General features: G+C 64.1%; 44 protein-coding genes and 1 pseudogene. 28 read left to right on the forward strand and 17 right to left on the reverse strand.

Going from position 1 to position 50,384, the window contains the following annotated elements; genetic code table 11:
• Positions 1-506: 506 nt before the first annotated feature.
• Positions 507-3,581 (reverse strand): tetratricopeptide repeat protein, encoded by a 3,075-nt coding sequence (locus NA5_RS34370; RefSeq protein ID WP_157110799.1) that lies wholly within the window; start codon positions 3,579-3,581, stop codon positions 507-509.
• Positions 3,582-3,684: 103 nt separating this feature from the next.
• Positions 3,685-4,113 (reverse strand): hypothetical protein, encoded by a 429-nt coding sequence (locus NA5_RS34375; protein ID WP_218020223.1) that lies wholly within the window; start codon positions 4,111-4,113, stop codon positions 3,685-3,687.
• 82 nt (positions 4,114-4,195) lie between these two features.
• Here NA5_RS34375 and NA5_RS39860 point away from each other — a divergent pair, with 82 nt between their 5' ends.
• Positions 4,196-4,327, forward strand: a complete 132-nt coding sequence (locus tag NA5_RS39860) for a hypothetical protein (protein ID WP_245672547.1) — start codon at positions 4,196-4,198, stop codon at positions 4,325-4,327.
• Between the two features lie 988 nt (positions 4,328-5,315).
• On the opposite strand, the gene NA5_RS42625 is transcribed toward NA5_RS39860, so the two are convergent.
• The 3 genes and pseudogenes from NA5_RS42625 to NA5_RS34385 form a co-directional block, all read right to left on the reverse strand.
• On the reverse strand, positions 5,316-5,687 hold the full coding sequence (locus NA5_RS42625) for a site-specific integrase (RefSeq protein ID WP_245672549.1): 372 nt from the start codon (positions 5,685-5,687) through the stop codon (positions 5,316-5,318).
• 355 nt (positions 5,688-6,042) lie between these two features.
• A pseudogene (locus NA5_RS43380) lies at positions 6,043-6,345 on the reverse strand (hypothetical protein); the annotation flags it as partial.
• 3 nt (positions 6,346-6,348) lie between these two features.
• Entirely contained in the window at positions 6,349-6,774 is a 426-nt protein-coding gene (locus NA5_RS34385) for a hypothetical protein (protein WP_157110800.1), read from the reverse strand.
• A 790-nt stretch (positions 6,775-7,564) separates the two neighbouring features.
• Here NA5_RS34385 and NA5_RS34390 point away from each other — a divergent pair.
• On the forward strand, positions 7,565-8,659 hold the full coding sequence (locus tag NA5_RS34390) for a Fic family protein (RefSeq protein WP_157110801.1): 1,095 nt from the start codon (positions 7,565-7,567) through the stop codon (positions 8,657-8,659).
• A 1,168-nt stretch (positions 8,660-9,827) separates the two neighbouring features.
• On the opposite strand, the gene NA5_RS34395 is transcribed toward NA5_RS34390, so the two are convergent.
• A complete protein-coding gene (locus NA5_RS34395; protein WP_062993207.1) occupies positions 9,828-10,391 on the reverse strand; it encodes a PadR family transcriptional regulator in 564 nt (187 codons plus the stop codon).
• A gap of 254 nt (positions 10,392-10,645) precedes the next feature.
• On the opposite strand from NA5_RS34395, the gene NA5_RS34400 reads away from it, so the two are divergent.
• The gene (locus tag NA5_RS34400) at positions 10,646-11,644 is read left to right on the forward strand and encodes an NAD(P)H-dependent flavin oxidoreductase (protein ID WP_062993208.1); all 999 of its coding nucleotides are present in this window, start codon (positions 10,646-10,648) and stop codon (positions 11,642-11,644) included.
• 179 nt (positions 11,645-11,823) lie between these two features.
• Here the strand turns inward: NA5_RS34400 and NA5_RS34405 are convergent, their stop codons facing one another.
• On the reverse strand, positions 11,824-12,063 hold the full coding sequence (locus tag NA5_RS34405) for a hypothetical protein (protein ID WP_062993209.1): 240 nt from the start codon (positions 12,061-12,063) through the stop codon (positions 11,824-11,826).
• A gap of 606 nt (positions 12,064-12,669) precedes the next feature.
• On the opposite strand from NA5_RS34405, the gene NA5_RS34415 reads away from it, so the two are divergent.
• The 3 genes from NA5_RS34415 to NA5_RS42630 all read left to right on the forward strand — a co-directional run bounded on the left by NA5_RS34415 (position 12,670) and on the right by NA5_RS42630 (position 15,013).
• Complete coding sequence (locus tag NA5_RS34415) at positions 12,670-14,049, forward strand: amidohydrolase family protein (RefSeq protein ID WP_063813767.1); 1,380 nt, start codon at positions 12,670-12,672, stop codon at positions 14,047-14,049.
• Between the two features lie 599 nt (positions 14,050-14,648).
• Entirely contained in the window at positions 14,649-14,939 is a 291-nt protein-coding gene (locus NA5_RS41535; protein WP_245672553.1) for a DAPG hydrolase family protein, read from the forward strand.
• Positions 14,924-15,013: a DAPG hydrolase family protein gene (locus tag NA5_RS42630; protein ID WP_307188892.1), complete on the forward strand. Its 90-nt coding sequence runs from the start codon at positions 14,924-14,926 to the stop codon at positions 15,011-15,013. The genes NA5_RS41535 and NA5_RS42630 overlap by 16 nt, the downstream gene beginning before the upstream one ends.
• Positions 15,014-15,165: 152 nt before the next feature.
• Here the strand turns inward: NA5_RS42630 and NA5_RS34430 are convergent, their stop codons facing one another.
• From NA5_RS34430 to NA5_RS34440, 3 genes are read right to left on the reverse strand one after another with little or no spacing between them, the layout of a single operon-like run.
• A complete protein-coding gene (locus tag NA5_RS34430; protein WP_062993214.1) occupies positions 15,166-16,362 on the reverse strand; it encodes an acyl-CoA dehydrogenase family protein in 1,197 nt (398 codons plus the stop codon).
• A gap of 41 nt (positions 16,363-16,403) precedes the next feature.
• Complete coding sequence (locus tag NA5_RS34435) at positions 16,404-17,255, reverse strand: fumarylacetoacetate hydrolase family protein (RefSeq protein WP_062993215.1); 852 nt, start codon at positions 17,253-17,255, stop codon at positions 16,404-16,406.
• Between the two features lie 50 nt (positions 17,256-17,305).
• Positions 17,306-17,827, reverse strand: a complete 522-nt coding sequence (locus NA5_RS34440; RefSeq protein ID WP_062993240.1) for a flavin reductase family protein — start codon at positions 17,825-17,827, stop codon at positions 17,306-17,308.
• Between the two features lie 246 nt (positions 17,828-18,073).
• Between NA5_RS34440 and NA5_RS34445 the strand changes: the two genes are divergently transcribed.
• The 14 genes from NA5_RS34445 (at position 18,074) to NA5_RS34515 (ending at position 30,279) form a co-directional block, all read left to right on the forward strand.
• Entirely contained in the window at positions 18,074-18,733 is a 660-nt protein-coding gene (locus tag NA5_RS34445) for a TetR/AcrR family transcriptional regulator (protein ID WP_062993216.1), read from the forward strand.
• A 293-nt stretch (positions 18,734-19,026) separates the two neighbouring features.
• Complete coding sequence (locus tag NA5_RS34455; protein ID WP_062993218.1) at positions 19,027-19,383, forward strand: DoxX family protein; 357 nt, start codon at positions 19,027-19,029, stop codon at positions 19,381-19,383.
• Between the two features lie 20 nt (positions 19,384-19,403).
• Positions 19,404-20,588, forward strand: coding sequence for a cytochrome P450 (locus tag NA5_RS34460; RefSeq protein ID WP_157110803.1), 1,185 nt, complete (start codon positions 19,404-19,406; stop codon positions 20,586-20,588).
• 17 nt (positions 20,589-20,605) lie between these two features.
• On the forward strand, positions 20,606-20,803 hold the full coding sequence (locus tag NA5_RS34465; RefSeq protein ID WP_062993220.1) for a ferredoxin: 198 nt from the start codon (positions 20,606-20,608) through the stop codon (positions 20,801-20,803).
• A gap of 123 nt (positions 20,804-20,926) precedes the next feature.
• Positions 20,927-21,607, forward strand: a complete 681-nt coding sequence (locus NA5_RS34470) for a TetR/AcrR family transcriptional regulator (RefSeq protein ID WP_062993221.1) — start codon at positions 20,927-20,929, stop codon at positions 21,605-21,607.
• Between the two features lie 11 nt (positions 21,608-21,618).
• A complete protein-coding gene (locus NA5_RS34475) occupies positions 21,619-22,470 on the forward strand; it encodes an MlaE family ABC transporter permease (RefSeq protein WP_062993241.1) in 852 nt (283 codons plus the stop codon).
• Complete coding sequence (locus tag NA5_RS34480; RefSeq protein WP_062993222.1) at positions 22,470-23,336, forward strand: ABC transporter permease; 867 nt, start codon at positions 22,470-22,472, stop codon at positions 23,334-23,336. The genes NA5_RS34475 and NA5_RS34480 overlap by 1 nt, the downstream gene beginning before the upstream one ends.
• A 4-nt stretch (positions 23,337-23,340) precedes the next feature.
• A complete protein-coding gene (locus NA5_RS34485) occupies positions 23,341-24,432 on the forward strand; it encodes an MlaD family protein (protein ID WP_062993223.1) in 1,092 nt (363 codons plus the stop codon).
• On the forward strand, positions 24,429-25,436 hold the full coding sequence (locus NA5_RS34490) for an MlaD family protein (RefSeq protein ID WP_062993224.1): 1,008 nt from the start codon (positions 24,429-24,431) through the stop codon (positions 25,434-25,436). Before NA5_RS34485 ends, NA5_RS34490 begins: the two co-directional genes overlap by 4 nt.
• Positions 25,424-26,467 (forward strand): MlaD family protein, encoded by a 1,044-nt coding sequence (locus tag NA5_RS34495; protein WP_062993225.1) that lies wholly within the window; start codon positions 25,424-25,426, stop codon positions 26,465-26,467. Before NA5_RS34490 ends, NA5_RS34495 begins: the two co-directional genes overlap by 13 nt.
• Positions 26,467-27,570, forward strand: coding sequence for an MlaD family protein (locus tag NA5_RS34500; protein WP_245672555.1), 1,104 nt, complete (start codon positions 26,467-26,469; stop codon positions 27,568-27,570). The genes NA5_RS34495 and NA5_RS34500 overlap by 1 nt, the downstream gene beginning before the upstream one ends.
• A 68-nt stretch (positions 27,571-27,638) precedes the next feature.
• Entirely contained in the window at positions 27,639-28,676 is a 1,038-nt protein-coding gene (locus tag NA5_RS34505) for an MlaD family protein (RefSeq protein WP_063813779.1), read from the forward strand.
• Positions 28,673-29,638: an MlaD family protein gene (locus NA5_RS34510; protein ID WP_062993228.1), complete on the forward strand. Its 966-nt coding sequence runs from the start codon at positions 28,673-28,675 to the stop codon at positions 29,636-29,638. The genes NA5_RS34505 and NA5_RS34510 overlap by 4 nt, the downstream gene beginning before the upstream one ends.
• Positions 29,639-29,661: 23 nt before the next feature.
• Positions 29,662-30,279 (forward strand): hypothetical protein, encoded by a 618-nt coding sequence (locus NA5_RS34515; RefSeq protein WP_245672557.1) that lies wholly within the window; start codon positions 29,662-29,664, stop codon positions 30,277-30,279.
• Between the two features lie 3 nt (positions 30,280-30,282).
• Here NA5_RS34515 and NA5_RS34520 read toward each other — a convergent pair whose 3' ends face one another.
• The 3 genes from NA5_RS34520 to NA5_RS34525 form a co-directional block, all read right to left on the reverse strand.
• On the reverse strand, positions 30,283-31,182 hold the full coding sequence (locus NA5_RS34520) for an SDR family oxidoreductase (RefSeq protein WP_062993229.1): 900 nt from the start codon (positions 31,180-31,182) through the stop codon (positions 30,283-30,285).
• Between the two features lie 5 nt (positions 31,183-31,187).
• Entirely contained in the window at positions 31,188-31,331 is a 144-nt protein-coding gene (locus tag NA5_RS40935) for an SRPBCC family protein (protein ID WP_157110804.1), read from the reverse strand.
• A gap of 149 nt (positions 31,332-31,480) precedes the next feature.
• Positions 31,481-32,191, reverse strand: a complete 711-nt coding sequence (locus tag NA5_RS34525) for a TetR/AcrR family transcriptional regulator (RefSeq protein WP_245672559.1) — start codon at positions 32,189-32,191, stop codon at positions 31,481-31,483.
• Positions 32,192-32,301: 110 nt separating this feature from the next.
• On the opposite strand from NA5_RS34525, the gene NA5_RS34530 reads away from it, so the two are divergent.
• From NA5_RS34530 to NA5_RS34540, 3 genes are read left to right on the forward strand one after another with little or no spacing between them, the layout of a single operon-like run.
• Positions 32,302-33,153, forward strand: coding sequence for an alpha/beta fold hydrolase (locus tag NA5_RS34530; RefSeq protein ID WP_218020225.1), 852 nt, complete (start codon positions 32,302-32,304; stop codon positions 33,151-33,153).
• Positions 33,150-34,046: an alpha/beta fold hydrolase gene (locus tag NA5_RS34535; RefSeq protein ID WP_062993231.1), complete on the forward strand. Its 897-nt coding sequence runs from the start codon at positions 33,150-33,152 to the stop codon at positions 34,044-34,046. The genes NA5_RS34530 and NA5_RS34535 overlap by 4 nt, the downstream gene beginning before the upstream one ends.
• Positions 34,043-35,629, forward strand: coding sequence for an FAD-dependent oxidoreductase (locus NA5_RS34540; RefSeq protein ID WP_062993232.1), 1,587 nt, complete (start codon positions 34,043-34,045; stop codon positions 35,627-35,629). The genes NA5_RS34535 and NA5_RS34540 overlap by 4 nt, the downstream gene beginning before the upstream one ends.
• Positions 35,630-36,025: 396 nt before the next feature.
• On the opposite strand, the gene NA5_RS34550 is transcribed toward NA5_RS34540, so the two are convergent.
• A complete protein-coding gene (locus NA5_RS34550) occupies positions 36,026-37,183 on the reverse strand; it encodes a DUF3500 domain-containing protein (protein WP_157110805.1) in 1,158 nt (385 codons plus the stop codon).
• Entirely contained in the window at positions 37,170-38,249 is a 1,080-nt protein-coding gene (locus NA5_RS34555; protein WP_062993234.1) for a zinc-dependent alcohol dehydrogenase, read from the reverse strand. The genes NA5_RS34550 and NA5_RS34555 overlap by 14 nt, the downstream gene beginning before the upstream one ends.
• A gap of 264 nt (positions 38,250-38,513) precedes the next feature.
• Here NA5_RS34555 and NA5_RS34560 point away from each other — a divergent pair, with 264 nt between their 5' ends.
• The 4 genes from NA5_RS34560 (at position 38,514) to NA5_RS34575 (ending at position 44,863) form a co-directional block, all read left to right on the forward strand.
• Positions 38,514-39,299 carry an SDR family oxidoreductase gene (locus NA5_RS34560; protein ID WP_062993235.1) on the forward strand — a complete coding sequence of 262 codons (786 nt, stop codon included), beginning with the start codon at positions 38,514-38,516 and terminating at the stop codon, positions 39,297-39,299.
• A gap of 33 nt (positions 39,300-39,332) precedes the next feature.
• Positions 39,333-40,268 carry a dihydrodipicolinate synthase family protein gene (locus tag NA5_RS34565; RefSeq protein WP_062993236.1) on the forward strand — a complete coding sequence of 312 codons (936 nt, stop codon included), beginning with the start codon at positions 39,333-39,335 and terminating at the stop codon, positions 40,266-40,268.
• Positions 40,269-40,308: 40 nt separating this feature from the next.
• Complete coding sequence (locus tag NA5_RS34570) at positions 40,309-41,214, forward strand: LysR family transcriptional regulator (RefSeq protein WP_062993237.1); 906 nt, start codon at positions 40,309-40,311, stop codon at positions 41,212-41,214.
• 382 nt (positions 41,215-41,596) lie between these two features.
• Positions 41,597-44,863: a protein kinase domain-containing protein gene (locus NA5_RS34575; protein ID WP_062993238.1), complete on the forward strand. Its 3,267-nt coding sequence runs from the start codon at positions 41,597-41,599 to the stop codon at positions 44,861-44,863.
• Between the two features lie 193 nt (positions 44,864-45,056).
• Here the strand turns inward: NA5_RS34575 and NA5_RS34580 are convergent, their stop codons facing one another.
• On the reverse strand, positions 45,057-46,892 hold the full coding sequence (locus tag NA5_RS34580; RefSeq protein WP_062993245.1) for an acyl-CoA dehydrogenase: 1,836 nt from the start codon (positions 46,890-46,892) through the stop codon (positions 45,057-45,059).
• Positions 46,893-47,097: 205 nt separating this feature from the next.
• Positions 47,098-48,252, reverse strand: coding sequence for a TetR/AcrR family transcriptional regulator (locus NA5_RS34585; protein ID WP_169811406.1), 1,155 nt, complete (start codon positions 48,250-48,252; stop codon positions 47,098-47,100).
• An 802-nt stretch (positions 48,253-49,054) separates the two neighbouring features.
• Here NA5_RS34585 and NA5_RS34590 point away from each other — a divergent pair.
• Positions 49,055-50,384: YhgE/Pip domain-containing protein (locus NA5_RS34590; protein ID WP_063813771.1), on the forward strand; the 1,330-nt coding region annotated here is incomplete at its 3' end.

Below are 50,384 nucleotides of genomic sequence, written 5' to 3' on the forward strand. Positions count from 1 at the left end.
GCCAGCATCACACTGATCAACAGTTCGCCGCTGCTCGCAACTCCCGGTCGGCCGTCGGCGGCCCGGAGGGTTCCGTTACGGTCCACCCGCCTGAGCACCCGTCGAAGCGCGGTGCGTGCCGCTGGCGGGGCTGGTCCGAGCCGCCACCTCAGCGCTACCTTCCGCGGGCTGTATTGGTGCATGCGGTCGAGGAAGGCCGAGTCAGCCCCTGTAGCCCGCCCCATAGAGCGAGAAATGCGCTGCGGGACGCCATCGGGACGATCGGCTGACACAGGCCAGGTACACGGGGACGGGCACCGTGGTCGTTCGAGGGTGCGCTGGGATGATCGTCGGCTCGGTCCCCGATGTGGCATAGGACCTCGGGGTCGACACTGACGCGATGGACATTGGGAATCGCCGAGATCGCCTCCTCGAGGGAGTGTTTGGATCATCTGACAGTCCCTTACGTTGATGTACGGAGCATTGGCGAGCTGCTTTGTCAGCAGCATTCAGCGGGGACAGGTCGCTTACTGGTTGGTGGGTTGTTGGCCGGCCAGGCGTTGGAGGATATCGGCGTTGATTCGGCGAGCGTCACGAAGCCAGGGTTCATGCGCTGCGGGAAGCCGTTGGGCCAGGATTTCCAGGATGTTGATCGCTTCTTGGATGGCGTTGAAAGCTGGAAGAATTCCTGCCGCCGTACCTGCTGACACGCGCGCGAAGGACACCAAACTGTAGGCCAGGCCGGGCAGGTGGCTATCGGGGCTGGTGTCGGCCAGTTGCCGCCAAATCGCGACCGATTCCTGCGCGGGGTCGAGGGCATCGACGTGGCGACCCAGCACACCGAGGCGGGTTCCGAGGTTATTCAGCGAATGGGCGAGGTTGGGCAGGTGGGTGTCGGGGTTGGCGTCGGCCAGCCCCCGCCAGATCGCGACCGATTCCTGGATCGCGGCGAGGGCGTCGATGTTGTGACCCAGCACAGCGCGGCGGACTCCGAGGGTGTTCAGTGAGTTGGCGAGGTTGGGCAGGTGGGTGTCGGGGTTGGCGTCGGCCAGTCCCCGCCGGATCGCGACCGATTCCTGCACGGAGTCGAGGGCTTCGTGGTAGCGACCCAGCTCACCGAGGCTGATCGCGAGGTTGCTCAGTGAACTGGCGAGGTCGGGTAGATGGGTGTCGGGGTTGGCGTCGGCCAGCCTCCGCCGGATCGCGACCGATTCCTGCACGGAGTCGAGGGCTTCGTGGTGGCGCCCCAGCTCATCGAGGAGGATTGCCAGGTTGCCCAGTGAGCGGGCGAGGTCGGGTCGATGGGTGTCGGGGTTGGCATCGACGAGTCGCCACCAGATCGCGACCGATTCCTGCACGGAGTCGAGGGCTTCGTGGTGGCGACCGAGCCCGCCGAGGCGGTTTCCGAGGTTGTCCAGTGAGCTGGCCAGTTCGCGTAGATGGGTGTCGGGGTTGGCGTCGGCGAGTCGCCGCCAGATCGCAACGGATTCCTGCACGTGTTCGAGGGCTTGGTGGAGGCGACCGAGCTCACCGAGGCTGATCGCGAGGGTGTTCAGTGAGCTGGCGAGGTCGGGTAGATGGGTGTCGGGGTTGGTCTCGGCCAGCCTCCGCCGGATCGCGACCGATTCCTGGATGGTGGCGAGGGCTTCGTGGTAGCGACCCAGCTCACCGAGGCTGATCGCGAGGTTGCTCAGCGAACGGGCCAGGTCGGGTAGATGGGTGTCGGGGTTGGTCTCGGCCAGCCCCCGCCAGATCGCGACCGATTCCTGCACGGAGTCGAGGGCTTCGTGGTGGCGACCCAGCTCACCGAGGCGGTTTCCGAGGTTGCTCAGCGATCCAGCGAGTTCGGTCAGGTGCGTGTCAGGGGCTGTCTCGGCGAGGCGCCGCTGGATAGCAGTCACGGTCTGGGTATGGGTGAGGCCGTCATGGTGGCGGCCGAGCCTGGCTGAGAGTAGTCCCAGTTGATGGCAGGCGGCGGCGTAAAAGGGCAGGTATTGGCTGGGGTCGGTGTCGGCGAGGGCACGATACAGGTCGGTGGCGTGTTCAGCGGCGGTCACGGCGGGGGTGTAGCGGTGGCTGTCGGCGAGCCGTCGGGCGTGTCGAAGGTAGAGGTGGGCGAGTTCGGCGGGGTCGTTGGTTGCGGCGATGCGATGCGGGATGAGTGCGGTGTCGATGGCCGTGGCTGCGGCGGTGGGGTCCAGGCCGGGGTGGTCGGTGAGGTGTTGATGGATGCTGGTGAGGATCGGGGCGGGGATCTCGGGCAGATCGGCCAGCCGAATCAGTGTCGGCCCGCCGGCGTCGATGGCGAGGGTTGGGTCGGCGTGCAGGCTCGGATACAGCAATGCCGCGGCCAGGTGAGGCCACCGCGCGGAGGCTTCGACCACGCGCACGATCGCCGCACTCACCCAGCTCGGTGTCACGTCCTGGCGGGTACGGCGCAGGAGTCGGCCGGTGGCCTCGAACGTCCACGGGTCCGGCGGGAGCGGGCCCATCTCGGCGGGGTTTCCCGGGGTTGTCAAGGCGAGGAAGTCCTCGGCGAGCCGGTCGGGCTGCAACGGATGCAGCACCGTGCTGGTGGCCCCGGACGGTGCCGGGTAGCAGCGGCTGTGGTCATCGATGATCCGACTCGCCGCGGCATCGTCAGCGGCCAACCCGACCGAAACGAGCAGACCGCGGGCGTCGGCGTAGGGCATGCCGCCGGTCAAACTCGCGAGAAGCACCACCCGCCGCATCGTTTCGGGGGCGGTGGTGATGGTCCGGGCGTCGAGACGGTCGCTCCAATCGGTGTATTCGCGGTCGAGCAGATAGGCCGCCACTGCCGCCGGTTCATGGCCCGGGGCGACGTTGCGGATACGCGAATGGATAGCGGCCAGTGCCGCCATGTGGATCGACAGCACCGAATCCAACCCCAACTGGTGCAGGTTGACCCCGACCCGGTACTGGTTGGGTGCGCGGTCGCGGATGTCGAGAGCCCGGGAGAACCCGGTCACCGCGGTGTCGAAAACCTGATCGCGGTCGAACCGCTGACCCAATGGCGCCAACGCCGCCACACTGGCCGGTACCCGGTTCTCGCTCAAGTGTGTCGACAGTGTCGACCACCACCCGCCACTCGAACGCGCCAGCAGCAGCACCCGCACCTGCACCGAATCCCTTGTACTGATGCGGCGCAGGTTGAGGATCAGGGTGTCCAGGTCGCCGACCGGCCAGCGGTGCGCGTCGTCGACCACCAAAACGATCGCGTTGCGATCTCGTAGTCCGATCACTCCCGAGTCATCGGCGTGGCCTAGGGTGTGCACGACTCGCCACGCCACCCAGCCTGCCGCAGTGGCGTTCTCGCAGAACTGTTTGGCCAGCCGCGACTTACCTTCCCCACCGGCGCCGTGGATCAACCGCACCCCGATCGGGACATCGCTGGCCAGCCACCGATCCAACGCGGTCAGTTCGTCCTCGCGACCCAAGAACCGCACCACCCCGGCATCCGGGCGTAACAACAGCGACGGCTGTGCTCTGGCCTGCTCGACCGCCAGCCCTACCGGCCGAGGCCACGGCTCACACCAGTACCGGTAACCTACTGCGGCCGTGGTGGTTTCGGTGATTGTCACATCACCAGCGACCTCGCGAATCGAGATCACGCTGCCGCCCACCGCGCTACCACGAACCGTTTGCCCCCCGCCGCGGCGACGCCACCAACCCAGCCTCACTTGGTCACTCGTCGATCTCGACCGATCCGGCACGACTGACCCGATCCACCGACCCACCAACACTGCTGTCGGTAACCGACTGATCAGCCTGAACTCCCGGCAGGCCACTTGCCGAGGGTGATGGTGGAGGTGGTGTTCCGGCAGGGCTACCGCGGCGGATCTTCACATCACCAGCCACATCCGTGATCGCCGACACCCCGCCGCCGATCGAGGAGCCGGTCACCGACTGTACCGGCCGACCGGCATCACCACGGCGAGCGAGCACCAGCCCATAGACCGAAACCCCCAGCGCCGCAACACCAACGAACAAACCCGCCACACTGGCCAGCTTGTCACCCTCATCCAACCCTAACGACACAAACAACCACACCCCCACCCCAACGCCCACTGCACCCACCACGACCAGAACCAGCCCCCACAGTCTGCTCAGCACCCACCCAGTATTAACCACCACATCCACTTAAACCTGCGAATCATCCGCCCGCGACGCCAGCACCCTCGGCTACCGCGTCATCATGCTCGCCGACGCCAACGCCGCCCACTGCGACCAAGACCACAACGCCACCCTGCACACCATCTACCGCTCCTTCGGCGACGTCCGCCCAACCTCCGAGGTGATCGACATGATCGCAACGGCCACAGAGTGATTCGCTTCGATAATCGTGCGCGGGCCGCTCCGGTTTCCGCGGCGGCCTCGACCGCCGACGAGCTCCACCGCAGACTCGCGACCGCCGATGGACCTGACACGGTGATTCCGACGGGCCGTCAGAATCGAGTCGCCGGGCGGCACTGATTCGTGCTCGGCGGAAGTCTTCCACCGCAGGTTCCCGACTCGACCCATCTCACCAAAATCTCACACTTTCGATGGGAAATTTTCGGATCCGATGGGTGTTCTTCAGCTCGCGGGTTTCGGCGAAATCCGTTGTGATCAGGCAGGATAAGGATCGATTGAGACCGCCTGAGGAGACTAGAACCTGCGACCAGCCTGACCGAGGGCTCGATCAGGATCGCTGGGGTGGTCGACCCTGTCCAGCAAACATTCCGTGCGGCTCGCTCGTGCAATTCCCGTGTCAGCGGGGCGCGAGGGATCGCTCGTGCACGCGTCCGTCTCAGTTGTGCCGTTGCCGCGTGTCAGTAGGCGAGCGACCTTCTACTCGCGCACGCAGCGGCGTCACCAATGACGGAACTGTGTGCCGCGAGCGGCTTCGCTGTCGCATCTGGGCCACGTCTGACTGCCCGAACCAGCGGGGAGGGTGTGCGAGGAGGTGATCGAGCACGTATTTGCATCAAATTTGATGCAAATACGTGCTCGAGTAATGCGCGAGAGGGGAATCGATCACGGAGCCGCAACAATATTGGTGCAGATGTGTGCACGAGTAGCTTCTATTGTGCGTAGCTGGAGCGTAGCACAGAGGCTGTGATCATGTGGCGATAGTTGTATTCTGTTGATCTGCAATACTTTTCAGTATTTCAATGTGAGTAGCTGAGTGGTAGAGGCTGGCATCGGGTTTCTGTAGGGTGGTTCGGCCGCGGGGTTGTCTGAGTCAAATGTGTTGTGGCCGGGGTGGAGTCGTTGGTCGGGGGCTGCTCTGGGTGGTGCCGGTCGGGTGTTGGTGGGGACCGGCACCGTAGTTGTCAGAGCGTGATCGGGGGTTCAGTGGTGAGTAGTGGGTGGGGTTCTTGGGTGAGTGCGGATAGTGCTGCGGCGATTTCGTGGAGGTTGGCTTTGACGTAGGTGGCGGTGGTGCCGTGGGTTTTTCGGGTGTGGTGGCCTGCGTAGGTGCGGGCGGTGGCGTAGCCGAAGGTGCGTTCGACCCAGGTGAGGGTGGTGTGGCGTAGCCAGTGGGTGCTGATGTGTTGGGTGGCGACGAAGGGGAGGTGTTTTCCGATGCGGGTCCAGAGGTGGTCGTATCGGCGGGTCGTGATGGGTTTGCCGTTGCGGTAGCGCAGCAGCTGTCCGTGGGGCGGGCTGTGGCGTTGTTCGGCGTGGTGGAGTAGGTGGCGCATGAGGGTGGGAGATGGGTTGCCACCGGTCGATGCCTTCTTTTTCGCGTAGCAGGATCAGGCAGTGGTGTGGGTCGAGGTCGCTGGGGCGTAGGCGGAGGGCGCCGTTGCGGCGGCAGGCCGTTTCGATGTGTAGCCGCAGTATTAGGGCGTCGAGTTCGCGGTCGTTGCCGGTGAGGGAGGCGACTTGGCAGATCTCGGCGAGGAATGGGGAGGAGATCGCCTGTCGGTGTGATGGCGGTCGGGTGGGTATGGCTAGGTGGCGGGCGGGGTTTCGGGTGGGGTGGATCCAGTTGTTGTCTTCGGCGTAGCGGTAGAGGCAGCGCACGGTGCTGATGAAGTGTTCGCGTGCGCTGGCACCGTTGCCGCTGCCGCGGCTGGCCGCTTGTGCTGCTCGGGCTTTTTCGTCGAGGTCGGCTTTGGTTACTGTGTCCAATTGGCGGTTGTGCCAGGTGTTTTCGAGGTGGTTGAGGTGGGTGTTATAGGTGCGCAGGGTGCCTGGGGTGAGGGTGTCCCGTAGTTTCGGGATCACCTGACCGAAGGTGGGTACCGCTAGGGTGTCGGTGAGTAGATCGGTGGCTGTGATGCCGATCTGTGACAACAGGATTCGTGTGGCGTCGATGGCTGTTGGATTCGCGGCGGTGCGAATGGTCGGTGTCATCGGCTACGACTCCAGCGCATGTGGGTGGCCGAAGTATGGGTGGAGTGCTGGTGGTGGGTAGATCGTGAGTTGCTGATGTTGTGGGTGGGCGACGAGCAGGACTTTGTCGCCGATGTCGAGGTTGGCTTGGCGTCGTTGCCGGAAGGGAACCCGGAAGTATCCCTGTGTGACATGTGTGGTGCCGTAGTCGGTTCGGTGGGCGAGCAGGATTGCGTCGTAGGCGCAGCGGATCCCGAGTCGGGTGTCGGTTGGCCAGTGGAGTGCGTCGAGGACTGCTCGGTCGTGGATGCGTCCGGCGGTGCCGATGGTGCACATGCTGTAGACGATGTCGGGATCTACGGGTGCGGCGACTGGTCGTGCCGTGGTGCGGATGGCTTGGATCAGTTCGTGCAGTGGAGTCTGTGGTGGGATGACCGGTGCGATCAGCACGACACCGACCACCCTCCAGCAGTACCCGGTGTTTGGGTCGGGAGTACTCGACTTGTGGGTGGGCCAAGGGTTTACCTCCGCGTCGGGGGGACACTCGACCGCACGGCCCAGGTGCGATCAGCCGCACCGTCGGGTGCGTGAACGATTTCGGGAGGTATTCGAACACGTTGGCCCGCTAGGGTGCTGCAGCGTTGGCGTGTGTCCGCCGCTGACGCAGGGGCGCGCCGGACGTGCGGGTGCATCCCGTAGCGTTCGCTTTCTGAGAGTGTCGGTAGGCATCGTTATCGTGCAGCGCATGCGCGACATCCGATCTGATCATCAGGCGGTTCGTCTGATTACCTCTGCTGCCCTCCGCGCAGCAGTGGCTTGGTCTCAGCGTGAGACCCGCACGGAGGCATGGCGAGAGCTGTCACGGATGACAGGTGTTGTCATACAGGTCTTCGGTCCGTCAGATACATCGTTCACCCCGACGATGTTGATCGAGACGCTGCACCAACCGCTTTCGTCGCTGGTCGGCCTTGGCAGAAGTATTGGGTGAGTTCGGCCACAATTGACGGCGCTCACTAAAATTCGGCGAGCGTGGTCAGGGGCCCCTCGGTGAGTGGACTGCCTCAACTTGGGTAGAGGCTGCAGCACCGGAGCCGCAACATCTCGTTCGATGCTCGGGCTGTGCGCAGCTGCCGAGCTGGTCTCTCCCGCGATCAACCAAGAAACTTCACACATCCCGATGACTTGTAATATTTTCTGCCATTTCTTTACATGACAATGGTTGTGTGCGATGGTTCACGTCATGGTCAATTGGAGCCCCGAGGTCCCATACAACGAACTTCCGCCCCCACCCACGGCGGACGAACTGGAGACGAAAGCCGTGCTCAAGGCGGCGATCGGTGCGAACGCGGCACTGGCTCAGCTTGACCAAGCTGTTGTTTCGATCCCGAACCCCACAGTGCTGATCAACACGATCCCCTTGTTGGAAGCACAGGCAAGTTCCGAGATCGAGAACATCGTGACGACGACCGACGCGCTGTTCCGGCATCTGGAGGATGACGCGGGTGCGGACCCGGCAACGCGGGAGACATTGCGCTACCGAACTGCTTTGCGGGTCGGATTCGAGACGACTCTCGATCGTGGCCTCACCGCTACCACGGCCGTGGCGGTGTGCAGCATGATCAAGGACCGAGAGATGAAGGTCCGTGCGATGCCGGGAACACGGATCGGTAACACGGCTACGGGAACTATCGCCTACAGTCCGCCAGAAGGCCAAGATCTGATCATCGAGAAGCTCAGCGAGTGGGAGCGGTTCGTCCACGCTGATGATGGGATGGACGCCCTTGTCCGTATGGCGGTGGCGCATTACCAATTCGAGGCGATCCACCCATTCAGCGACGGCAATGGCAGGACGGGCCGAATCCTCAACGTGCTCATGCTGGTAGAGGCGGGGCTGCTGCGGCTGCCCGTGCTGTACCTGTCGCGATACATCATCGACACCAAACAGGACTACTACCGGCTCCTGCGCAGTGTCACCGCAGAGGGCGCCTGGGAAGAGTGGATTCTGTACATCCTGACTGGAATCGAGCGGACGTCGCGCTCGACTCTGCGGAAGATCGAAGACATTCGCTCGCTCCAGCATGATTTCAACAAGCGGGCCCGTGAAGCCTCGAAGGGCGGTTCCAACTCGGAGTTGCAGTTGATCCTGTTCGAGCAGCCTTACTGCCGGATCAAGACCGTGGTCGAGCGCTGCAAAGTTTCACGACCGACCGCGACCGCTTGGCTTCAGGATCTTGTGACGGCAGGCCTGCTTCAGGACCTGAAGATCGGTCGCGACCGGTTGTTCATCAACCGCGAGTTCCTGAAACTGCTGGTCAGGACCGAGCCCACGGGCTAAAGGCATATGGAAAGAAACTTCGCACATGAGCCAGACATGTGAAGTTTCGGCCCAATACTTTGTGTACACCTCAAGTTGTAGTTCGTGCATGGTCAGCTGCCATAGATGTCCGGAGCGGCATCGACGTGCGTCAGCCATTGGGAGTGAGGCCGGGCGCAAGGTAGCGCCGAAGCGGACAATAGATCTCGCCGACGCACCGTGTTGTCGCGACCCGCGCTGTTTGGTTTGGTCTGGGCGGTGCGACAGGCGCATCGTGGTCCGTTAGCGCACGTACGTTCCGCCGAGAACGATCGGTCGGGTGAACCTGCGGCATATGGGCCACCCATCCACGGCTCGCTGTGACCCTCGCACCACCGAACAGGACGCGACCCGTAAGCCAGCCGCTACGGCGCGTGCAGGCCGCGTTGTCCTGGGCCACGGCGCCCACGTCGCGGCGGACCTCCGCGGGATACCGCTTGGGCATGATGGACATCCTTCCGGCGAGGTCCATGTCCTCACAGGTCAGGAGTTAACCAAAGCCGGGGCAGTCCCCGCCACGCAAACCTTGACGAAGTTGCGCAAGTGGTCGGCGGTCGCGTCGGCACCGGTGCGAGCGCGACCACTGCGGCTACTTCTTCCCATGGGCCGAGTGGGGCACGCCGAGCATCGCGGCTTCGAGGCGGGGTTGGTGAACAGTCGGGCGACTGCGCTGCATGCGAGAGCCTTCCGGAGGCCAGGCCAAGCCGAGTTGATGGAGTTGCGACTGTCATCACCGAGTTGGGTGTCGCCGTCGACGTCGAGGACCGTACCTGTGATGTAGGCCGAAAAGGGTGTCGCCTTTTGGATTGTGGTACGGGCGATTTCGAAACGGGGCGATCGCTGGCTCGCCGACGAATAGAGCCCCCGGTGATCGTGCATCACACCGTGTGCGGCCATGCCACACAGGTCAAGGTGGTCTGCGAGCACTGCGACCAGCCCGTGCCGATGGAGGATCCCGCCTGCGCATGGGCCCCGGCTACCCCGGACAGCTGCGCGAACGCCCCGACGTCGTACAGCGCTTCGCAAGGCAAGAGCCGAGGTAGCCGACCGCCGCGACCCCGATTCGGGCAGACCGGCAGGCAATCAGGGATCGGCAGCCGTTCCCCACGCCGTGATCGCCCGCGAGGTGACGAGGATTGTCGGCCGAGACTCAGTTCGATCGCGATTCACTCGGCGCCTGCATGGCATCGAGGGTTTCGATGACTTCCCGACACCAGTCGACCCAGACCCGTTCCGTCCCGAGGCCGGCCTTCAGGACGAGGTGCCTCATCGCGTCGGCGTCGTCGCCGACCACCGAGAAATCACGTGCCTCGATCTCCCGGTAGGTCGCATACGTCCTTTCGTGCACCTCTAGGTGGTGCGCGACAACCTCGCGGACACTCTCGAAGTCTCCGGTGGCGGCTGCGGCTCGCAACCTGATCAGCAATGTCTCTCGCTGCTGCGGCGGCTCGTCGACCTCGCCCACCCAACGGCGAAGCGCGGCGGTGCCCGCCGACGTGATCGAGAAGCGCTTTGGCTGACCACGCCCCGGCGCCTGCGGCTGCGCGACCTCGGCGACCAAGCCGCCACCGTTGAGTCGATCCAATTCGCGATAGATCTGCTGGTGGGTGGCCGACCAGAAGTATCCGAACGCCCGGTCGAAGCGCCGAGCGAGCTCGATGCCGGTCGAGGGCCGTTCGGTCAGCGCGGTGAGGATCGCGAACTGCAGTGCCACGGGCCCATGGTAGAGAGCGCCGAACGAGTTGATCGTGCGTGTATCTGCGGCCGGAGGTTGCGGCAGAGGCTGGATGCCTCCGCGCAGCGGAACGATCGCTGGAACTCGTGGCTGCGTAGCGTGATGGGCAACACAGGTTTATGCAACTTATTGCATTAACGGCGGTGGCGTCGATAGCTTCGTCGTAGCGCAGCGCTATGCGGCCCTAACCGCCGCGAGACAACCCTTCCGAACTTTTCGAAGGAACTCCCATCATGGCTTTACCCGCCGCTCTGTCCGGTCGCCTGACACTGCCCGTAGTGGCCTCACCGATGTTCATCTGCTCCGGACCCGAGCTGGTGATCGCCCAGTGTCAGGCCGGGGTCATCGGATCCTTTCCGGCGCTCAATGCCCGCCCAGCCGCACTGCTGGCGGACTGGCTCGATCGCATCACCGAGGAGAACGCCTCGTACGCGGCGGCGAACCCCGACGCAACCGTCGCGCCGTTCGCCGTCAACCAGATCGTCCACCGGAGCAACGACCGTCTCGAACACGACATGGACGTGATCGTGCAGCACCGAGTGCCCATCGTGATCACCTCCTTGGGTGCGCGCCCGGAGATCAACGACGCCGTCCACTCCTACGGCGGGATCGTGCTGCACGACGTGATCAGCAACGAGTTCGCTCGAAAGGCAATCGAAAAGGGCGCCGACGGCATCATCGCCGTGGCCGCCGGCGCCGGCGGCCACGCCGGCACACAGTCGCCGTTCGCGCTCATTCAGGAAATCCGCGAGTGGTTCGATGGGCCCGTGCTGTTGTCCGGCGCCATCGCCCACGGGCGTTCCATCCTCGCCGCCCAAGCCGCGGGCGCCGACCTCGCCTATGTCGGTTCGGCATTTCTCTCGACCGTCGAAGCCGCGGCGGCTGCGGACTACAAGCAGATGATCGTCGACTCCAGCGCCAAGGACATCGTCTACAGCAACCTGTTCACCGGCGTCCACGGCAACTACCTGCGCGGTAGCATTGTCGCCGCCGGCCTCGACCCGGACAACCTCCCCCACTCCGACCCCTCCGTCATGAACTTCGGCTCCGGCGGCAATACGAGCGCCAAAGCTTGGAAAGACATCTGGGGCGCCGGGCAGGGAATCGGCGCGATCAAGCAAAACCTCACCGTCGCGGACTTGGTGGCCCGTCTCAAAGCCCAATACGACGAGGCGCTCGAGGACCTCGCCCGCAAGGCCATGCGGGCCGACGCCGTCGCGCAGCCGGCCTGACCCTCGAGACTCCCCGGCCAAAGAAATACAAAATTCCGGAGCCCACCGGCCGCTGAGCCGAATACCCGCTTTCCCGGCAACGCGATCGCTGCGCCGGGAAAGCGGGTATTCGGCGGTAAACCGGGTCTTCCTGTCGCGGAAAGGGTTCCGGCACGCCGACGAGCAGCACGCGGTGACCGTCAGCCCGCCGCGGCGATCGGGTAGGTATCGACCTGCCGACGATTTAGGCGCGGAACGATTCCGTCGATGCCCAGGGTTCGGAAGTGCTCGTATTGCGGTGGGCGGCGAAGCCCTCGGCGTCGGTGTAACGCCTCGAGGTTCACCAGATCGAGCACGCTGAGCTGGGCCAGGAAGTAGGCGCCGCAGTTGGTGCTGAAGCCAGGCCGCGTCGCGTCGCAGGAGGAGTTGCGCGACTTCATTGGCGGCCTTTTGGCGCCCTACAAGTAGTCGCGCCGTGTTTGGGTAGTGGAGGATCTCCTGAAAGGGCCCGCCGGAAAGCTCGTTCGCCGCGAGGTGGGTCCATGGTGATGGACCGCTAGGCTGTGGCGCATCTGGCGGTCCATCGTCTTTTTCCGTGTCTACCTCGAATTGATTCCGCATCTACGCCCCTCTGATTCCGTGTCGGTTTATGCCGATCAGCTCAACTGGCGTGGCCTATCGGTTGCCTCGGTTTCGGTCCGTCGGCTGCTTCAAATGGGTTGTGGCATGGGCGGAATCACGGTCAGCGGCGCTCGATAAGGCTGTCGGCCAACTGATCCGTTGTTGCCCGAGTGTGCTGCTGGTGTTGGCCAGGAACTCGGTCATCTTGTCGAGCATCGTCTGCGAGCCGGGCGGCCCGGATCGCTTCCGACTGTCGAGCCATCGCATACCGTTTTCGAATCGCGGTTGTGCTGGCGGCTGGAGCATATTTCGGTTACGATGTAACCGGAAAGTTAAGGTTTTGGGTTCTTGTGGCACGTCAGCGCGTTCGGCCCGCGCTTTCGGGTTGACGGCCCGCAAAATTTGGAGGCTAAGTGAGTCGCACAATGTTGAGCGGCGCTCGAGTTATCACGATGGCTTCAGGGCGTCCCGACGCCGAACGCGCCGACATCCTCATCGATGGTGATCGGATCCTCGCCGTCGGCGAAGGCCTCGACGACATCGACGCCGACGTCGTCGACTTTGCCGACCGGATCATCGTTCCGGGGTTCGTCAACGCTCATATCCACACCTGGCAAACCGGCCTGCGCGGCGTCGCCGCCGACTGGAGCCTGCTCGAATACCTGACCCGAGCCCATGGAGATTTCGCCCGCCACTACAGCCCGGCGGATATCCATATCGGCACCCTGGCGGGCGCGTTGAACCAAATCGGCAGCGGTGTAACCACAGTGGGCGACTGGTGCCACAACTGTCGGACGCCCGAGCATGCTGATGCCGCCATCGAGGCGCTACTCCAAGCCGGTATCCGTGCGGTCTTTTTGCACGGCACTTCCCACGGTGGGGCAGGTAAGCCGCACAATGTGGGCGAAGTGGACCGTTTGTTGGATGGGCCCAGCGCCAGCAGCAGTTTGCTCACGGTGGGGATGGCCATCAAAGGGCCCCAGTTATCGCCCCCCGAAGTCGCATTATCAGATCTGCGGGCTGGCGCGGAGCGCGGTGTGCTCGTTTCGATGCACCAAAGCGCCGGTCGTCCCGGGCCGGGCTGGCGGCTTGCCAGTGCCGCCGGGTTGTGGGGGCCCCGCATTAATGTCGTGCACGGCACCGGGATTACCGGCGATCTGCTGAAAACGCTTGTCGATGCCGGTGTGAGCTTCACATCGACGCCGGAAAACGAACTTGCGCAGGGGCACTGCACCACCATCATCGAAGAGTTGCGGGCCCTCGACTGCGCCACGTCACTGGGTACCGACACCGAAGCCGCGGTCGCCGGGGACATCCTCACCTCCGCACGCATCGCCCTGGCCCGCCAACGTGCCCTCGCCCACGACGATGCCCACCGCGGCACGGGACTCGGTACCCCCGACATCCATGTGACCAGCAAGCACGCCTTGGAGTGGATAACGACGGAGGGTGCCCGCGCGCTCGGATTGGACGACCAGATCGGTCGCATCCAGCCGGGTATGCAAGCCGACCTGGTTGTCGTCGACGCCCGAGCGTTGAATCTCAGGCCGGCCCACAACCCCATCGCTGCTGTCCTGCAGGCCAACACCGCCAACATCGAGGCAGTCATGGTCGCGGGCCAATGGCGCAAACGCGACCACGCCCTGACCGACCCCAGTATTCCCGCTATCGCCAGTCAGCTAGAGCAGTCCGGCGAACGACTCGTACGCGCCGCCCAGTCCAGCGGCGTCCTTGCGCAAACGCGACGTCACATCGTTCGCCGCGTCGTGCACCGAGCCCTCCGCGAACAAACACGGCACAACTAAGTCGCGCCTGCGAGGCCACAGCAGCTCGAACGATCGGACTCGTGCATCGGTTTCCATCATGCCCGAGTGCGTCGAGATTCCGGTCGCTCACTGTCGCCACGATTGCGGTCACGAGGTGGATCGCTGCTGGGCGCAACCTCTCCCGTTTATCACCACGATCCATAGCTCGGCAATCGTGATGCCGACCGCTGAGCCGGTTTGCCGAATTCGGTCGAGGACAACGTCGACTAACGCTGCTCGTGAGGTCTCGAAGCGGCTGCGCAATACGTGCGGGCTTCGGCGAGTAGGTGACGCCTGGCGACTACCCGGTATCGAACATCTGGTGCGGTCATTTCGGCGATGAGGCTGACCGCTAGCTCTGCCAGGGTTGGAGCTGGGGCCTCTGTCGGCCGTATATAGCGCGTGGCGAGGGCCATGTCCTGGGCGAACAGCTCCTCGGTGGCCATTTCGAGCGCCTCATGGCCGCTCGGACCGCCGCGCCGCAGTTGGTGTCACCGATGCCTATGCTGGGCCGCCGACGCTGGTCGAACGGATTCCCGATTTCTCGGTGCTGGCAGCCGATCTCGCGCCGACGGGTTATTCGCCGATCGAAACTGGTTATGGGCAAACAGCTTCCGGCATTGCGGTCGCAGTGCGCACCGAGATGCCGCGGGTTTGCGCGGCATCTGTGGGATTGGTGGTTCGGCTGGCATTCAGTGGAGTCGGCTCGCTACAAGCTGTGGTATCCCGATGCGCACATGCTCAGCGAAGCATCCGTCGACAAAGCCGCACAGCCAATGCCCGATCGAGCCAAGTATGTCGCCCTGACCAAACTGCGCGAGCCGTCCAGCGCGGTGCTGCGGCCGACGTACGCGACCTGCAGCCCGGCCTGGATCTGGCTCGCGATCTGATGATGCACTGCGGCCAAGAGATGAACCATCTCGCCCGGTTCCTGCCCAAGCTCTACGCCCAATACAAGGGTTGAACCCAGAGATTCAAGGGTTGAACCCAGAGCGTCGTTGGACTTCGAGGGCACCCAGTGAATTCCCTCCGGCGGCACCAATCTTCCGAGGCACCACACCTGGGGCGTGCTCGCAATTCCCAGGTGTGGTGACATCCACGACCAGATAGAGCTGCTCAGATGAGCGGTGTGATGTGCTCAGGGATGTCGAGCAAGGCCTTGCCGTAGGTTTCCATCGAGACGTGGGGCAGGGTCACCGCGTGCCGTGCGGCGACGTTGGAATCACGCCAAATTCGCTGCATGGCATTGACTTCGGCGAACGATGCGGCGCCGTGTGCATCGAGCAGGATGTTCAGCGCCTCGTTGATACTGCGCAAGGTGATCGCGACATCACCGCGAATCCGGGCGCGGGCGATGAGCTCCGGGAACACTCCGGCGTCCGCGTGCGCTTGGACGTCATCGGCAGCACGGTAGGCGTGCAGGTGGGCGGTTTCGATCTTCATCGCGGCCTCGGCGACCAGCATTTGGAAGGCGACGGAGTCGGCTTGCCGGGTGACCGTGGTGTACGCCAGTGCCTTTTCCGCCGCCTTGGTGCGGACCAGGTTCAGGGCGGCCCGGCCGAGACCCAACTGCGGCCCCGTGACCGCCGTGTTCAGAAACGACGTCAAGGCCCCCTGGTAGAGGGGCGCTTCGGGATGGGCGGAGATGTGCGCACCAGCCAGGTACGGGCCGAGCGAAGCAACGCGATGCTCGGGAACGAACACGTCCTCGACGACGATGGTGTTGCTGCCGGACGCGCGCATTCCCGCGACGTACCAGGTGTCCTCGACCCGGAAGTCTGCCCGGGGGATCGCCACCGCGACCTGGTCGAGCACCTGATCGTTGTCGTCGACCAGTAGTGCCCCGTTGGTAGTCCAATCGGCGTGCAGACTGGCCGAGGCGTAGGGCCAGCGTCCGTCCACCCGGTAGCCGCCGGGCACCTTGCGGACTTTGCCCGAGGGTGCCAGCACGCCGGAAACAATCGTGTCGGGACCGTCGGCGAACAGCTCGTCGAGGCCGGGACCGGTATGGAGGGCGGAGGTCCAGACATTGGTGTTCGACAGCGTGACTACCCATGCCGCGCCGCCGTCGGACTCGGCGACCGCCGACGACACATCCAGCAGTGAGCGCAAGCTGGTCTCCAGGCCACCGAAACGCCGTGGCGTCACGATGCGGAACGCTCCGGCTTCCTTCAGCGCCGCGATCGTCTCCTCGGATACTCGCCGGTCCGATTCGCCGGCGGCGGCATTCTTCCGGATCAGCGGCGCCAACTCGGCGATGCGCGTGAGCACATCCTCGATGGTCTCGGTCCGGTCATTCTCTACGGTGGTCATGCGTACTCCAAAATTACTGTGGTGGTTGAAATTCGGCAGGATCACGCCGGATCGGCGGCAACGATGGGGTTTCGCAGTTCGCCGACACCGTCGATCCGGCTGATCAGGGTCTGGCCGGGCTCCAGGAAGCGCGGCGGATTCATCGCGCTGCCGATGCCCGCGGGTGTGCCGGTGAACAGCAGGTCACCCGGCAGCAGCGGGAGCAAGGCCGACAACCAGGAGATCAGCTGCGGCACTGGCAAGATCATGTCTTTGGTACTTGTCTTCTGCACTTCCTCTCCGTTGAGCGTGCAGGTCATGTGCAGGTCGTCGGGATTGGGCAGCTCGTCGGGGGTGACCAGCCAGGGGCCGATCGGGCCGTAGCCGGGAAGAGATTTGCCGAGACTGTATTGCGGTGCGGGACCTCGAAATTGGATGGCCCGCTCGGAGATGTCCTGGGCCACCGCGACCCCGGCGACATGCTCCCAGGCGTGGTCGGCCGAGACGTTGCGCGCGCCGATGCCGATCACGACCGCCAGCTCGATCTCCCAGTCGGCGGTTCCGTCGGGCGGCACGGGAATGCTGCTGTGGGCACCGGTCAGGCAGCTCGCGAACTTGGTGAACACGAGCGGGTCGCTCGGCAGATCGAGACCGGACTCGGCGGCATGCTGACGGTAGTTCAGTCCGATGGCAAAGATCTGCGGTGGGCGCGGTGCCGGAGGCAACAGTAGTGCGGGGTCGAACGGCTCGGCGTCGGAAAGGTCTGCGCCGTCGGCCCACTGCTGGAACGCGGTCCAACGCTCGTAGACCGCCTGCGGATCCGCGGTGAAGCGGCCGCCGCTGGCGCGTTCGACGTCGACGGCTCCCGCCGTGATCACGATGACCAGCCTGCCACCGAGGTTAGCGATCTTCATTGCCTGTCCTTAGATTGAAAGTGTTGTGGTGCTGCTGGATTCGAGGGCCATCAGGCGACAAGCCGGTGATACCGCGAGCCGTGGAAGACCAGAGGTCGGGTGGTGGGGAGTGCTTGCAGACCGCGGATGGCGAGCACGATGATCGTGTGATCACCTGCGCGAAACTCGTCGTGTAGGGAGCAGTCGAGCCATGCTGTCGCGCCGGGCAACAGCACGGCGCCCTCGGCAGTGTGCTGGTAATCCACACCCGCGAACCGATCCGCGGAACGCGAGGCCAGCTGGTGGCACATCGACTCCTGCTCGGCACCCAGGATGCTGAGCCCCAGCCTGGGCGCGCCGCGCAGTACCGCCCAGGTCCGCGAGCCGTTCATGACGCAGATCGAGACCAGTGCCGGGTCCAGCGACACCGAGGTGAAAGAGCTGACGACCATGCCCGTCGGCCGTTGTTGCCGCATCGCGCCGACCGCGATTACGCCACTGGGGAAACAGCCGAAGGTCAGCCGAAGTTGTTCTGGTCCGCTGGGCGCCGGCAAGGATGCCGATGGGGCTGCGGTCTCGAGATTCTTGCTCATCGAATTACTCCTGGTAATCGTCGCGCGGCAGCCATTGATGGCCGACTCCATGCGCGATCCGGCCTGCGCGATACACGACATGCAGTGCTGAGCGGGCCACTGCGGTCTATGGTGAGCCGGGTCACATCTGATTTCGGTAACAGCGTAGCTGTTATATTGATTTCATGTCAATGACTCGAAATCAACCTGTTTTTCCCAGGTCATCGAGCTATTGAGTACGGAAGGATCGTCGATGGAAGGGCTGCGATGATTGGGGACGGCCGACTCACTACGCGCGCGGCGCAGGCCGCCGAAACCCGCCAGCGCCTAATCGATGCGGCCGTCGAGTTGTTCGCCGAACGCAGTTACGGCGAAGTGGCGGTCGCCGACATTTGCCGAGCTGCCGGCGCAGCCCACGGGTTGCTGTTCCATTACTTCGGCAACAAGCGCGGCATCTACCTGGAGGCGATACGAGATGCGACCGATCGCCTCTTGCGGATCCATGCCCAGCGTCCCGAAATCTCGCCGGTCGATCGGATTCGTGGCGCATTCACCGGGCAGTTCCGGTATCTGGCCGCGCATCGGGGACTCGCATTGCGCCTGGTGCTGGGTGGCCGGGGTGCGGACCCCGAGGCCTGGGAAATGCTCGAGACGGGTCGGTGGCAGACCATCGAGGCCTGGATCGCGCTGCTGGGGCTCGACCCGCAGAATCGGGCCTTGCGCATGATGATTCGGTCGATCGTCGGCGCGATCGACGAGGCCGCTGTCTATTGGCTGCAGAACGACGAACCGTTCGACGTCGACGCTGTTGTCGAATGCCTCGTGCAACTGACTGTGGCGGCGCTGCGTTCGGCCGCCGCACTCGACCCCACTCTCGACGTGGAAGCGGCGCTTCGGCCGTTTCTCGATGAGCTCTCTGAAACCTGAAGTCCAGCAAATATTTTCGCGAACGGATGGGGTGAACTATGTCCTCTGTGATGCGTCGATACTGACGAAATATTCAGATTGCTTGACGAATGCTTTGGTCATGAGTGACGATATCATCAGAAGATTTGAAGTTGTCGATGGCCCGGTGTGGACATCGGTGGCGCAGCAAAGGTCGGCCTCCGAGCGGCGATCGGTACCGCCGACGGTGTCATCGACCCGAGTCGTAGTCCACCGCTCGAGCGCGGCAGAGGCGCTGGCCACTGCGCAGTCGAAGGGAAAGTAGGTATGCGTCGATGACAGTCGCATCAATCGTGTTGTCCGTGCCGTTGGTGCTCGGGTTTCTGCCGCTCGGCGCGGCCAAGGTGCTGGCGGTGGCGCCGATGCGGCAGAATGCCGCACATTTGCGCTACTCGGTGACCGCCTTCCGTGGCATCGGTGTGCTGGCGATTGCCGGGGCCTTGGGTGTGCTGGTCGGCATGATGTGGTGGCCGCTGGGGGCGGCTGCCGGAATCGGGCTGGTGCTGTTGATGATCGGCGCTGTCATCTCCCATATGAAGGTCGGTGACGGTGTGGCCGAGTACGTGCCGGCGATCGGCGTCGGTGTGCTTGCCCTGGCCTATGTCGTGACCATGTTCGGCGCACATCTCTGACCGTTCGAAGAGGAGTTCCAGTGCGTAATGAAGCCGACGTCCCGGTCTATCGCGCCGATATCTACTCGCGCCAGGGCATTCTCGACCCCTATCCGCACTATGCACGGTTGCGCGAGTTGGGGCCTGTGGTGTGGCTGGCCAAGCAACGCGCCTACGCGCTGCCGCGCTATGCCGAATGCAAAGCCGTGTTGCTCGACGATCAGACATTCATCTCCGGAGCCGGGGTCGGGTTGAACCCGGTGGCCAACCGGCTCTCGACAGGCACCACGCTCAACAGCGACGGCGAGGATCACAAACGCCGCCGTGCGTTGCTCGCCCGCCGGTTATCCCCGCGGGCACTGCGCGCGATGCGTGAATCGATAGACCAGCAGGCAGCCGCAGCCGTCGAGCGGGCGGTCGAGCAGGGACGCATCGACGGTGCCGAACTGGCGGCCGCACTGCCGATGTCGGTCGTGCCGGATCTGATCGGCTGGCCCCAGCACGGTCGGGAACATCTATTGCGGTGGGCGGGAGCCACATTCGACGCGCTCGGGCCACTCAACCGGCAGTCTGTCCGCACCGCACCGTCGGGAATCGGGATGATGCAATTCACGCGACGGCTCGCCCGCGAACGGGACCTGCTGCCGGGCAGCGTGGGTGAGGATGTGCTGCAGGCTTGCGACGAGGGCAAGCTTTCCCGCGCCGAATGCCCCGCCCTGCTCGTCGACTACCTGGCACCTTCGCTGGATACCACGATCAGCGCTATCGCCAGCGCCATGTACCTCTTCGCACGCCACCCCGAGCAGTGGCAGCTGCTGAAGGATGACCCCACGCGGATTCCGAATGCGGTGAACGAGGTCGTGCGATTCGAATCACCGCTGCGTGCGTTCTCCCGCAAGACAATTCGTGATACCGACATCGCCGGAACCAGCATCCCGGCGGGCTCGCGGGTGGTGGTGATCTACTCCTCGGCCAACCGCGACCCGCTGGAATGGGACGACCCCGACACCTTCGATATCAGCCGGGACGCGACCCGCCAACTCGGCTTCGGTCACGGCATACACGGTTGCGCAGGCCAGGGTCTCGCGCGGCTGGAAACGCAGGCCATGCTCACCGCGCTCGTCGAGCGTGTGCAGCGCATCGAGATCGTCGGCGAACCCGAGTGGGCGGTCAACAACATCATCCACCGCTTCGAACGCCTTCCCCTGCAACTCATTCCAGCCTGATAGAAGGAATTCATTTCATGAAGATCTCCGTCGACTACCCCCGGTGCGAGGGACACGGTCTGTGCGCCGCGCAGGCGCCCGAGGTGTTCAGCCTCGACGACAATGCCGAGCTCGTCTACCGATTCGACGGCGGCGAGGTGCCCGCTGATCTCGTTAGCGCTGCCCGTACAGCCGTGGGCTCCTGTCCCGTCGCGGCGCTGCGGGAGATCTCGTAAGCAGTTCGCCTCGCGGGGCCGCTTTCCAAGTGGATCGGACCTATGACCTCCGCAAAATATCGGCAACAATGTTGCTGGAAATCTATTGACGGTCGCGGTGATATCGGACACACTGTATCCATTATGAGTGGACGAGTCACTGTCGATGACGAGATCGACCCGGGATCCGCTCTTCGTGCCCGGAGCGTCCACGCGACCGACGCGGTGGAATCGAAGGACTCCAATTCACTGGGTACGCGGGCGCGGAGCGTGCTACGCACGCGCGCGGCGCTGATCCAGTCAGGGCGACAGGCCTTGGGGAACGGCATGGCCGCACGACTCGGGATCGCCGATTTGGCGCGCAACGCCGGTGTCGCGACCGGATCCTTCTACAACCATTTCGGCAGCAAAGAGGAGTTGTTCGCCGCTGTTACCGCCGAGGTGGTCGAGGACCTTGCCGGGATCCTGGACAACGCTGCCGCTGGCATCGATGAGCCTGCCGAGCTCGTGCGGGCGCAGGTGCGGGCACTCGCCGCGATCGGCGTCACCGATCCGGAAACCGCCGCGATCGTCCTCGCCGCGCGATATCGGATTCTGGAGAACCGTGAAATCCACTCGCGCCTGTCGTCCGGCATCCGTGCCGGGATATCGGCAGGGTGCTTCCGCGTCCACGATCTCGGGGCCGTGCTGGATCTGACCGGCGAGGTTGTTTTGGCGGTCCTGCGAACTTCGCGACGTAATCCCGCCGCCGTGACGGCGGAATGGATCGAGACCCTGGCCCAGCAGGTGCTATTCGCACTGGGACACCCGATAGCGAAAGATTGATTGTTTTGGCTCTGGCACCCGATGTGTCGACCTCGCAGCGGCGCGAGGCATCCGTACTGCGGATCGTGCGAACTAATTTCTCCGATACCGTCGTATCGGGCCTACGGACTTGGGGACGGACGGTCGATCTCGCGACCGAGTCCATTCTGGAAGGTCTGCGGGATCTGGTGCGCGGGCGCTTCCAATGGCGAGAAATGCTGCATCAGGCTTGGTATCTGGTCACGGTTACGGCCTTGCCCGCAATCCTGATGGCGGTTCCGTTCGGTGTGATCGTCTCGATGCAGATCGGCAATATGATCCGAGAATTGGGCGGTGACTCGCTGCTGGGGGCGGCGAGCGGGCTCGGTGTTATCAAGCAGGGCGCCCCGATCGCGACGGGTCTGCTGCTGGGCGGTGCGGGCGCCGCGGCGATCGCCGCTGACCTGGGCGCACGCACCATCCGAGAGGAAGTGGATGCGCTGCGGGTCATGGGCGTGAGTCCGGTCCGTAGGCTGGTGATTCCGCGCGTTTTCGCGATGGTGCTGGTCGCACCGTTGTTGAATGTGCTGATCATCTTCACCGGGGTGGCCGCCGGATACACGGTCGCGATCGGCGCGCAGGGCGTGACCTCGGGCAGCTATTGGGCCACTTTCGGCTCTTTCACCACGGTCACCGATGTGGGGATCTCGCTGCTGGAGGCGATCCTTTTCGGGTTCATCGTGGCGATCATCGGCTGTCAGCGGGGGTTGGAGGCCAAGGGCGGGCCGCGCGGGGTGGCCGATGGTGTCAATGCGTCGGTCGTGCTGTCGGTGGTGTCCGTGCTCGTCGTGAATCTCGTTGTCAGCCAATTGGTTCAGATGTTCGCCCCGACGAGGCTGGCCTGATGACCGCGACGCCGTATGCGCCGCGAGGACTGCGCTGGGCGTATCGGGTGATCCGTCGGCGGCAACGGCTGTTGTTGCCGGTCGACTCGATCGGGTTCATGCTCTCGTTCTGCTGGCAGGTCTTGTCGGCGATCCCGTTGACGCTCCGGCACTATCGGAAGCAAACTCTGCGGACCATCAGCGAAACGACCTGGGGGAGGGGTTCACTGATCGTCGGCGGCGGCACGGTGCCGATGCTGATCCTGCTGGGTATGGTGCTCGGCGCGGCCGTGGGGATCCAGTCCTTTGGCACGTTGAACATGGTCGGGCTCGGCCCGCTGACCGGGATCGTCTCGTCGTTCGCCAACACTCGGGAGTTGGCGCCGATCATCGCGGCCATCGGATTCGCGGCGCAGGCCGGATGCCGGATGACCGCGGAGATCGGGTCGATGCGGATATCCGAGGAGATCGACGCGATCGAATGCCTTGGGCTGCGGTCGATTCCGTTCGTGGTGACGACCCGGGTGATCGCGGGGGTGGTCGCGATCGTGCCCACGTTTCTGGTCACACTGATCCTGAGCTATCTGTCGTGCGCCTTGGTCGTCGTCGGCGTCCATGGCCAGTCATCGGGGGTCTACCAGCACTATTTCGGCCAATTCGTCAGTGGTCCCGATATCGCCGCTGCCGTGCTGAAGGTGATGGTATTCGGCATCGCGGTGATCCTGATCCATTGTTATCAGGGGTTTTTCGCGGTCGGCGGGCCGGAGGGCGTCGGTATCGCCTCCGGGCGAGCGGTGCGCGCCAGTTTCGTCGCGATCATCGCTTTGGACATGCTGTTGAGCCTGGTCATCTGGGGTTTCAACACGACGATCACATTCACGGGGTAGCGAGATGCCAACGTACGGATTGCCAGGCGCGGCTACCACCGGGAAGTCCGCACGCCGCACGGGCGTGCTCGCCTTGGCCGTTGTCGCGGTGGTGGCCGCGGTCTGGGCAGGGTCTCAGGCGGTCCGCGTGGACGATCGAATGCGCGTGACACTACGCACCGAGCAGATCGGCGACGGCGTCGTCACCGGAGCGCGAGTCCGCCTGGACGGGGTCAAAGTCGGCGAGGTCACCGACATCGAAAGTATCGGCGCCGGGCAGCAACAGATCACGCTGCGACTGGACAAGTCTCAGCTCACCGGACTCACCGACGCACTCGTCCTCGACTATGCCCCGTCGAACCTGTTCGGCATCAGCGAACTCGAGCTGCGCCGCGGCCAGGGCGGTGTCCCGCTACATGAGGGCGGGAATGTCGACCTCACCGGCGCGGCGGCGTCGCGAGTCTCGAACGCCACCCTGGGCACCCTGATCCGATCGCTGGGGCAAACCACCGATCGGGTGCTGACACCACAATTGGCCGACGTGCTGACCGCCCTGGCCACCGATGCCAAGGCCTTCACCCCGATCTTGGAAGCCATTGTGATGCTGGGCCGGGCGATCTCCGATACCCAGCGCTACGATCCGTCCTTTCTGATCGGGCAGTACGCCTCGACACTGCATGGAACGGCCGAATTCGCCGGTGCCACTGTCGATCTGCTCGACCACATCAACAACATCGAAGTCCTGCGCACCGATCAGCCGCTGTTCGACTCCGGGGTCGACATGATCGCCAACCAGTTGTATCCCGCGATCACGAATCTGGGTCTCACCGGGGCGCGGCATTACACCGGCTACAGCGACATGCTTGCGCCGTTACTGAATGTCACTGCCCAGATGGTGCCCACCCCACAGCGGTCGAGTGCGGAGCTACGAACCCTGTTGCAGCGCATCGACAATTCCTTCGTCGACACCCCCGAGGGACCGATTCTGCGACTCGAGCTCACCTTGCGCGGATTTCCGGTGCTGGCCGCCCCACTGTTCGGCACCGCGGGCGCGGGAGCCGGTGTCGCGACCCCTGCGCCGGGCGATCCGGCCGCGATTGCGGGAGGTACCCGATGAGATCCACTGTCGGCGTGGTTTTGCGGCTCGTGGCATTCGGGGCCGTGATGGCGGTGCTGTTGGCTACGGTGGTGGCGGCGATCGAGCGGCCCGTCTCCGGGGACACCGACTCGTTCCGCGTCATTTTCACCGACGCCAATGGTTTGAAGCCCGGCGACGATGTGCGGATGTACGGCGTGCAAGTCGGCAAGGTACAGGCGATCGCATTGGATCAGGGACGAGCCTCCGTGCGCGTAAGCGTGCAACGCGACCACCCCGTGTTCGACACGAGCACCTTCGCCATCCGCTACCAAACCCTGACCGGCCAGCGCTATATCGATCTACGTCAACCCGCCGCGCCGGGGGCGCGGCTGGCGGCGGGCGCGACTGTCGCGCCTGAGCACACGATCCCGTCCTTCGACATCACCACCCTGTTCAACGGGCTGCAACCGGTACTTCGGGAGTTTTCGCCCAGCGCGCTCAACCAACTCGCCGAAAGCGTTCTCGCGGTGATCCAGGGCAACGGCACCGGCCTGGGACCGGCGCTGGACGCCGTGGAACAGCTGAGCCGCTATGCCACTGACCGTCAGGTCGTGATCTCCACCCTGGTCCGCAACCTGCACGCCATCGACGACCGCGTCGGCGGGAAGTCGCCGTATCTGGAAACTCTGATCCAGGGCCTGACGAACCTGTTCACCGTGCTGGAGGACAAATTAAAAGGTCTCGTCGACTTTGCCCTTGCCGCACCGCCCCTGCTCGGTCCCATCGACGACATGCTCGCAACACTCGGGTTCACCCTCGACACCAACCCTGATCTCGAAAACGCTTTGCACGCCGCGTTTCCCGATCCGCAGGCGGCCACCGAAGTACTGGGCAAACTTCCCGGTCTGCTGCAGGCGCTGGATGCGATGTTGCCCGCCACCGGACCGGAAATGAACGCGACTTGTTCGAAGGGAAATGCGCCGATGCCACCGCAGCTGCGGGTATTCATCGGCGGTCAAAGGATCGCGCTATGCAACCGTTGATTTCGAGAATGCGCAAACGGATTCACCTCGCCGGCGATCGCCCTGTCGCCGACGACCGATCGATGCGCCGCCGTGAGCTGCGGCTGGGCCTGATCGGCGCGACTGCGGTGGTGCTGGTGCTGGCCGCCTGCGGCGTCCTGTACGTGCTGCCACCCGGCCGGGCGGAGTACGGCGCCGATATGACCGAGGCCGGAGCCGTCCGCGCCGGTGAGGACATACGTATGGCGGGCATCACCGTCGGCACGGTCAAATCGCTGGAACTGCACGACGATCGGGTACACATGACCTTCACGGTCGACTCCGATGTCTTCGTCGGCGACCAGTCCACCCTCGACATCCGCATGCTCACCATCGCGGGCGGCCACTATGTGGCACTGACATCAGCTGGCTCGAAACCGTTGCGTCAGAAAGTGATCGCGAAGGACCGGGTGCGGCTGCCGTACACGCTCGGTCAGGCGTTCCAGGACGCGGTGACACCGATCCGCGAGGTGAACGGCGATACCCTGCGCCAGAATCTCGGCGAGCTGCAGACCGCACTCGTCCGGAGCCCGGACGGGCTGCGACAGCTGGGACGTGCGGTGGATTCCATCGTCGATATCCTTGACAGACAGAACGCGGATGTCTCACGGGCGCTGGCGGTTTCGCAGGAGTACTTGACGGCGATCAGCAGCAATACCGCGCTGTACGGTCGGCTCAATCGAGAGCTCAACCTCACCACCGACATCCTCCTCGGCCACCGGGCCGAGCTAGGCGTGTCGTTGGATCTGCTCGAACGGGTGGTCTCGCGCCTCGCGGCGACAGAACCGGCCTATGGCCAGACGTTCAAACCGGTGCTGGACAAACTTGGTGAGGCGATTCCGGAACTGGAGCGGCTGACCGGTCGCCTCGACGGTGTTTTGGCCTCCGTCGCGCACCTGGGGCAGCAGTTGCAGCAGATCGCCGGTGGACCGAGTGGTCCCGCCGTAGACCGATCCGCGACGACTGTGCCCGCGCCCGCGCTGTGCATTCCGGTGCCGGGGAGGTCGTGCTGATGCGACGATTCCTTGCCTCCCGCGGGTTCATGTCGGTTTCGGCAGTCCTGGTCATCGTCGTGATCGCCGCCGCCGGGTACGTCGTGCTGACCGGCGCCGACAAGCCGACGCGTTCGTACTGCGCGATGATGCCGGACGCGGCCGGGCTCTACTTGGGCAGCCACGTCACCATGCTCGGCATACCGGTCGGCTCGGTGACCCGGATCGAACCAGCCGGCGACGGAGTGCGGGTCGACTTTCGAGTCGATGCCGATCACCCACTGCGCGGCGACGTTTCAGCGGTGACCCTGTCCGACACGCTCGTCGCCGACCGCAATCTCGCGATGCTGTCGGCACCTGCACCCGCGCCGAGATGGGACTCCGGTCAGTGCATCACCCGCGCGCTCACCCCGAAGAGCATGACCCAGACGCTGGATGCCCTGTCGAAGCTCGCGACCGAGATGAGCTCTCCCGACGATCCGGCCCGACAGGGCACGGTCAGCGGGGGCGTTTCGGCTCTGGATACCGCGGTGTCGGGCACCGGCCCCGCGCTCAACGAGTTGTTGCTCGAGCTCGGTGCTGCGCTGAAATCACCGGACGCGGCCATCGGACGCATCGGCGAACTGATCGATGCGGTCAACACGCTCGCTGCGGCGATGAAGAACAACTGGGGCGATCTCGAACATATGCTCACACGCCTGAGCGGCATGTTGGACCAGGCCAACAATGAGGTCATCGCGCCGCTCGTCGGCGTCATCGACGCGCTGCGGGTACTACTGCCCTGGTTCAACGACATCACCACGACATTCGGACGGCCGCTGCTGAACGTCGTGCGGGCGAGCGTGCCGTTGGTCCGCTGGGTCGGCGCCAATGTCAGCACACTCGAGCAGTTGGTCGACATGATCCCGACACTGTCCGACGCCTTCCGACGGTCGATCGATCCGGGCACCGGGCAGGTCGCACTCGCCTACGGCGCACCCAAAGTCGCTCTCGCCCAACCAGATGCCGATCAGATGTGTGCGGCGATCAACGCCGCTCTCCCCGGCCGGTGTCGCTCCGGCGAAAACGGTTTGGCCGATATCGATCTGGTTCCGCTGGTCCTGGCCATGGCGGGAACGAAATGAAGACCGGATACGCCGTGCTACTGCGGTCGAAAACTCCGTTCGGCAACCGCGGAAGGCGCTGGGGTGCAATGAAACTCACGACAAATCTGCTCGCGCTCGCGGTGACGGGATGCGCGCTCGGAGGTTGCGCACTCGATCCGTCGGCCATTACGGTCCCGGGCACGGGCCGTGGCGACGGTTATCGGGTGCATGTCGAGTTCGCCAATGCGCTGAATCTGCCGGGGCGGGCGAAGGTGATGGCCAACGGTGTACAGGTCGGTGATCTCGCCATGGTGAGGCTGGTGAATCCCGCGGCCGCCGCCCCAGGCCATGTGATCGCGGACGTCGATATCGATCGCGCGGTGAAACTCCCCACCGTCACCACCGCACAGCTGCGGCAGAACACCCTGCTGGGTGATGTTTTCATCGAGCTGAGCACCCCACCGAACGGATTCGACAAAACCATCGCCGACGGCGGCACCATCCCGATCACACAGACGAAACCAGCCGTACAGGTCGAAGACGTCATGGCAGGCCTGGCGACATTCGTTCAGGGCGGCGCGGTGCAGCAGTTCCAGGATCTGGTGAATCGCATGAATGCGGTGTTGCCCGAACAGCCCGCCGACAGTGCTCATATCGCTCAGGTCATCGGTGCCGATTTCACCGACGTCGCAAGGAATCTCGGCGAGGTCGACAACTTCCTCGACGGTATGGAAGCCAACGTGGCGATGGTGCTCGACCGCGATCGAGAACTGGCCGGACTACTGAATGAGCAGGGCGCTACACACGTCACATCGGCGCTGCAATCGCTGATCCTCGTGCTCGGGCTGACCGGTGCAACGGGCGACATCGTGCACGCCCTGACCTGGATGACGCCGCTGGTGACGGCGGGCGACGCCGCCGCAAAAGCATTGGTGCCCTTGCTGTTCACCGATCGGCCACTGGACTTGAACGCCCCATCGAACCTCAACCGACTCGTATCACTGCTTCGCGACCGGATCATCCCGTTCGTCGAGCACGGGCCCAAAGTCGACATCACCGCTGTCGACACCGGAAACGGGGTCCCCATACCGGATCAAACCAGTCGGATCATCGACACCATGCGCATGATCGGAGCCGTGCGGTGAAATCACGAATTCTCGGTCCCGCAATATCATTGACGAGCATCGCGGCGGTAGCGGTGATCGCCCTGGCGTATCTCATGTTCGAGGTAGTCGGCGTCGACTTTGCCAGCTATGCCAAATTGACGATGACGCTGAACAATTCGGGCAGCCTGGGTCCGGAGTCACCGGTATTGCTGTCCGGGGTCCGGGTTGGAAAGGTCGTCTCCGTGCGCAACGGCGACGATGGCGTTCAGGTCAGCATGCGGGTCCGCGACGATTACCACATCCCGGTGGCCAGCACGGTCACCATCGAAAACCTTTCCGCGCTTGGCGAACCACAGGTTCGATTCACGCCCGTAAAAGGCGGCTCCGCCCCGTATCTGCGCGACGGACAGCACATCGACACCAGGGCCATCCGGATGCCGACCTCGATACCCGAGGTGGCCAGGCAGGTGACCCACCTGATGGAACAGCTGGACCCACAGGCGATCGGTGACCTCGTCGACACCTTCAACCGAGGGCTGGCGGGCACCGATGTCATCGTGCCGCAGCTGGCTCGATCGACCAGCCTGCTCGCCGCTACTCTGCTGGCCCGCACCGATGCGATACACAGCATGCTCACCGACCTGCAGGCATTGGGTGCGGATATGGATTGGACAGGTCCGGCGATGAGTGCTGCCGCGCCGGGCTGGAACCAGGTCGGAGCATCGGCGGACAATCTCTCGCGAGCCATCGAGAGACTCGTCCGGATCGGACGGATGCCGGACATGTATGTCCAAGGTAGCGGCCTCATCCCGTTCTTCGCCGAATTCACCGACGACCTCGAGCAGATGGGCCCCGACCTGGCGAAGCTGGTGCCGGTGCTGACGCCGTTGACGATGCATGCGGCCGGACAGCTGAGCCGCGTCGACCTCAGTGCACTGATTTCGCAAGCACTCGCCGAAACCGGTGACGGTGCCTTGCGTTTGCAGATCAACGTCAAATAGCAACACCACTAGGAGGAGTGCCCATGACACTTGATGTCAATGATCGAATCGACGAAGAAACGACAACTGACAAACCGGTACGGGCAGCCGACCGATCCGTAGCTGGTAGGCGGGCATCGGGGACGGTATCGATTCGGTTTTCCGCAATTGTCCTCGGTGCCGCGATCATCGCTCTGGTGGCGGCCACGGGGGTATTCGCCGCGCTGTGGCTTTCGGCTCGCGGTGATCTCAGTGACCGCGAGGCCGCAGCCGCCGCCGACCGCCATGCCGAGCAAGTCGCCACCGATTACGCGGTCGGCGCCTCCACCATCAACTTCCAGGACTACAACGCGTGGGTCGCCAAGCTGAAGGCGAACACCAGTGCGCAGCTGGCGAACAAATTCGATGCCACCGCACCGAAACTGCAGGAAATCCTGGTGCCGTTGAAATGGTCCTCGACCGCGACCCCGATCAGTGCCGTGGTCACCTCCGACACCGGCGGCGTGTACAAGGTGAACGTCTTCCTGAACGTCAACTCCACCAACGCCCAGACCCCGGATGGCGGCCAAACGACGGTGACCTACAACGTCACCGTCGATTCGGGCGCGGGATGGAAAATTACCGATGTCGGCGGCATGGACGGCGCCCTACCGCTGAAGTGAAACCTATTTCTGTTGCTGGAAGAGATTATCGAGATGCTCCTCCAACGTGGTCATATGGAATGACGGCGCAAACGCTGCGACCGTATTCTCCGACGCTTCGGAGCCGTGGCTGTCCCAGTAACGAACCAGCGGAATGATCGAGGAGAATCGGTGTCCACGCCAGCGGAAATAGGGTAAAGCGGCCAGGAACAGGTAGTAGGTGGGGAACCGCGGCAACGCTTTGACCGTGCGGCCCGCCGCTGTCGTCAGCAATTGCTCGACATCATTGACGGCGTAACTTCGTGGTGCGACGAAGTCGATGGCACCATTCAATATGTGGCCCTTACACACCAACTCTCGCACGATGAACGGGGCTACATCTTTCTGGCTCACGTAGCTGATGCGGCGCGACCTGTCGATAGGCAACAAGAATGTTCCCTTGCGGAGCAAATTCAGCCGCGGGTCGAAAACATCTTCCATATAAGAGCCGCATCGCAGCACGCTGTGCGCGACGCCGCTGACCGCCAACAGGCGTTCGACCTCGAACTTGGCATCGAGCACACCGACACCCGTATTCCGGTCTGCTCCGAGCGCAGATGTGTAGATCAGGTGCTTCAGCCGTGCCGCCCTGGCACCGGCGATAACAGCTTTCGCTGCCTCGAACTCCGTCGAAGGGTCATTCCGTCGTGCCATCGGCGTCAAGAAGAACGCCGCCTCCGCGCCGTCGACTGCCCGCGCGACATCATCGGGGTTCATCATGCTGCCGCCGACGATGATCGCTTCGGGATAGCGACGCGCCAGGGCCTCGGCATCGCGGGCCAGGAGCCGAACAGTGACTCCTTGTGCCAGTAGGCCGTGTACGAAGACTTCGGCCACATCGCCTGTACAACCGATCGCGGCAACGGTTTTCCTCGGCTCGCCCATTTCGATCAGCTTTGCGTGACGAGGCCGTGAACCTTCTTCGGCGATTTGTGAATCACTAGCCATTCGTGCCAGCGCGACGGATCGCCGATGACCTGCCAGATCTGGTCGGGACTTGCCTGGAAGGTGGCGCTGGATTGAACGGTACGCATGCGATTCTCCTGTTTTCGGGACGCTCGCGAGCTCACGCCGCGACGGTTTCGTCGCGCGGACTCGGACGAGTTAATTCGGCTACAGCGTATCCGAATTGAGTTGTGAGTGCCAGGAATGATCGAACGGTGTTGCGATACTCTGTACGAAATCAGTTGGAGCTCACGGCATCCGCGGCCGCGTTACGGTGGTGAACGAGGCCCGCGACGAGCAGTTGCAGACCGAAGTGGAACTCACTTTCCAGGGTCTGCTTCGGTAGGCACTCGGCGACGGCCAGCGTGGCGGGGAACCGCGCGGGATCGAGTTGGCGATAGAGCGCGGTGATGGCGGCCGGCTCGATATTGGCTTCGGTGTTGTGGCCCTGCAGCTGTGCGGCGAATCCGACCGCGTAGCGCGCCAAGGTGACATAAACGAGCGAAGCGGACTCCGGTGGAAACCCATTGGCGAGCAGCATGGCCAGGACGCGCTCGCGTAAGGCGAGGGCGTTGGGGCCGATGGGCACCTGTTCGATGAGCAGGGGTGCGATCCCGCGGTGACGGTGCAGGACCCCGAAAATGGCCTCCGCGGCGGCGATACATGCGCGCTGCCAGTCGCCGTCGGACGCGTCGTCCTCGATTTCGACCTCGCCGAGCACCCAGTCGACTACGTGGCCGATGAGCTCGGCGCGATTGGCGACCGCTCGATAGAGCACCGCCGTGCCGGAGTCGAGACGTTGGGCGAGCGTGCGCATCGTCAGCGCATCGGCCCCTTCCTCATCGACAATGCGCAGCGCGGTGGTCACGATGCGCTCGAAGGGGACGCGTGGACGGCCCGGGGAGCGGCGAGCCGGAGTCTCGGCGGCGTCTGAATCGGCTGTGGTCACACTCGCATTGTTGCGCATCGACGGGCTGGACACTCGATCAGTATATATCGGTAACGATGTCGCCATTATCACTTGACCTGCGGTCATATACCGGTAACACTGTAACCATTATGGGTAGACGAGAAGCCGATGACTACATCGACCCCGATTCGCGCTTCGCGATGGTCGAGGGCCACAACATCCACTACAAGCGGGCCGGAACGGGGTCCGCGGTGCTACTCCTGCATGGCAGCGGCTCCTCGCTGCACTGTTTCGACCACGTGGCCGCGGCATTGTCGTCGTCGTTCGATGTGATTCGTCCGGATCTGCCCGGCTTCGGCCTCACCGGCCCGCGCGCGGATCGGGACTACCGGATACAGGCGTACGCCAAGACAGTCGCCGCCTTCTTGGACTCGATCGCGGTCACCGAGGTCGCGGTGGTGGGCAATTCACTCGGCGGCAACATCGCCTGGAACTTCGCGCTGAATTACCCGCAGCGGGTCGAGCGACTGGTGTTGATCAATGCCACCGGCTACCCGGGTAAATCGTTGCCATTGGCAATGCGCCTGGCGCGTAACCCGATCGGTCGGTTCTTGATGCGGCATTTGGCATCTCGCTCGGCCACCGAACGCAATCTGCGCTCGGCGGTGGGTTCGCGCCCCTCGGTGGTGGACGACGCCATGGTCGACCGGGTGCACGCGATGCTGACCCGGCCCGGCAATCAGCAGGCGTTCATCGACTTCGCCAACACCGACCAGGTAGATCGCACCGCCGAGATTCCAGCCATCGCGGCGCCCACGCTGGTGCTGCGCAGCGCGTCCATCGACGGACAGCATTTCACTCGCGATATCCCCGGCAGCCTCGAACAGGTTCACCCCGGCGGTGGTCATCTGCTACCCGACGAAGATCCGGAGTGGGTGGCCAGCGCGGTGCTGAGCTTTTTGACGGCCGAGGCGATTTCGCCGAAGAAGGAGCAGCGATGAAGTATTTCGTGGTGCGTGGTGAGACCCGCCAGCTGAACCAGGCCACGCGTGCCGACCTGCGCGGTGACTTTATCGAATGCGGCGACGGCATCACCCATTACGAGGTCGGCGGACCCGCCGAAGGCGAGACTGTCGTATTCGCGGGCGGTATGACTGTCCCGCTGTTCTATTGGGATCAACTCGTCGGCGAGCTGCAGTCGCGCGGATTCCGCACCGTCACCTACAGCGCCTACGGACGCGGCTATTCCGATCGGGTGCAGGCGACTTACGATCAGGCGCTGTTCGTGCGGCAACTGGCCGACCTCACCGAGCGCTTGGGCCTCACCGAACGCTTCCACCTCGTCGGAACATCATTGGGTGCGCTGGTGAGTATGGCCTTCGCGCAGCAGTACACCGACCGCATCGCCACCTTGACGTTGGCTGGTCCCGCCGGGCTGCAGTCCGCCCCTGCCGCTGCCGCCTTGCTGCGGCGCGAGAAGCTGGGCGCCGTCCTGGCAAAGCGACTGGGCAGCAGGATGCTCGACCGGCACTTGGCACACAATGTCCGGGATCCGCTGCAGTCCGCGGCGCTTGCGGCGATGGTGCGCGAGAGCTACCAGTTCGAAGGTTCGATTTACTCCCTGGCCGCCACCATGGCCGACTTTCCACTGTCCGGCCGTCAGGATCTCTACCGGCAATCCGGGACCCTGCCGATCCCGAGAATGCTGCTGTGGGGCGATGAAGACCAAGTCACCCCGATCACGAACTACGACGAGGTATGCGCGTTGCTCGCGCCTGTCGAATCGCACATCATCGCGCCCTGCGGGCACATGGTGCCTTACGAGGAGCCCGCTCAGATGAGTCGCCGGTTCGCCGCGTTTATCGATGCTGCCAAGAAAGAGTCGTCACGATGAAGACAGAGCCGAAGCCCGAACCGATCGACGTGCTCGTCGCGGGCGCCGGGCCGACCGGTACCGCCTTGGCGATCGATCTGACCCGCCGCGGACTTGCGGTGCGGATCATCGACAAAGCCGCGCGCTCGTTCGAGGGTTCGCGCGCCAAGGGAGTCCAGCCGCGCAGCCTGGAGGTGCTCGAGGACTTGGGCGTCCTCGACGATATCCTCGCCGGTGGAGCCACCTACCCGCCGTTGGGTATCCACGCCGGTCCGCTGACACTTCCCTGGCATATGATTTCCCGCAACAAGGTGACATCCGATGTGCCGCACCCGAATACCTGGTTGATTCCCCAGTTCCGTACCGACGCCGCGCTGCGCGATGGGCTCCTGCGGATGGGCGTGGCCGTCGAAAAGAACTGTGAACTGGTCGGATTCGAGCAATACCCGGATGCGGTCGTGGCTACGGTCTCGGGTCCCGACGGTGTCGAGGAGATCTGCGCTCGCTACCTTGTCGGCGCCGACGGTGCGGCGAGCACGGTCCGCAAAACAGCGGGCATCGGGTTCGAAGGCAAGACCGACGAGGCCGATCGGGTGATCATCGTCGATGCCGTGGTGGACGGTCTTTCCCGGGACCGCTGGCATGTGTGGCCGCGTCCGGGTGGTCGGTTCGTCGGTGCGTGCCCCATACCGCACTCCGATCGGTTTCAGGTGATGATCCGCCTGCAAAAGGGGGAGGAGCCTGCTCTCGACGAGGCCGATCTCGATGCGCGGTTGCGCGCTCAAACCGGCGAGAAGGGCCTGCGCTTGACGCGGATCAGCTGGAAGTCGGTGTTTCGCCCGAACATTCGGCTGGCTGAACGGTACCGGTTGGGCCGGGTATTCATCGCCGGTGATGCCGCTCATGTACATCCCCCGGCGGGTGCGCAAGGGCTCAACACCGGTCTGCAGGATGCCTATAACCTGGGCTGGAAACTGGGTCAGGTGCTCGCTGGTGCGCCGGACAGTTTGCTCGACAGCTATGAGGCCGAGCGGCAGCCGATCGCGGCCGGGGTGTTGGGCTTGGCGACCAAAAAGTACGAGGGCTTGGCCAAATTGGACCCGTCGTCGATCAAGCGCGGTGATGACGAACGCCAGCTCGGCCTCCATTACCGCGGCGGCCCACTGGGTATGGCCGATGCCGAACGAACCGCGACGCTGCGCGTCGGCGACCGGGCTCCGGATGCGAAACTGCTGAACGCGGCCGGGGGAGTGCAGCGCCTTTTCGATCTCTTTTCCGGACCGCATTTCACCGCGATCGCCTACGGCGCGTCGGCGGCTGAGGAACTGGCCACATTGCCGTGGCCGAAGGCTGGCGCGGAACTGAGAACGGTCGCCGTGAACGGCGGAGATCACATCGACAGCGATGTGGTGCTCGCCGACATCACCGGTTCCTTTGCCCAAATCTACGGTCTGACAGATTCCACACTTCTGTTGATCCGCCCCGACGGTTACGTCGGCTCCATCGCGACTACCGAGATGACTCGGTTGACTCTGGCATGTGCCGCTGCGATGACTCCGGCCGCCGACACTCCTGCCGTACCCGAGGTCGGGAGGAAGGCGTGACCCGCGACCACGTCCTGCGCGGAACTGACCTCTCACGGATCGGCCAGCTTCCGCCGTCCACTGCTCAGCACAGGTCGGGCGGTCGCCGTCGGCATCGCTGAGGGCGTTCAGCAAGTTTGGAAATGCGATGTGGCATCTGATGGTCGATCTCGGTATCGGTTCACCATTGCATTTCATTGCCTCCCGCGAGGCGGCCGTAACCTTCGCGCGGGAGGCTATCCGGGGAGGTTGGGCCCGGGCGGTCGCAGTCGATGATCAGGTGGACCAAAGCTATCCGGCGATGCCGTGCCAATGCCTGTTTTCGCTACCGAGCGTGAACACGGCGGGCTTGTTCTAGCGAAACGCGTTGCTGCCCCGGGCGAATTGTCGCACCGGGGCAGCATTTCGGCTGTGTTGTCAATGCGAGCGTCGGCGGTGCTCGGCCAGACTGTCCAGCCCGAAATCCGAACGAGGATTGCGCCAGACCGAATGTGCGTGGTTGGCGTCACGCTGGGTGTTGTCGTACTCGATGAGCAGATCCGGGCCCTGGATACGGTAGTAATGGGGTTCCCCGCACTCGAGGCCGCCTGCCCAGCCGAAATGGATCTCGTCGAGTACGTCGTCGACCGCATAGTGCGCGGCGTGAGCATCCGCGAGCGCGCTCGGTGCCCGACCGCTGTACAGCGCGATCAGATTTCGCAGAATGTGGCGCTGTTCTGGATCGAGGTCGCGCGCGGACAAGCCAGCAGGGGGAACGGAGATGGCCATGGCGCGGTGGTCGGCCTCGGTGTATCCGCTGGCCGCTTCGGCGCGCCGGTCGACATCGTCGACCAGAGCCCGCAGCGCCGGGTCGGGGAATCGGCCGCGCCACAAATCCTGCATATGCATCATCGTGTCGCCGTCGGCGATGATCGGCCGGTTTCCGGAGACGATGTCCGAGATCGCGCTCTTGTGCAAGAGCGCCACGTGGTAGCGGTCGGAGTCCAGCGATCGTGCCAATTGCCGCGCTGCCTCTTCTGGTCCGCCCAGCGGCCGCAGCGCCGAACCGAGCAATGCGGTACTGGCCGGATCGGCTCCGATGAAGCACGGCGTCGTCGAGACGAGGCGGCCGCCGACGATGAGGTTGTTGAGCGAGATGTGGTGGCCCCCGAAGCGCCATGCCCAGACCGGGTCGCCCGGTCGGCCGAATAGTCTGACCCAGTAGAGGCCGGGATCCCGGCCGCGTTCCCGTCCCCAGTGGACGTGCCATCCTTCGACCTGATCGAGAACATTCTCCAAGCCCATCACCGTGGCGACCGTGGCATATCCGGCCTCGGACAAACCCGACGCGACCAGTTGCATCGCCAGGCTTTGCTGGCGTGCGGTCTGGTCGCGGAGGGCGAGTCCACCGTGGTCGGTCGGGGTGTAGAACCAGCGAAGGCGTTCGGCCTCCGCGTCCGGAGCCAGTGGGGAGGCGAACTGCGCCCGAACTCGCTGTTCGATGCTGAGGGTCGAAAGCCACGCGGACGCGCGGTCGGCCATGTCGGTGGCGATCAGCTCGCGCACGCCGATGTCGGTGGCTTTATTCGGCGACATCGATCATGACTTTGATGGCGTTTTCTCGTCGTTCGGCGTAGGTGTCGAAAGCCTCGGCGATGTGCTCGAGCGGGAAATGATGTGTCACCAGGTCGTTGGTTGACAGTCGGCCGCGGGATGCCAATGACAGGGCCCTGGCTACCGACCCGGCACCCTCGCCGCGGACGGTGTGGATCGATATTCCGTTCATGACAGCGTGATTGAGGTCGGCAGATACCGGCTGTTCGAAGAACCCCGCTAAAACCACCTTGCCGGAGCGCTTGGCCATGTGGATTGCGTCATCGACCGCGCTCGCAGCGCCGGAGCACTCGACGACGATATCGGCGCCGCGGCCGCCGGTAGCATCGCGGACCGCGGCGACGGCGTCTTCGACGCGGACGTTGAACAGGTGATCGGCCCCGAACTGCTTACCGATTTCCAGCCGATCGGGTCGGGTGCCGGCGAGGGTCACAAGATCTGCCCCTAGCTGGCGGGCAACCTGTACCGCCAACAACCCGATGGGGCCGGGGCCGATCACCGCGACGGTGGCGCCGACCAGCAGCGAATCGAGCACGTCGTAAGCGTGCATCACGGTGCCCGCGGTGGTCAGCATGACCGCCGAGTCGAAGTCGATGGCATCGGGCAGCCGATACAGCGTCGAGACGTGGTTGACGACATATTCGGCGAAGCCGCCGTTGACCGTCATGCCCAGTGTGCGATGACCCTTGGCCGTGTTCCCGTAGTTCAAGCAGTCCGTATAGGAACCGGACAGGCAGTTGACGCAGCGCATGCAACCCCGATGAGCCTCGGTGACAACACGATCGCCGACGGCGAATTCGTCGACGGCACTGCCGACCGCTGCCACGACACCGGCGTACTCGTGGCCGGGAACGAATGTGCCCGGCGCCGGTCCCGCGCCGCCGAAGAAGCGTCGGCTACGGACCTTGAGGTCGGTGCCGCACAACGACGCTCGGTGCACCCGCACGAGAACATCTTCCGGCCCCGGGTGGGGCACCGGCAAAGTTGTGGTCTCGATAATTCCCGGCTCGCCGATTACGGCCGCGAGCATCGTATCCGGAATGGACACAACAGCGCCTTTCGTTGGGTATTCATTATATTATCGGGAGGCTACGGGAAGAAAAACTAGTTTTCCAAGTGTCATTTCGGATCAGTCGCGGAGTTTCCTCTCGATCGGTCGGCTGACCTGGGTGTATAAGTTTGCCCTATAGGGAACATAGATTATTCGTATTAGGTGTGCTCACCCTTGTGATGTACGGTTTCGAACATATGTGAATAGCGGATTCGTGAAAAAGGCAGGATAGTCATCGGTCCTGCGGTCGAGGAGTAAACATTGGATCTTGGGATTGGCGGCAGAACAGCACTGGTGCTGGGCGGCGGCGGTGGACTCGGAGGTGCGATCGCGGAAAGACTCGCGGCCGAGGGCGCTAACGCGGTCGTCGCGGATATCCATCCCGCAGCCGCCGAAGCACGCCGCGACGCGATCGTTGCCGCCGGTGGCCGGGCCATAGCGCTTGCCTGGGATATCGCTGACCTCGATGTCATCGAAGGCAATACCGCCGCGATCGAGCAGAGCTTCGGTCCGGTCGACATCTTGGTGAACAACACCGGTGGGCCCGCACCCGCACCGGTCCTCGGCCAGCCCCCCGCGCTGTGGCTCGACAATTTCCGTTCCATGGTGCTGTCGGTGATCGCGATCAGTGACCGACTCGTCCCCGGTATGCAGGCACGAGGGTGGGGGCGCGTCATCACCAGCACCAGCTCGGGGGTCATCGCCCCCCTTCCCAACCTCGGCATGTCCAACAGCCTTCGTGCCGCATTGCTCGGTTGGTCCAAGACGCTGGCCCGTGAGGTGGCCGCGGACGGGGTCACCTGCAACGTCGTCGTGCCGGGACGCATCGGCACCCAGCGCGTCGAGCGTCTCGACCAGATCAAGGCCGAGGCGCAGGGCAAAACCGTCGAACAGATCGCCGCAGATAGTGCGGCCACCATCCCGATCGGCCGCTACGGCGACCCGCATGAGTACGCGTCGACCGTGGCGTTCCTGGCGAGCGGCGCAGCGTCCTACATCACCGGTTCGGTGGTGCGCGTCGATGGCGGGCTCATTCCCAGTCTCTGATCCCGAAACACTACAGCCACAAGGACTTCAGCCATGGCCCTGCTCACTCGCGAGGCAAAGGGCGTCTTCGCCATTTCGCCCACACCCTTCGACGAGGAAGGCGCGGTGGACTTCGATTCGCTGTGCCGACTCGTCGATTTCTACGAATCGGTCGGTGTCACCGGAATTACCCTGCTCGGCCAGATGGGTGAGGCGCCGAAACTCGCGCAGCACGAAGCGATAGAAATCGTGAGCCGGGTACTGCGGCGGACCCAGCTCCCAGTGGTTGTCGGCGTATCCGCCCCGGGCTACGCGGCGATGCGCGAACTCACCTCCGAAGTCATGGCGGCCGGGGCAGCGGGTGTCATGGTCGCACCGCCCAACACATTGCGCACCGACGATCAGATCGTGGGCTATTACGAGGGCGTCGCGGCAGCGCTCGGCGACTCGGTTCCCCTTGTCGTGCAGGACTATCCGTTGTCGTTCTCGGTCGTCATGAGCGCCCCGGTCATAGCACGCATTGCCCGTGCCGTACCCAGCTATGTGATGCTGAAGCACGAGGACTGGCCGGGGCTGGAGAAAATCAGTGCACTGCGCAACCTCGAAGCCGACGGTGCAATGCCGCGGATCTCTATCCTGTGCGGTAACGGGGGGCTCTTCCTCGATTTCGAGGTCGAGCGCACGGCTGACGGTGCCATGACCGGATATTGCTTTCCGGAAATGTTGGTCGACGTGGTCGATTATGCCGCTGCTGGCAGTATCGAGGAAAGCCATGACATCTTCGACGCCCACCTACCGCTATTGCGGTACGAACAGCAACCGGGTATCGGCCTGGCCGTACGCAAGTACGTCATGATGCGGCGCGGGCTGCTCACCTCCGATACTCAGCGCGCACCGGCTGGCATATTGTCGAACCGAGCACGGGCGGAAATCGACTATCTGCTCGCGCGGCTCGGTCGCCGAGACAGCCGCGTCAAACTGGTCAAGTGATCCTTTTCGCTGCATATCCCAGCGCCGGTAACGTCATCTGATGCGACTGCGTCAGCTCGAGTATTTTCTCGCCGTCTGGGAAAGCGGGTCGTTCAGCGCCGCCGCGGCGCGGCTGTATGTCTCGCAGCCGTCGCTGTCCCAGCAGATACGCCTGCTGGAGAAAGAACTCGGCGCGGCATTGCTCGAACGCGGACCACATGGTCTTGCCCTCACACCGGCCGGACGCGTCTTCCTGCCCAAGGCGCAGCGTGTATTGCGGGCCGCTGAGGAAGCGGCGGACGCGGTACATCAGGTTGTCGAGGGGCGAAGCGGCGACGTGCACGTGCTCACCGTGCGGTCGGTCGCCTCCGGAATACTGCCCCCGAGCGCGGTACGGTGGCACGCGCTTTTCCCGACCGCCGTCCTTCGGGTGCACGACTTCTCGCATCGGCGTGCGCTCGAGGACGCTGTTCGCAGTGGCCAGGGCGATATCGCGGTCGGCCCACGGCCCGACCCATGGGACGGACCGGTCGTATCACTCGGTTACGAGGAGATGGTGCTGGTCGGCCCGGCGGGAGGAGATACGGGTTCCTCGGTGGGACCGGAGGAACTCGCCGCTGCCGATTGGATCCTCTACGAGCCCGAGCAGGGCATGAGTGAAATCGCCGACCGGATAGCCAGCAGCCTCGGATTCACCCCTCGTGCCGTGGCTCGCACCGGGCAGGTGACCGCCGCCCTGCTGTTCGCGATGGAAGGCCTCGGCGTAGCACTTGTGCCCAATAATGTCGTCCCCGGCGGCTGGGTACAGCACACCAGGCGGATCGGCCCCGGGGTCTACCGCGAGATCGTCGCATACAGCCGCAGCGCGCCGACCCAACTGGCGCAACGGTATCGAGACCTGCTCACCTCCCTCGAGCTTCCGCTCACCGAGGCCAGAGACCTTCCGGCAGGGGCGCTGCGCTGTTAGCCCCCGACCGAGTCAATTGGAAGTGCGTTGGTCGGTGCTTTCGGCCCGTCGGTGGACGCGAATGAGACGACCCCGGATCTCGAGGTTTCGGATAGCGGCTATGCGATGTTGGCCACCTTGATGCGCCCCGCGGCATCCGCGCGCAGCTGGTCGGTGACCGCCTTCAATACGGACAGACTGTCCGCCAACTGGTTCCGAGCAGGGCGTGCCGCGGTGTCGACCAGAAGAGGCGGCGAGTTGGTTCAGGGTGGCCTGCAAGTCGGGCGCCTGCGGTTCGGACGGGCGGTCTGTGCACGATGGTCGGCGATAGGCTGGGATTGTCGAAAGGTAAGCGCATGGCGCCCGATGTTCGTGCAACTGCAGAGTGGATCGCCCATCGCTGATGGTCGATGAGGACCCGCTGCGGACCAGCCGTGATGTGAATCTGCCCGTCACGGTCGAGTTGAGCGCGTCTGGATTCGAGGACGCCGAAGAAATCGGACGTGGTGGTTTCGGTGTGGTGTATCGATGCACCCAGGCGGCGCTGGACCGCACGGTAGCGGTCAAGGTGCTGACCGCGGGGTTGGACGAGGACAGCCAAAGGCGGTTCTTCCGCGAGCAGCGGGCGATGGGGCGGCTGACCGGGCATCCGAACATCGTCACCGTGCTGCAGGTCGGTGTCACCGCCAGCGGGCGGCCCTATCTGGTGATGCCGTATTACCCGTTGGATTCGCTGGACGCGTGGATCCATCGACAGGGGCCGATGCCGGTGCAGACCGTGCTGTGGATCGGAGTGAAGATCGCTGGTGCGCTCGAGAGCGCGCATCGGCTCGGCATCGTGCATCGTGACGTGAAGCCGGGGAACATTCTGCTGACCGACTATGGCGAACCGGCGTTGACCGATTTCGGTATCGCGCATATCGCCGGCGGGTTCGAGACGGCCACGGGCATTTTGACCGCGTCCCCCGCCTTCACCGCCCCCGAGGTACTCGGTGGCGAGACGGCGTCCCCAGCAGCGGACGTCTACGGGCTCGGTGCGACCTTGTTCTGTGCGCTGACCGGGCATGCCGCGTTCGAGCGTCGCAGCGGTGAGCAGATGGTGGCGCAGTTCGTGCGGATCACCAGCCAGCCGGTGCCGGATCTGCGGGATAGCGGTATTCCCGACGACTTATCGGGGCTAGTGGAATCGGCGATGGAGCGGGATCCGCAGGCGCGGCCGTCGGCGGCGGCGTTCGGCGAGGTCATCCGGCAGGTGCAGGACGACCACGGATACCAGGTGGGCGATATGGCCGTCTATGGCACACACGCTGCCGCCCCCGGGCCGCAGGACCAAACGCCACCGCCGCGGGCATCTGCAGAGATCCGCGGTAGCACTGGCGAGTTGCCGCTCGAGCTGACCAGTTTCGTGGACCGTCGTACCGAGACTGCGGAGATCAAGAATCTGCTGTCGGTGTCGCGGCTGGTGACATTGGTGGGAATCGGGGGTGTCGGCAAAACTCGGCTGGCGTTGCGAGTGGCGTCGAATGCTCGACGTGTTGTCGCCGACGGAGTGTGGATGATCGATCTGGCTGACGTGCGGGACCCGGAGTTGCTGATCAACGTTGTGGCGGCTGGCATGGGCCTGCGGGATGACTCGGCCCGGTCGATGCGGCAAGTGCTGGTCGATTTCCTGCGTCCGCGGGAGACGCTGCTTGTTCTGGACAATGGCGAGCAGGTTGTGCAGGCGTTGGCGGGGCTGGTCGAGGAGTTGTTGGTGAGGTGTCCGCAGGTGCGGATTCTTGTCACCAGCCGTGAACCGTTGGACGTCGCGGGGGAAGCGGTGTTGTGGGTGCGGCCGTTGGCGGTTCCGACCTCCGGGGATCCGCTGATGCTGCGGGGCCTGCCCAAATACGATGCGGTGAGTTTGTTCGTCGAGCGCGCCGCGGCGGTCGTGCCGGGATTCGAGGTCACCGAGAAGAACAAGGCCGCGGTGGTCGGGATCTGTTCGCGGCTGGACGGGTTGCCGTTGGCGATCGAGCTGGCGGCGGCGCGGATGCGCGCGATGTCGCCCGAGCAGATCCTGGCCCGGCTGAGCGACCGGTACGCGCTGCTCACTCGCGGCAGTCGCACCGCGCCGAGGCGGCAGCAGACCCTGTGGTGGTGCATCGATTGGAGCTACCAGTTGTGCACGCCGGTCGAGCAGCGGCTGTGGGCTCGGTTGTCGGTGTTCGCCGGCGGTTTCGAACTCGATGCCGCCGAACAGGTGTGCGGCGCCGATATCGCGCCGGAGAATCTGCTGGACGCCTTGTCCTGTCTGGTCGACAAATCGATTGTGAACCGCGACGAAGTGGATGGCGTCGTGCGCTTCCGGATGTTGGAGACCGTGCGCGACTACGGGCGCGAGCAGTTGCAAGAGTCCGGCGAAGACCGGGAGCTGCGTCGACGACAGCGCGACTGGTGCCAGCGGTTGGTGCTGGATTGGGTGGCGGACTGGTTCAGTGACCGCCAGCCCGACTGGCTGGCTCGCCTTGATCGCGAGCAGCCGAATCTGCGGGCTGCCCTCGAGCTCTCCCTCTCCGAGGACAGTGCGGACTCGGCTGATGCCGGGCTGCGCACCGCCAATGCGCTATTCGGGTTCTGGAGCTTTCGGGGTCGGTACGATGAAGGTCGACGGTGGCTCGACCGCGCCCTGGCCAATCCGGACGCGGGCTCGATATACGACCGTGTCAAGGCGCTCGAGGCCGGCGTTGTCATGGCCACGGCGCAGCAGGACCTTCGATCGGCAGCGTCATTGCTGGAGCAGGCGCGCGCCCTCGCCGAGCAGGATCCCACTCCCATGAACCAGGCGCTGATCGCCTACTCCGACGGCATGCTGGCGCTTTATCGAGACGATCCCGCTCGCGCGGTCTCCTTCTTCGAGCGTGCCGTGGAGGCGTTCAGCTCGAATAAGCGAGGGTACCTATACATTTCCGCGTTGATGCTGCTCGGTTGGGCCTTCGCAGCGCAGGGCGATATACCGCGGGCAATCGATTGCAATGAGGAAATACTTTCCATCACCGCGGAATGCGGCGAATCGCTTTATCGGTCGACTGCGCTGTGGGGGTTGGGCATTGCCGCGTGGCTGCAAGGCGAGCGGTCGCGCGCACAACAGTTGCTGCGCGAATCGCTGCGAGTAAACCAGCGCATGCGCAGCCCCGTCGTCGCGGCGCTCGATCTCGAGGCATTGGCCTGGACCTTCGCAGCCGACAACGGTGAGCGCGCCGCCGTGCTGATGGGTGCCGCGGAGAATCTTTTGCGGTCCTCCGCATCGAGGTTTTCCGTCTTCCCGAAGCTGACCAACGTCCACGACGAATACGAGCGCACGGTGCGTAGCGCGCTCGGAGAACGACGATTCGACGCCGCGTTCCGGCGCGGCCAGGCCATGGCGGACAACGCTGCGGTGACCTATGCGCTCGGGGAGCCGCCGACCGCCCCCGCACCCGCTTCCCAACTGCGATTGACCAAGCGCGAACGGCAGGTCGCAGACCTTATTGCCCAGGGACTGACCAATAAGCAGATCGCGACGAAATTGGTGATCTCGCTCCGCACGGCCGAGGGGCATGTGGAACACATCCTGAACAAACTCGGATTCACCTCCCGCGCCCAGATCGCGGCCTGGATCGCCGACGAAGCCCAGCGCGAGAGTTCTTGACCGCATAACTCACTCCGGGGCTGTCCGAGAACTCCGTCGACGCAATCGCGGTCAGGGCCACTCGGCTGCCCGCCGTGGCAAGGACCCGCTCCCGCCCGGCGGGCTCACCCAGGTCCCGCCGTCTGCGCATCTCCCGACCATCCTGCATGCCGCACTGTGTAATCCGGTGTGGTCCTGATGGTGTTCCTTCGTGTCAGAATGCTGCTTCGTCGAGTTCCATGATGCTGGCGTCGATGTCGGAGATCATTGACCATTCGGCGCTCAGGTGCGGTAGCACGGTCTTGGCGAAGAATGACGCCACGGCGATCTTGCCGTCGTAGAAGGCCCGGTCCTGCTCGCCGAGATCGGAATCCAGAGCGGTGAGGGCGATTTCGGCCGCCACGATGAGCCGCCAACCGACGAGGAGATCACCGACAGCGAGCAACAGCGGCACCGCGACCAAGCCGATCTTGTACAGCTGTGTGGGCTGCTCGCGGGCGGCGAGCAGATGCTGGGTCAGTTTGCCCACCATGTCCTGTACGTCTTCGAGGGCGGTGGCGAGCAGGATCTTTTCGGCTTTGAGCCGGTCGCCGTCAGTGGTGGATTCGGTGGTCTCGCGTACCTTGCCTGCCACGTGCGCGAGTGCGACCCCGTGGTCGCGGGCGATCTTGCGGAAGAAGAAGTCTTGCGCCTGGATGGCGGTGGTGCCCTCGTAGAGCGAGTCGATCTTCGAGTCGCGGATGTACTGCTCGATCGGGTAGTCCTGCAGGAAACCCGAGCCCCCGAAGCACTGCAGGGATTCGGTCAGGTACTGATAGCCCCGCTCTGAGCCGACGCCCTTGACGATCGGCAGCAGCAAATCGTTCACACGTGCGGCCAGTTCGGCGTCGGCACCGGAAACATGCTGGGCTGCAACGGTATCCTGGTGGGCGGCGGTGTATAGGTAGATCGCGCGCAGTCCCTCGGCGTAGGCCTTCTGCAGCATCAGCGAGCGCCGCACATCGGGGTGGTGGGTGATGGTCACCTTCGGCGCGTTCTTGTCGGCGCTCTGGATCAGATCACTGCCCTGCACGCGGGTCTTGGCGTACTCGAGGGCGTTGAGGTAGCCGCTGGAGAGAGTGGCGATGGCCTTGGTGCCCACCATCATCCGGGCTTCCTCGATGACCTTGAACATCTGCGCGATACCGTCGTGGACCTCGCCGACGAGATACCCGATGGCTGGTGTGCCATGCCCGCCGAAGGTCAGCTCGCAGGTCGCGGACGCCTTCAAACCCATCTTGTGCTCGAGGTTGGTCACGAAAACACCATTGCGGTCACCGATCTCACCGGTCTGCGGATCGAAGAGGTACTTCGGCACCAAAAACAGGCTCAGCCCCTTGGTGCCGGGGCCTGCGCCCTCGGGGCGGGCGAGGACCTGGTGGAGGGTGTTCTCGAACAGGTCACCGGAGTCGGCGGAGGTGATGAACCGTTTGACGCCCTCGATGTGCCAGGTGCCATCGGGCTGCTGGATCGCCTTGGTGCGCCCGGCGCCGACATCGGAGCCGGCGTCGGGTTCGGTAAGGACCATGGTGGCTCCCCAATTACGTTGCACCGCAAGCTCTGCCCAGCGGCGCTGTTCCTCGGTGCCAATGCTGTGCACGATATCGGCCATGACGGGGCCGCTGAGATACATATACGCCGCAGGCTGAGCGCCGAGCAGGAACTCATTGATCGCCCACATCAGCATTCGCGGGGCGGGTACCCCACCGATCGCCTCGGTCTTGCCGACCCGCCACCATTCACCGTCGTGCCAGGCGTGCACGGATCGCCGCAGCGGTTCGGGCAGTTGCACCGAATGGGTGGCGGGGTCGAACACCGGCGGGTTGCGGTCGGCGACGGCATAGGACTCCGCCACCGGCCCCTCGGCCAGGCGCGCCGCCTCGACCAGCATCGACCGCACGGTCTCGCCGTCGAGGTCACCGAACTGCCCCGACTGCAGGACCGCCTCGAGACCGAGCACCTCGAACAGATTGAACTCGAGATCACGCACGTTGCTTTTGTAATGCCCCACCAGCACTCGCCTTCGCACAGGCCCGGCCTGTAGCCGGGCAAGATGATATGCGCGCCCGCCGACCGCCCGGACATCTCCGGCAGCTCGGGAGCACCACTAAGTTACTCGCCGCTAAGCTACAGTCTGAGCAGGCCAGTCGGCAATAGCCCGAAAAGGTCAGTAAGTTAATGAACGATAAATTTCCGGGAACAGCGCTTACCCTGAATCAGGAGCGGGTGTCGCCGGAGAACGCGATCGCGTCGCCCACAGCCACCAGAGCCTCGACGATGTCACCCCGGCGGCTCAGCCGCGGATTGCGTGCCGCGTCGATGACAACGGTGGTCACGGCCTGAATGAACACTCGCGCCGTCGGTAACGACAGCTCGGGACGCACAGTCTCCAGCATGCGCGCCCAGCGGATGACGCCGTCACGATGCGCTTGCCGGTAGCGCTCGGCCAGGTCCCGCGGCAGATGTGCGACCTCGCTGAGCGTCGTCCCCACCAGATCGGGCTGCTCGACAGCGAAGCGCGCGAAGTAGGACAGCAGCAGCAACAGCGACTGGCGCGGGGTGTCGCCCTCGGTCAACGCTCGCGACGTGTAGAGGCGGATCCACTGATCGTTGCGGTCGATGATCTGGCTGAGCAACTCCGCCTTACCGGCGAAATGGTGATACAGCGCAGGACCGCTCACCCCCACTGCCGCGCCGATGTCTTCGATGCTCACCGCGGCGTACCCGCGCGTATTGAACAACCGCGCGGCCGCGACGATCAACCGTTCCGGTCGCACGCCGCGATCGAATTCGGCATCACCGGTCACCCACCCTGACCGCGCTGCCTGCCGCTCCGCGGCCACGCCGGTCGGTAGCCGGACGTCGATCGTTGCGGCCACAGCCCTGTCGAGCACCTCGGCGAATAGCGGTCCCGGCAGCTCGACCCGGTGGTAGGACGGACTGACCGCGACCGACAGCACACACCAGCTCAGCAATTCCACATCGGCCGGGGCGAGGCCGGGGTGGCGTGCGCGAATCGCGGTGCGCAGATAGCAAGTCAAACGCACCGCACGCGCGAGCACTCCGATGCGATCCGTCGGCAGCAAGTTGCGGAACTCGAGCTGCCATAATCGCGGCAGACCCCGCAATTCCAGCGCGACCCGCACCAACTCGGTCAGCACCGATCTCCCCGAAGGGTCGGCGCTGTGGGCATTGTCGAGCCGCGCCACGGTGACGTCCAGACCATCGAGCAAACAGTGTCCGAGCAGTTGTTGCTTGCTGCGGAAATGTCGATAAAGCGCGGTGGAGGTGATTCCGACCGCCGCAGCGATGTCGGACATCGAGGTGCCGTGATAGCCCTGCCGGGCGAAGGCCTCGCTCGCCGCGCGCACGATCGTAGCGCGACGATCGCGCGGTCGGCGGCGGACGGATGATCGCACGGGCTGGCTGGTGTCCATTACCGACCAGTCTCCCAGGCGGCAACCGCGACTACGACCTCGGCACCGTGCCGTCGGGCATGCCGGCCCCGGCTGGGTGAGCAATCCGCGGCTGCCAGGATGCTCCTAGGGATATCAAGGGGTGGGTTGGGGTTTGTCGGTGGTGATGAGCTGGTAGAGCTCGCGGGCGACGTAGCGTTTGAGTCCCTCGAGCAACCTATCCAGTGAGATCCAGTGCTGCCCAGCCGTCGCAGGCGTCAGGTCCGCAGCGCCTGTCTACTTGGAGCGGTCGTGATGCCCGAGAGTTGGTTGTCGTTACGCAGCAGGATCACCCTCCCGATGGACGCGCCCCCTGAGCGAAACGGACCTACGCGGACGTCACCCCGGCCGGGGTCGCCGGACAGGTATCCCGTCCACACGGCACAAGCCATAGCCGACGTCGCCATGACAGATGTTGCTACAGCTGTTCACTCTGTCCGCCGCAGATAATCGCCGCACCGTTGTGCAGCTCATCACGAAACCACCACTAAGCCTTGACGCGGCTGCGAAATATCGGGAACGCTGTATCCGATATTAGCCTGGGGTAGTAAAAAGGCTCGCCATGCCGGTTGCCGTCGGCGTCAGCACACTCCGCGCCGGCCCGGTGGGCTGCCGACATCGGACCTGGGGTGTTGGATCCGAGCGGCACCGATTGCCGCCCCTACGTGATCGACAGCCGGCAATGTCCAGGCTTACAACAAGGAGGACGGCACCGACCATGACTGAATCGAGTACCAGCGGCGACACCGCGGGCGGCCAGCGGCCACACCCACGGGTGTGGGTCGGCCCGGCGGTGGTGGTCTCATTGCTTATGTCGCTGTTAGCCACGATGTATCTGGCATATGTCGTGGACCCAGCGAAACACATGCACGATTTCCCGGTCGCTGTGGTCAACCAAGACCAAGGCGACATGCTCGGCGGCCACGTCACCAATGTAGGTCAACAGGTCTCCGATGCGCTCGTGGAGCACATACCCGCCGACAAGGTCGACCTGCAGGTTCTCGGCATGGCCGAAACGCAGAAGAAGCTCGATGACGGAACCCTCTACGGTGCCATTGTCATCCCGAGCGACTTCACCCATCGACTGGCGATCTTCAGCGCGGCCAGCGTCGCGTACGACGATGTCAGCCGCCCGACGATCACCGTAATCACCAACCCCCGTGTGGGATCGTTCGCGGCCTCAATGGTGCGCACCATCGCGGAGAACGCAATCGGCCAGACCAACCAAACCATCGGCACGCAGCTCACCACGATGATGCAAACCCAAATTCAATCGGGCAGCCAAGCACCAATGGCCGGTCTCAGTCGGCTGATGCTCGCCGAACCGGTCGAACTCGTAGTCGCCCCAAATCATCCGCTGCCTCCAGGGACAGGAGACGGTTTGGTCGCGTTCCTTTACACCTTGCTAGTGCTGCTAGCCGGATTTACCGGTGCGATGGTGATCAATGGGATGGTGGATTCGTCACTCGGCTTCGCACCGGCCGAACTCGGCCCGTGGTATTCCCACGTTCCTCGGGCACAAATCTCGCGGCTGCGCACCTTGATGCTCAAGTGGAGCATCATGGTCGGCATCGCTCCGATCGTGGCCAGCATCTACATGGGCGTAGCGCACTGGCTGGGGACACCCATCGACCGTCCTTTGGCGCTTTTCTTATACAGCACGATGTCGATTATCGCCGTCGGGGTCACAGCGCTGTCGATCCTCGCTGTATTCGGAACTATGGGGCTGCTTATCAACCTGGTCCTTTTTGTTGTTCTCGGCCTACCTACCTCCGGCGGCACCATTCCAATCGAAGCGATTCCCGAACCACTTGTATGGCTGGCACGCTTAGAACCAATGCACCAGGTATACCTCGGTATTCGCGCCATCTTGCATTTCAATGCCGAAGCCGGTTCGGGCCTTGGTCGCGCGGTTTGGATGACGCTCATCGGACTGACTATCGGCCTCGTGCTCGGCGCCACCGCCACCCGCTATTACGACCACAAAGGACTGCACCGCAAACCGACAGACGCGACGGTCGCGGAAGTCATGGATTCCGTGGCTGCCT

Source organism: Nocardia anaemiae NBRC 100462, assembly GCF_001612725.1.
In the GTDB taxonomy this organism is placed as follows: Bacteria; Actinomycetota; Actinomycetes; order Mycobacteriales; family Mycobacteriaceae; genus Nocardia; species Nocardia anaemiae.

What these genes read in the sequence shown, in the direction of transcription:
- NA5_RS39860 (WP_245672547.1), top strand. Translation starts at nt 4,196, where the DNA reads ATGCTCGCCGACGCCAACGCCGCCCACTGCGACCAAGACCACAACGCC.
- NA5_RS42625 (WP_245672549.1), bottom strand. Translation starts at nt 5,687, where the DNA reads ATGCGCCACCTACTCCACCACGCCGAACAACGCCACAGCCCGCCCCAC.
- NA5_RS34390 (WP_157110801.1), top strand. Translation starts at nt 7,565, where the DNA reads ATGGTCAATTGGAGCCCCGAGGTCCCATACAACGAACTTCCGCCCCCA.
- NA5_RS34400 (WP_062993208.1), top strand. Translation starts at nt 10,646, where the DNA reads ATGGCTTTACCCGCCGCTCTGTCCGGTCGCCTGACACTGCCCGTAGTG.
- NA5_RS34405 (WP_062993209.1), bottom strand. Translation starts at nt 12,063, where the DNA reads ATGAAGTCGCGCAACTCCTCCTGCGACGCGACGCGGCCTGGCTTCAGC.
- NA5_RS34415 (WP_063813767.1), top strand. Translation starts at nt 12,670, where the DNA reads ATGTTGAGCGGCGCTCGAGTTATCACGATGGCTTCAGGGCGTCCCGAC.
- NA5_RS41535 (WP_245672553.1), top strand. Translation starts at nt 14,649, where the DNA reads ATGGGCAAACAGCTTCCGGCATTGCGGTCGCAGTGCGCACCGAGATGC.
- NA5_RS34430 (WP_062993214.1), bottom strand. Translation starts at nt 16,362, where the DNA reads ATGACCACCGTAGAGAATGACCGGACCGAGACCATCGAGGATGTGCTC.
- NA5_RS34435 (WP_062993215.1), bottom strand. Translation starts at nt 17,255, where the DNA reads ATGAAGATCGCTAACCTCGGTGGCAGGCTGGTCATCGTGATCACGGCG.
- NA5_RS34440 (WP_062993240.1), bottom strand. Translation starts at nt 17,827, where the DNA reads ATGAGCAAGAATCTCGAGACCGCAGCCCCATCGGCATCCTTGCCGGCG.
- NA5_RS34445 (WP_062993216.1), top strand. Translation starts at nt 18,074, where the DNA reads ATGATTGGGGACGGCCGACTCACTACGCGCGCGGCGCAGGCCGCCGAA.
- NA5_RS34455 (WP_062993218.1), top strand. Translation starts at nt 19,027, where the DNA reads ATGACAGTCGCATCAATCGTGTTGTCCGTGCCGTTGGTGCTCGGGTTT.
- NA5_RS34465 (WP_062993220.1), top strand. Translation starts at nt 20,606, where the DNA reads ATGAAGATCTCCGTCGACTACCCCCGGTGCGAGGGACACGGTCTGTGC.
- NA5_RS34470 (WP_062993221.1), top strand. Translation starts at nt 20,927, where the DNA reads ATGAGTGGACGAGTCACTGTCGATGACGAGATCGACCCGGGATCCGCT.
- NA5_RS34480 (WP_062993222.1), top strand. Translation starts at nt 22,470, where the DNA reads ATGACCGCGACGCCGTATGCGCCGCGAGGACTGCGCTGGGCGTATCGG.
- NA5_RS34485 (WP_062993223.1), top strand. Translation starts at nt 23,341, where the DNA reads ATGCCAACGTACGGATTGCCAGGCGCGGCTACCACCGGGAAGTCCGCA.
- NA5_RS34490 (WP_062993224.1), top strand. Translation starts at nt 24,429, where the DNA reads ATGAGATCCACTGTCGGCGTGGTTTTGCGGCTCGTGGCATTCGGGGCC.
- NA5_RS34495 (WP_062993225.1), top strand. Translation starts at nt 25,424, where the DNA reads ATGCAACCGTTGATTTCGAGAATGCGCAAACGGATTCACCTCGCCGGC.
- NA5_RS34500 (WP_245672555.1), top strand. Translation starts at nt 26,467, where the DNA reads ATGCGACGATTCCTTGCCTCCCGCGGGTTCATGTCGGTTTCGGCAGTC.
- NA5_RS34505 (WP_063813779.1), top strand. Translation starts at nt 27,639, where the DNA reads ATGAAACTCACGACAAATCTGCTCGCGCTCGCGGTGACGGGATGCGCG.
- NA5_RS34515 (WP_245672557.1), top strand. Translation starts at nt 29,662, where the DNA reads ATGACACTTGATGTCAATGATCGAATCGACGAAGAAACGACAACTGAC.
- NA5_RS34520 (WP_062993229.1), bottom strand. Translation starts at nt 31,182, where the DNA reads ATGGGCGAGCCGAGGAAAACCGTTGCCGCGATCGGTTGTACAGGCGAT.
- NA5_RS40935 (WP_157110804.1), bottom strand. Translation starts at nt 31,331, where the DNA reads ATGCGTACCGTTCAATCCAGCGCCACCTTCCAGGCAAGTCCCGACCAG.
- NA5_RS34530 (WP_218020225.1), top strand. Translation starts at nt 32,302, where the DNA reads ATGGGTAGACGAGAAGCCGATGACTACATCGACCCCGATTCGCGCTTC.
- NA5_RS34535 (WP_062993231.1), top strand. Translation starts at nt 33,150, where the DNA reads ATGAAGTATTTCGTGGTGCGTGGTGAGACCCGCCAGCTGAACCAGGCC.
- NA5_RS34540 (WP_062993232.1), top strand. Translation starts at nt 34,043, where the DNA reads ATGAAGACAGAGCCGAAGCCCGAACCGATCGACGTGCTCGTCGCGGGC.
- NA5_RS34550 (WP_157110805.1), bottom strand. Translation starts at nt 37,183, where the DNA reads ATGTCGCCGAATAAAGCCACCGACATCGGCGTGCGCGAGCTGATCGCC.
- NA5_RS34565 (WP_062993236.1), top strand. Translation starts at nt 39,333, where the DNA reads ATGGCCCTGCTCACTCGCGAGGCAAAGGGCGTCTTCGCCATTTCGCCC.
- NA5_RS34570 (WP_062993237.1), top strand. Translation starts at nt 40,309, where the DNA reads ATGCGACTGCGTCAGCTCGAGTATTTTCTCGCCGTCTGGGAAAGCGGG.
- NA5_RS34575 (WP_062993238.1), top strand. Translation starts at nt 41,597, where the DNA reads ATGGTCGATGAGGACCCGCTGCGGACCAGCCGTGATGTGAATCTGCCC.